Raw genomic sequence first — 55,987 nt, forward strand, 5'->3', positions numbered from 1 at the left:
GCGCTCGACACCGTTGGCGTCCAGGTACTGCGCGGCCGGGGTGCCGGGCTTGATCGGGCCGGCCGGCGAGATGTGGTCGGTGGTGACCGAGTCGCCGAGCAGCGCGAGCACGCGGGCGCCGGAGATGTCGGTGACCGGAGCCGGATCCATCGTCATGCCGTCGAAGTACGGCGCCTTGCGGACGTAGGTCGAGTTCTCGTCCCACGCGAAGGTGTCACCGGCCGGGGTGGCCAGGTTCTGCCAGCGCTCGTCACCCTTGAAGACGTCGGCGTAGGACTTGCGGAACATGTCCTGGCTGATCGCCGACTTGATGGTGTCGTCGATCTCCTGGGCCGAAGGCCAGATGTCCTTCAGGAAGACGTCGTTGCCGTCCTTGTCCTGGCCCAGCGGATCGGTCTCGAAGTCGAAGTCCATGGTGCCGGCCAGCGCGTACGCGATGACGAGCGGCGGCGACGCCAGGTAGTTCATCTTGACGTCGGGGGAGATGCGACCCTCGAAGTTGCGGTTACCGGAGAGCACCGCGGTGACCGACAGGTCGTGCTCGTTGATCGCCTTGGAGATCTCCTCCGGCAGCGGACCGGTGTTGCCGATGCAGGTGGTGCAGCCGTAGCCGCCCAGGTAGAAGCCGAGCTTCTCGAGGTACGGCCACAGGCCGGCCTTCTCGTAGTAGTCGGAGACGACCTGCGAGCCGGGCGCCATGTTGGTCTTGACCCACGGCTTGGTCTCGAGGCCCTTCTCGACCGCGTTGCGGGCGAGCAGCGCGGCACCGAGCATGACCGACGGGTTCGACGTGTTGGTGCAGGACGTGATGCCCGCGACCGCGACCGCGCCGTGGTCGAGCACGAACTCGCCGCGGTCGGTCTTCACCGTGACCGGCTTCGACGGACGGCCGGTGGAGCCGTTGGCTGCCGACGGAACGGCCACGACCTCGTCGGAGGCGGTGGAGAGCGACGCCGGGTCGGACGCCGGGAAGGACTCCTCGACGGCCTCGTCGAGCGCCGTGTGCGCAGCCTCGTCACCGTTGGTGACGTAGGTGACGATGTCGCGGCGGAACGCGGCCTTCGAGTCCGACAGCAGGATGCGGTCCTGCGGGCGCTTCGGGCCGGCGATCGACGGCACGACGGTGCCGAGGTCCAGCTCGAGGTACTCGGAGTAGGCGGGCTCCTTGTCCGCGTCGTGCCACATGCCCTGCTCCTTGGCGTACGCCTCGACGAGCGCGAGCTGCTCGTCGCTGCGGCCGGTCAGGCGCAGGTAGTTGATGGTCTCGCCGTCGATCGGGAAGATCGCTGCGGTCGAGCCGAACTCGGGGCTCATGTTGCCCAGGGTCGCGCGGTTGGCCAGCGGGACCTCGGCGACACCGGCGCCGTAGAACTCGACGAACTTGCCGACGACACCGTGCTTGCGGAGCATGTCGGTGACGGTGAGCACGACGTCGGTCGCGGTGACGCCCGGCTGGATCTCACCGGTCAGCTTGAAGCCGACGACGCGCGGGATCAGCATGGAGACCGGCTGGCCGAGCATCGCGGCCTCGGCCTCGATGCCGCCGACGCCCCAGCCCAGCACGCCCAGGCCGTTGACCATGGTGGTGTGCGAGTCGGTGCCGACGCAGGTGTCGGGGTACGCCTGGCCGTTGCGGGTCATGACGGTGGGAGCCAGGTACTCGATGTTGACCTGGTGGACGATGCCCATGCCCGGGGGGACGACCTTGAAGTCGTCGAACGCGCCCTGGCCCCAGCGCAGGAACTGGTAACGCTCGCCGTTGCGCTGGTACTCGAGGTCGACGTTGCGCTCGAGGGCGTCGGCGCGGCCGAACACGTCGAGGATGACCGAGTGGTCGATGACCATGTCGGCGGGGGAGAGCGGGTTGACCTTGTTCGGGTCGCCGCCGAGGGTGGTGACGGCCTCACGCATGGTGGCGAGGTCGACGACACACGGCACGCCGGTGAAGTCCTGCATGATCACGCGCGCGGGCGTGAACTGGATCTCGACACTCGGCTCGGCCGAGGGATCCCAGTTCGCGATGGCGCGAATGTGATCGGCGGTGATGTTGGCGCCGTCCTCCGTGCGCAGGAGGTTCTCGGCGAGAACCTTCAGTGCGTAGGGCAGCTTCTCGGTGCCGGGCACGGCCGAGAGGCGGAAGATCTCGTACGAGTTGTCTCCGACCTCGAGGGTTCCCTTGGCGCCGAACGTATCAATACTGGTGGTCACGTCAGCTCCACTCGTCTTTGAGGTTCGCCGCCGACGGGGCTGTGTCGACGGCTGAAGCGAGGCACGCGAACAAGGCCAGGTCCGATCGGCGGACCGAACCCGACGGTTACGCGGGCGTCTCGGATCGAGTCTAACAGTACGCTTGTCCTGTGAGACTGCGGGGTCGGGCCCGGATCGGACGTCCGAACGTCGGACTGCCACGGCGACTCGCGTCGCCCCAATCCTCACGTAGTCGCCACGCGGGTGCAACGGACGGCGCGGCCGGTGGTCCGGTACGTCACGTACTGTGCAGATCAGTCTGCCCGTCGCACCCGACCCCGGATGAGAGATGACTGCCTCAATCGCGCCCGTCCTGCTCCCGAACATCGCCAAGATCCCCGACGACGTCTCGCTCGACGCGGTGTTCGCGGATCTGTCCGACGACAACGTGTCGGCGCCCGACGCGGATGTGGAGGGGCTCCAGGCCGTCGTCGCCCGGGCGCAGGAGGACGGTGTGACGCTCCGCATCGTGGTCGTCGACTCGGATCCGCACGGACCCGAACCTCTTCGGGATCTCGCGACCGAGGTGGGGAAGGTCGAGGGCGGCACAGTGCTCGTGCTCAGCCCGTCTGCCAACGGCACGTACAGCGACACGATCAGCCGGGTGGTCCTCGAGAACGCGCAGGATCGAACCTTCACCGGTAATCCCGTCGATTCGGCGAACAATTTCGTCGACGGCATCACCGAGCCGGCGCCGCGTTGGGGACTCGTGACCGCCTTGCTGGTGCTGCTGGTCGCGGCGGTCGCAGGGGTCTCCTTCGTCGCGAAGGCCCGCCGCGGGCAGGGAGCGCGGCCCGTCGCCGCGGAGTCGACACCGGGGAACGGCGAGCGCCCGACCGGAAGCTGATTCCGGCAGCCCCTCCGCATTTGCGCAGGTCGAATTACGTCGGCGTCATTTGTGACAAGAGTGCACCAGAGCGTGCAAAGTGTCGTACGGTGCCAGTGGCACTTTTTGGGGAAGAAGTGTCGCATGAGTGACGTGACGATTCATGTGACGGCGAGAAACGTCGCGTGATCTGCGCGTCGGCGCGGTTCGTCTCCGCGGTGACGCTCCTCCCCGCACGGGCCGGGCAGACAGCCGGGTTCGGTCACAGCAGTTGGGAGGGTGTTGTGGGGCGAAGGGGCTCACGCGCAGGCGTGCGGCGTCCGGCATTGGTACGCGCGCGCTCGGCCGGTGCGCGGGCTCTGCTGGGCGCGAGCGTGGTGTGCGCCCTCGTCGCAGGCCCGCCCGGCACGGCTGCCGCGGTGCCGCCACCGCCACCGAACCCGTCCGACGCCGAGATCGAGAGTGGAAACGCTCGAGTCTCCGAGGGTGTCTCGCAGGTCGGCGACCTCATCAATCAGGTCGCGACCGCGAACCAGCAGCTCGCGCAGCTCGACGACGAGGTTGCGATCAAACGCGAGGACGTCAACAAGGCCCTCGTCGACCTGCAGACCGCGCGGGACGAGGCCGCAGCCGCCGGTGCGCAGGTGGAACAGAGTCAGCAAGCGTTGCGCGACGCCGGCACCCAGATCGAGCAGGCCCGTAAACGGTTCACCGACTACGCGGTGTCGAGTTACACCAAGGGGCGTAACGTCGCGTCGCTGTCGTCGTTCTTCGGCGCGGACGGACCCGAGGACATCCTCGACCGGGCCCAGATGATGCGGATGCTGTCGGCGAGCCAGAAAGCGATCCTGGAGAACCTCGAGCGGGCGCGAACCGAGCAGGCCAACCGGGACTCGGCGGCGCGCGAGGCGAAGCAGCGCGCCGATGCCGCCGCGGGCGCTGCCGAGAACAAGAAGGCCGAAGCCGAACAGGCGATCGCCGCGGCTCGCAACGCCCTTCAGGAACAGGCCGCACGCAAGGCGCAGATCGAGTCCCAGCGAGACGGCGCCCAGGCGCAACTCGACGCGGCGCGCGCCAACGTGAGCGGTCTGCAGGGGCAGCGCGACGCCTATCTGGAGTGGGACAACCAGCGTCGTGCCGAGGAGGCCGCAGCGGCGGCTGCGGCTGCGGCGGCCGCCGAGGCCGCGCGCCGGGCGGCCGCCGACCAGGCGTCGCGGGAGCGCGCATCGCAAGTGGCGGACAGCGAGCGGCCGCACACCCAGATCGACGACGACGGCGAATGGTCGGCGCCCGCGCAGTCCGCGCCCAAGCCGATGGCGCCGTCGGTGACCGGAGCCGGCGCGATCGAGACGGTGATCGACCGCGGCATGTCGCAGCTCGGCCTGCCGTACGCGTGGGGTGGTGGCAACGCGAACGGTCCGACGCTGGGCATCCGCGACGGCGGCGTCGCGGACAGCTACGGCGACTTCAACAAGGTGGGGTTCGACTGCTCGGGCCTGATGATCTACGCGTTCGCCGGGATCGGGATCTCGCTCCCGCACTACACGGGTTACCAGTACACCGCCGGTACGCAGGTCCCGTCGTCGCAGATGCGACGCGGAGACATGATCTTCTGGGGCCCCGGCGCAAGCCAGCACGTCGCGCTCTACCTGGGTGACGGGCAGATGCTCGAGGCCCCGCAGTCCGGTTCGACGGTCCGGGTCTCGCCGGTGCGCTGGGACGGAATGACTCCGTACGCTGTCCGTATGGTGTCGTAGCTCGCGCCGGCTTCGTGCGGCGGTGGGGTGACACCTGGAATAGTTGAGCGGGCAAGACTGGCAAGGCGATGGAACCGATCTAGGTGGAAGCGGGGACTGTTGGTGACCTCACGTGACGGCGCGGTGGCTGGGTCGGGTTCGCAGGGGGCGGTCCATCCGGACGCGGGCTCGGGAACGTCGGACCTGGCGCGGGACGTGCACACGCTCGAGCGCGCGATCTACGAGGTCAAGCGGGTCATCGTCGGCCAGGACCGTCTGGTGGAACGGATGCTCGTCGGCGTTCTCGCCAAGGGGCACGTGCTGCTCGAGGGTGTTCCGGGCGTCGCGAAGACCCTTGCGGTGGAGACGTTCGCGAAGGTGGTCGGCGGATCGTTCTCCCGCGTCCAGTTCACCCCGGACCTCGTGCCGACCGACCTGATCGGCACCCGCATCTACCGGCAGGGGCGCGAGCAGTTCGACACCGAGCTCGGCCCGGTGGTCGCCAACTTCCTGCTGGCCGACGAGATCAACCGCGCTCCCGCGAAGGTGCAGTCCGCACTGCTCGAGGTCATGGCCGAGCGGCACGTCTCGATCGGCGGCAAGACCTACGCGATGCCGGAACCGTTCCTGGTGATGGCGACGCAGAACCCCATCGAGAACGAGGGCGTCTACCCGCTGCCCGAGGCGCAGCGCGACCGCTTCCTGTTCAAGGTGCTCGTCGACTACCCGTCCGTCGAGGAAGAGCGCGAGATCGTCTACCGCATGGGTGTCGCGGCACCCGAACCCAGCCAGGTGCTCGACCCGCAGGAACTGGTCCGGCTGCAGAAGGTCGCGAGCAACGTCTTCGTGCACCATGCGCTCGTCGACTACGTCGTCCGCGTCATCGCCGCGACCCGCACGCCGCGCGAGTTCGGTCTCGACGACGTCGCGGGCTGGATCGCGTACGGCGCGTCGCCGCGCGCGACCCTCGGCATCATCTCGGCGTCGCGTGCGCTCGCGCTGCTCCGCGGCCGCGACTACGTGGTACCGCAGGACGTACTCGAGATCATCCCGGACGTCCTTCGTCACCGGCTGGTGCTGTCGTACGACGCCCTCGCCGACGAGGTCACCCCGCAGGACGTGATCACTCGTGTCCTGCAGACCGTCGGGCTGCCGCAGGTCGGTGCACAACCGGTGCCGCAGGCGGCGCCGCCCGCGCCCCCGGCGTACGACGCCGGGCCGCTGTCCCCGTCGGGCACGCAGCCGCAGTGACCCGGAAACCGGGTGCGGTTCCGTCGTTCCGGTCCGGATCGTTGCGCGATCCGGAACTCACCGCGGCGCTGCGCACGCTCGAACTGACGGTGCGTCGACGCCTCGACGGCGTGCTGCACGGCGATCACCTCGGGCTCATCCCGGGCCCGGGTTCCGAGCCCGGCGATGCCCGCGAGTACCAGCCCGGCGACGACGTCCGGCAGATGGACTGGTCGGTCACGGCGCGCACCACGCACCCGCACGTCCGGCAGACCGTCGCCGACCGCGAGCTGGAGACGTGGCTGGTGGTCGACCTGTCGTCGAGCCTGGACTTCGGCACCGCGCTGTGCGAGAAGCGCGACCTCGCGGTGGCGGCCGCGTCGGCGGTGACGTATCTGGCGGGTGGCAGCGGCAACCGGATCGGGGCGGTCGTGGCGACGGGCGACCGCATGCTGCGCATCCCGGCCCGCGGTGGACGCGTCCACGCGCAGGCGATGCTGCGCCGGATCGCAACCACCCCGCATGCCGCCGAGGGCGTGCGCGGCGATCTGCGGGGTGCGCTCGAGTCGCTGCGCCGTCCGGAACGTCGACGCGGGCTCGCGGTGGTGATCAGTGACTTCCTCGGCCCGATCGACTGGGAGCGGTCGCTGCGGGCGCTGTCCGGGCGACACGAACTGCTGGGCATCGAGGTGCTCGACCCGCGGGACCTCGAGCTGCCCGACGCGGGGGACGTCGTACTCTTCGACCCCGAGTCCGGTCGCACCCGCGAGTTCGCGACCACGCCGCGCCTGCGTGCCGACTTCGCGCAGGCCGCGGCCGCGCACCGTCACGCCGTCGAATCGACGTTGCGGCGCTGTGGCGCACCGCGGCTGAGTCTGAGCACCGATCGGGACTGGATCGCCGACGTCGTGCGGTTCGTCTCGTCCCGGCGGCACAGCTACGGCGCGCCCACCCGTGGGGTGACCGGCCGATGAGTCTGTCCCAGTTCGCATCTCCGTGGTGGCTGCTGTTCCTGGCGGTCGTCGTCGCGCTCGCCGCCGGGTACGTGGTGATCCAGCGGCGCCGGCAGAAGCACGTGCTGCGCTTCGCCAACATGGAGCTGCTCGAGAAGGTCGCACCCAACCGGCCGAACATCACCCGCCACCTGCCGACCGCGCTGCTGCTGGTCGGGCTGGTGTTCCTCACGGTGGCGCTGGCCGGACCCACCGCCGACAAGCGGGTGCCGCGCAACCGCGCGACCGTGGTGCTGGTGATCGACGTGTCGCTGTCGATGAAGGCGACAGACGTCGAGCCGAGTCGTCTGGCCGCAGCGCAGGAGGCCGCCAAGTCGTTCGCGGACGGGCTCACTCCCGGCATCAACCTCGGCCTGGTCGCGTTCGCGGGCACCGCGTCGGTGCTGGTGTCGCCCACCCCGAACCGCGACGAGACGAAGGCCGCGATCGACAACCTGACGCTCAGCGAACGCACCGCGACCGGTGAGGCGATCTTCACGTCGCTGCAGTCGATCGACACCCTCGCGGCGGTACTCGGCGGCAGCGAGCAGGCGCCGCCCGCCCGGATCGTGTTGCTGTCGGACGGCAAGCAGACGGTCCCGGAGAGCCCCGACGACCCGCGCGGCGGTTTCACCGCGGCCCGCCAGGCCAAGGACAAGGGCGTGCCGATCTCGACGATCTCCTTCGGTACCGGTTACGGCACCGTCGAGATCGAGGGCGACCGCATTCCCGTCCCGGTCGACGACCCGTCGCTGCGGGAGATCGCGAACCTGTCCGGCGGCAACTTCTTCACCGCGTCGAGTCTCGAGGAACTACGTGACGTCTACGACACACTCGAGGAGCAGATCGGATTCGAGAACGCACGCGGCGACGCGAGCCGCCCCTGGCTGGTGCTCGGTGTGCTGTTCAGCGCCTCGGGGCTGGCCACCGCGCTGATCCTCCGGCAACGCCTGCCATGACCGCTGGGGCGCCCGTCCCGTGCGTCGATTTCGTCCACCTGGACACGTAACCCGCAACCGAACAGATAGGTTGATCGCATGTCGAACACCAGCAGCCCGTCCCGTTCCGTGCTCGTGACGGGAGGCAACCGCGGCATCGGCCTGGCCGTCGCGCGGCGCCTCCTCGACGACGGTCACAAGGTGGCCGTCACGCACCGTGGCTCGGGCGCGCCGGAGGGGCTGTTCGGAGTCAAGTGCGATGTCACCGACGCGGATTCGATCGATCGTGCGTTCAAGGAGGTCGAGGAGCACCAGGGGCCGGTGGAGGTGCTGGTCGCCAACGCCGGCATCACCGACGACACGCTCCTCATGCGCATGGACGAGGACCAGTTCACCCGCGTCCTCGATGCCAACCTCACCGGTGCCTTCAGGTGTGCCAAGCGCGCCAACCGCGCCATGCTCCGCGCCCGCTGGGGTCGGATGATCTTCCTGGGATCGGTGGTCGGCATGGCGGGCCAGGCCGGTCAGATCAACTACGCCGCCTCCAAGGCCGGTGTGATCGGCATGGCGCGGTCGCTCACGCGTGAGTTGGGGTCGCGATCGATCACCGCGAACGTCGTCGCGCCGGGCTTCATCGAGACCGACATGACCGCCGAACTGTCGGACGACCTGCGGGACACGGCCAAGAAGTTCATCCCGCTGCAGCGGCTCGGGCAGCCCGAGGACGTCGCCGCCGTGGTGAGCTTCCTGGCGTCCGACGATTCCGCGTACGTCTCCGGTGCCGTGATCCCGGTCGACGGCGGCATGGGCATGGGGCACTGACCGCACCCGCTTTTCCCGGAAATCTCACGCACCCACAGACTTTCATCACAGGAGTAGCAACAACATGGGCGGACTGCTCGCGGGCAAGACCATTCTCGTCACCGGCATCATCACCGACGCCTCCATCGCGTTCCACGTCGCGCGAGTGGCGCAGGAGCAGGGCGCGAAGGTGATCATCACGGGCTTCGACCGCCTGCGGCTGATCGACCGGATCGCGCAGCGGCTGCCGGAACCGGTGCCGCCGGCAGTCGAACTCGACGTGCAGAACGACGAGCACCTCGCGACCCTGGCCGAGCGGGTCCGCGAACTGGCCCCCGAGGGCCTCGACGGTGTCGTCCACTCCATCGCGTACTCGCCGCGCTCGGGTCTCGGCGCGCCGTTCCTCGACGCCCCCTGGTCGGACATCTCGAACGCGATGGAGATCTCGGCGTACTCGTACGCGTCACTCGCCAAGGCGCTGCTGCCGGTCCTCAACGACAACGCGTCGATCGTCGGCATGGACTTCGACCCGTCCCGCGCGATGCCGTTCTACAACTGGATGGGCGTGTCGAAGGCCACCCTCGAGGCCGTGAACCGGTACGTCGCCAAGGAGGTCGGCGCTCGCGGGATCCGCTCGAATCTCGTTGCGGCCGGCCCGGTCAAGACGCTCGCCGCGAAGGCCATCGCGGGCGACGCGACCGGCCCCGGCGCGGAGTTGAACAAGCTGAACACCGCGTGGGACAGTGCGGCGCCGATCGGCTGGGACGTCGACGACCCGACGCCGGTCGCGAAGAGCGTCTGCACGGTCCTCTCGGACTGGCTGCCCGGCACCACAGCATCGATCATCTACGTCGACGGCGGCTTCCACGCGGTGGTCGGCTGACCCGTCCCGGGCACCGATGTCGACACTGGGCGAGAATGGACGCATGAGCGGACAGCGGAATTCGGATTTCGACGCACTTCTCGTGCTCTCCTTCGGGGGGCCGGAGAAGCCGGACGACGTGATGCCGTTCCTCGAGAACGTCACCCGCGGTCGAGGTGTTCCGCCCGAGCGTCTCGCCGCGGTTGCCGAGCACTACATGCATTTCGGTGGCGTGTCCCCGATCAACGCTCTCAACCGCGACATCATCGCGCGCCTGGAAGCCGAATTGCGTGAGGGCGGAATCGATCTGCCGGTGTACTTCGGCAACCGTAACTGGCATCCGATGGTCGAGGACACCGTCGCGCGTATGCGTGACGACGGCGTCCGGAACGCGCTCGTGTTTCCCACATCGGCGTGGGGCGGCTACTCCGGGTGTCGTCAGTACGACGAGGACATCGCGCGGGCCCGGGACGCAGCGGGCCCCGACGCACCGACCTTGGAGAAGCTGCGGCAGTACTACGATCACCCGCTCATGGTTGCCGCCTTCGCCGATGCGATCCGTGCTGCGCGCGAACAGCTTTCGGAGGATGCGCGGGACCGGGCGCGGCTGGTGTTCACCGCGCACTCGGTACCCCTCGCCGCCGACGAGAACGCCGGTCCGCCGGCCGAGGGCGGCAACCTCTACAGCCGGCAGGTCGCCGATGCGTCCCGTCTGTGCGCAGAGGCGGCAGGCATCGACGACTTCGACCTGGTGTGGCAGTCGCGCTCCGGCCCGCCGCAGGTGCCGTGGCTCGACCCCGACATCTGCGATCACCTCGACACGGTTGCGGCGTCGGGCGCGCCCGCGGTGATCGTGTGCCCGGTCGGATTCGTCTCGGATCACCTCGAGGTGGTGTGGGACCTCGACACGGAGGCCCGCGACAAGGCGGCGGAACTGGGGATCGAATTCGTGCGCGCCGCGACACCGGGCACGGATCGCCGCTTCCCGCGGATGATCCGGGAACTCGTGGAGGAACGCCGTGCCGGCGCGGCCCCCGCGCGCCTGGGCCGGGAACCGCTGCTCGGTGCGACCGTCGACGGGTCGCCGTGCGCGGTGAACTGTTGCGCGCCGGCGCGCCGTCCGGTTGGAAACTAGCGAGGGACTCTTGACCTCGATCTACGTTGAGGTTCTAGGTTCGCGGAATGACCGAGATTCTGCGTATCGACAAATTCCACGTCCCCGAGGCGTCCCTGCCCGAGTTCCTGGCGACGGTGGGGCAGACCCATGAGGTGCTGGGGCGCCTGGACGGCCTCGTCGCCAACGACGTCGTCCGACTGCAGGAGGGCGAGAGTCACTTCAACGTGGTGACCGTCGTGAAGTGGCGGGACCGGCATGCCCATGATGCAGCTGGGCGAGTGATGGCCGATCGCGCCCGCGCCACCGGATTCGACAGGACCGCGTTCTGGGACCGCCTCGGCGTCGAAGCGGATCTGGGGATCTACACGGCCTAGGCTGTACTGCCGTCGTTGTCCCTCGGCCTGTTTCCGGATGGAAACCGCCCGGCCGACTATGTTGATCGGGTGCAGGACAGCCTCTATCACCGCTTCGAGTTCACATTCATCGTTCCGCTGCTGACGGTGTCGCGGGAAGCGGCCATCGCGGACGAGTTCGACGTGACCGTGCGTGATCAGGGCGGGCTGCAGTTGCTGACGGTGACCGCCGAGGGAATGCGCTGCGCCACAGCGGGAATGAGCCTGGTCGATCAGCTCGTCGCGCACGGGGTGACTCCTGCGCGCACTCATCCGGACCTCGTCACCCGCCAGGACGTCGCGGATCGCGCCGGAGTGACCCGGCAGGCGGTGGGGCAGTGGGTGCGCGGCGTCCGGCAACGCGGGACGCCGTTCCCGACGCCGTTCAACACGGTCTCGGGCGGCATCTGGCTGTGGGGCGACGTGTACGCCTGGCTGCGGCAACACGACTACGGCCGCGACACCGGACTGCTCTACCCGACGCTCGACGAGCACGTGCGAATCGACCGGCACATCGTGATGAACCACCGGTGACGCGTCGGGAGATCGGCCGTCAGGCCCGGTGGGCGTCCCTCGCCGAGGCGGACACCGCGGCCACGCGGGCCGTCCGGACCGCGGACCACAACGGGCGCAACAGCTCCTCGCGGGCGGCCGCGCCAGTCGCGGACGGCGCCTCGGTGGGTGAATCGTGTTCGGCAACGGACAGGATCGCCGCCACCTGATCCGACGAATCCAGGATGCGCAGCGCCCGCGTGGGCGTCGAGTCGGGGTAGCGGTGGTGTGCGCGGTCGTCGAGCGCCTCGGCGATCCGGCGGCGAGGATCGCCGTCGGCCGGGCCCGTCTGCACCGACGACAGCTGCAGCAGCGCGTCCGCGGCATCGCGGATCGCCTCCCGCATCGCGTACTCGGCCTCACCGAGACCTGTGTGCTCGGCGACCGGCGGCACCGCAGCGATCGAGTGGACCGTCCAGCGCAGGACGTCCGGGCCCTCCACGACGGGCACCAGTCCGACGCCGGGCTGTCCGGGTTCGCCGACGATTACGCCCTCACCGGCGTCGAGTGCGGCCCGGGCGAACGGGGAGCCGGCGGGCATCCCACGCACGTCGCCGGGGGCAGGTAGCACCAGGCGCAGTCCGCCCGGCGTGGCGATGCTCCGGCGGACGAGGCGCAGCAGGACGGGTGCCCCGCCGTCCTGCACCCCCGGCCACCCGAGATCGGTCGCCAGCGCGGTCTCGGCGTCCGCCGCGCCCACGAGGTGCATCGGCGCCCACTGCTGCAGAGCGTCGATCACGTCGTCGGGTGCGCTGTCCCCGGCGAGCCAGGAAGCGGCCCACACGGTCAGCGTCGCGCTGGGAGAACTCACGGTTACCGAGCATAGGACGGCGTGGCGGTGTCCGCGCGTGCCCCCGTCTGACATAGCGTGAGGTGCCGTGAACGCGAGCAACATGTACGGCGACATCTTCGCCGGCCACGCCCGGACCCGGAAGCCCAAGACGCCCGAGGTGGCCGCGGAACGCGACCTCGTGGTGGAGGACGCCGCCACCGGATTCTGCGGTGCGGTGGTCGGTATCGAACGCACCTACGACGGCGATTTCGTGCGGCTCGAGGACGGCGCGCGCCGCACCCGCCTGTTTGCGATGCGCGAGGCCGCGTTTCTCATCGACGGTCGCCCCGTCACCCTCGTCCGCCCCGCGCCGCGGCAGCAGAAACCGGCGGCGCAGCGGTCGGCCTCGGGTTCGACCAAGGTCGAGGGTCTGAGAGCGCGCACCGCCCTGCCGAGCCGGATCTGGGTGGAGGGCGTGCACGACGCTGCCCTGGTCGAGCGGGTGTGGGGCCACGATCTGCGGGTCGAGGGTGTGGTGGTCGAGCACCTCGAAGGGCTCGACAACCTCGGTGATCGGCTCGCGGAGTTCCGGCCCGGCCCGGGACGCAAGGTCGGCGTGCTCGTCGACCACCTGGTGACCGGATCCAAGGAGGAACGCCTGACGCAGGGCCTGGGGCCGCACGTGATGGTCACCGGCCACCCCTACATCGACGTGTGGGAGGCCGTGCGGCCCAAGTCGGTCGGCATCGCCGCCTGGCCGAAGATCCCGCGCGGCCAGGACTGGAAGACCGGCGTGTGCACCGCGCTCGGCTGGGGGACTCCGCAGGACGGCTGGCGCCGCGTCTACGGCGCCGTCGAGAGTTTCCGCGACCTCGAGGCGCCGCTGATCGGCGCGGTGGAGCGACTGGTGGATTTCGTGACCGCCGACTGAACTGTGGTTTCGCCGCGGCTGCCGTTTCTCCACAGGGCGTTTCGCGAACATCGCGGTGACCGGTACTTCTGGTTAGATGGTCTTGTGGCAGCTTTGATTTGGCTGGTAGCGGGCGTTCTCCTGGCAGCGGCGGAAGCGCTGGTAGGGGAGTTCTTCCTGCTGATGCTCGCGGGCGGCGCACTGGCGACCGCCGGATTCTCCGCGGCGACCGACTTTCCGGTCTGGGTCGACGCGGTGGTGTTCGGTGTGGTTTCGCTGGTCCTGGTGCTGGGTGTGCGCCCGGCGCTGCTCCGCCGGTTCGAGAAGCCGCCACTGAAGCTGATGAACACCGAGGCCCTGCCGGGCAAGCATGCGCTGGTGCTCGAGGAAGTCGGCGAACATGCCGGCCGGGTCAAGCTCGACGGTGACGTGTGGACGGCCCGTCCACTCGACGTCAGCGAGGTGTATCCGCCGGGGACGACAGTCACGGTGATGGAGATCGACGGCGCGACCGCTGTCGTATGGAGGGGACCGTAGAGAAGATGGCTGCACTGATAGTTCTGGCGGTACTGGTCGTACTCGTCGTCATTCTCGTCGCGAAGTCGGTGGCGTTGGTGCCGCAGGCCGAGGCGGCTGTGATCGAGCGGCTGGGCCGCTACGCGCGCACGGTGTCGGGTCAGCTGACCTTCCTGGTGCCGTTCGTGGACCGGATCCGGGCGAAGGTGGACCTGCGCGAGCGGGTGGTGTCGTTCGCGCCGCAGCCGGTCATCACGCAGGACAACCTGACGCTGTCGATCGACACGGTCGTCTACTTCCAGGTCACCAACCCGCAGGCCGCCGTCTACGAGATCAGCAACTACATCGCCGCGGTCGAGCAGTTGACCATCACCACGCTCCGCAACGTCGTCGGCGGTATGACGCTCGAGGAGACGCTGACGTCCCGCGACTCGATCAACGGGCAGCTGCGCGGCGTGCTCGACGAGGCCACCGGACGCTGGGGGCTGCGTGTCGCCCGCGTCGAGCTCAAGAGCATCGACCCGCCGCCGTCGATCCAGGAGTCGATGGAGAAGCAGATGAAGGCCGACCGTGAGAAGCGGGCGATGATCCTCACCGCCGAGGGCCACCGCGAGTCGGCGATCAAGACCGCCGAGGGTGCCAAGCAGAGCCAGATCCTGGCGGCCGAGGGTGCCAAGCAGGCGTCGATCCTCGGGGCCGAGGGTGAGCGGCAGTCGCGGATTCTGCGCGCGCAGGGTGAGCGTGCCGCCAAGTACCTGCAGGCGCAGGGTCAGGCCAAGGCGATCGAGAAGGTGTTCGCCGCCATCAAGTCCGGCAAGCCCACCCCGGAACTTCTTGCGTACCAGTACCTTCAGACGCTTCCGCAGATGGCGCAGGGCGACGCCAACAAGGTGTGGCTCGTGCCCAGCGACTTCGGGGACGCCCTCAAGGGGTTCGCGAAGACACTCGGCGCGCCCGGCGACGACGGCGTCTTCCGCTACGAGCCCAGCCGTACCGAGGACGAGAACCTGCCTCGGCCCGAGGACGACTCCGACGAGGTCGCCAGCTGGTTCGAGACGAAGGCCGACCCGGCAGTTGCGCAGGCCGTTCGCGCGGCCGAGGCCGTCGCGCGGACTCCCGTCGAGAGCCCTCTGTCGCAGGAGCACCTGCTCGGCGGTGGCGAGCAGCCGGAAGGACTTCCGCCGGGGCAGGCGTAGTTGGTGCTGCGCTGGTTGGACCGCGAACCGGTCCAGCGGTGGCTCGGGACGCTATTCCTGGCGTGGCTCGTGGTCCTCGTCGGACCGTCGGCGATCGATCGAGCGACGTCGGAACCGTCAGCATGGGACTGGGTGTGGCTCGGTATCTTCGGCTCCGCCCTGGCCGTCTCCGTCGTGTCGACTATTCTGGCGTGGCGCAACCGCAACACCGTTCGGGTGCCGGCGAAGGTCTCACCGGCAGAGGTCGCACTACCGGACGTGTCTGCGGCGATCGCGTCCTCGTCGGGCCGGATCGACGCGATCAGACGACTCCGGCAGATGTATCCGGGACTGGGGTTGCTCGACGCGAAGGAACTGGTCGCCAGGCAGCTCCCGGGTCCCGGCTGAGGCGGGTGGGACCGGTGGTCAGAGCGTGTCGGTGAACAGGTCTTCGACCTCGCTCAGCGGCAGTCCCGTCGCCTCGGCGATGTCGTCCAGCGGCAGCCCCGCCCGGCACAGTTCGACGGCGCGGGTGCGGGGACCGTCGAGCCATCCGAGGGACACCAGTGACTGCTCGGCGGCGTGCCTGAGCTCGGCCCGCTGGGAGGGCGACCACGGTGCCGTCCGCGATCGCGACGCCCTTCCGATCCAGTGGCGCAACAGCTCTCCGAGAGTCTCGCGTTGCTGCGCCGTGGGGCGTCCGCCCATCGCTTCCTCGGACACACAGATGTCGAGGAGCATCGCGGGCACGATCGTCTCGTAGCGGGTAAACGACCGCCGACCGTAGCTCTCGGGTAGGCAGCGCAGACAGATGACGAGAGCGCCGGGGACCGACTTCGTGGCAACGGCGAAGTCGACTCCGGCGTCCTGCAACTCGCTCGCGAGCCGGTACACGTCGCCGACCGGTCCGGTGTCCGACGTGACCACGAGATCCATTCGCCCGACGATACCTACTTGCGGTACTGGTAGGCGGAGGTCAGAGGCTCAGCAGCTGCTCGGCTCGGGCTTCGTCGAGGCCACCGCGCCAGGAGGCCAGGGGAACCGGGATGTCCGATCGCGGCCCGCTCTTGACGCTGCGATACGCCGCCCTGCGTTCGGTGTCGGGGACGAACCGATCCCAGCTCGGTACGAGGGCAGGGCAGGGTAGGACTCCGATCTCCGACAGTCCGATCAGGATTCCGTAGCGCTGATACTTGTCGGTACCCGGAACGATCTTGGACCGCGCGACGGCCTTTTCGAGTTCGCTCGGAAGTGTCCCCGCGGGCTGCGTGCGGACGAGGTCCAACAGGGCACGCAGTCGTTGCCGATCGTCGTCGGTCGGGAGCGGAAGACCTTGCGCTACAGCGGCTTCGAGATCGGGAAGATAGTGCTGAGGCAGTTCGTTCCACGCCCATCCGAGCGAGAGCCGCAACAGTCTGTCCGTGACGTCGACGGCGTACGAGTCCTCGGTCAGACCGCAGTCGGGGACACCGCGATCGCCCCGACGACCGGTACCGAGATGCCGAGCCCACCCGAACGAGATCGCCGTCTGTCGGCCACGCGGAGCGCTACCCAGTCCGGCGACGAAGGCGCCCAGTACAGCGTCGACGTCGAGGGCGTCGGCGGCGACGGTCGCGCGTTCGACGATCTCCTGTGGCGTCCAGCGTTCTGTGCTCCGGACCGGCCACCCGAATCCTTCGGCAGCGGCGATGTCCTCGGGTGCGTGCGACGGTTCCGTGCCCTTGACGGTTCCCGCCCGGGTGAGGCGGTAGCCGTAGCAGAGGAGCAGCGGCTCGAGTTCGGCTCCCTGCGGGATGCGACGCGGCGCGGTGCTCACGATCGGTCCCGAAGCGCTGTTCTCACCCATGACGCTATGTCACCAGCGCCCGGCCGACGCCCGCCACGGCGATGGCCCACAGCACGCTTGTGAAGGTGCCGATGATGAACTGCTCCGACGCGTGCGGCTCCCGCAGCTCGGGATAGCGGGCCAGGCCCTTCACCGCGAGGACGATCGCGATGCCCTCCGGCCAGCCCGCGAGGACCGAGACGGCCACGGCGGTGCGCTCGAGCAGTCCGATGACGCGGCCGCCGCGCAGCGGTCCGTCGTCGGGTTCGGGTCCTGCGTCGGGCTGGCGGCGGGCGAACCGGAAGGCGGCCAGCACCATCGGGGCGCCGCCGGTGGCGGCCGCCGCGACGGTCAGGACGTAGGTGGCGCCGAGGGCGAAGCCCTGGACCGGCGGCACAGCCGTCGCCGCGAGAGCGGACCCCGCGAGTGCCAGGACTGCGACGGCAGGGGCGATGCGAACGACCGCCCCGGCCCGGCTGGACGTCGCACCCAGCCGGCCGGCGACGACGCCGACCAGCGCCGCGATCCCCACGAGTGCGAGGCTCAGTGCAGTCATCGGTCGGCCCTCGCGAGGAGTCGAGCCGCCAGTTGCCTGCCGGCGGACTCGGCGTGCCAGCCGGCTGCGATGAGGCGCTGCGAGACGGCTTGCTTGCTGATGCCGAGTTCGGCGGCGGACTCGGCTTGGTTGAGGCCGCGTCGCGCCAGATCGACGGCGGCGTGGCCCTGCGGTGTCCGGCGCGAGACCAGCAGCGCGAGCAGTGTGAGGGCGGCGTCGGCATCGGCTGCCGCCAGGGCGTCCGTAGCCTCGACCGCTACCCCGGACGGACTCCTCTTGGCGCGTTCGACGGCGTCGCGTGCGGCCTCGAAGGCGGGTCCGCGGCCGGCGCGGGTCTGAGTGGGGAGGGGTTCCTCGACCTCGCCCACTCCGATGCCGACACTCCAGTGTTCGCGGCGCACGAGGTCGAGTGCGAGATCGACGACGATGTCGGCGTCGTCGGCCACGGCCTGGACCTCGTCTCCGGCGGTCCGCTCGAACGGGCGGAGCAGGGGAGTCGAGGCGAGGTCGTCGAGCAGTGGTCCGACGCGATCGATGTCTCGCCTGCTGCCTCGCTGGTCGACGGTCAGTACGAACATGATGCAAGGTTATGGGCTTGATTCTGCAAGATCAAGCTCCTGGGCCTTACTTTTAGGAATCCAGGTCTCGGGCTTGACCAACTGTAGGCGTCGGGGAGAGCGGGGTGCGGGCGTCGACGAACAGGCCCAGCATTCCCACTGCGATGCAGATGCCCGACACCACCAGCAGTCGCGGATCGGTCTCCCCGGTCAAGGCGTCGCCGAGAAGCACCACACCCACCGTGCCGGGCAGAATCCCGGCCACCGTGGCGAGCGTGTAGGGCAGCACCCGGACGGAGGACACGCCGCAGCAGTAGTTCACCACCGAGAACGGGATCATCGCGATCAGGCGCATGGAGCCGACGGCCAGCCAGCCGCGCCGCTCGAGCCGGGCGTCCACCGAGCGGACTGCGGGATGGGTCAGATGCGCGGCGACGGCGTCTCGGCCGATCGCGCGCACGATCAACAGGGCGAGGACCGCGCTGATCGTCGTGGCCGCCATCGTCACCGCGATGCCGGTAGCCGCACCGAACAGCACACCGGCGCTGACCGTGAACAGCGTCCGCGGGACGGGCGCGATCGTCACCACGACGTGAACAAACAGGAACACCAGAGGGAACATCGGTCCCACCGATTCCGCCCACGACCGGACCTGCTCGATCGACGGGTGCGGGACCATCGCCGCGGCGACGAACAACACCGCCAATCCGACGAGGGCGCCGAGCACACGGGGATCCCTCAGTCGCGCAATCACAATCGTTCAGACTACCTGCGAGGCCGGTGCCGACGCGGCTACCGGCTGGGGCGCCGGCACGTGACGGTGGCGACGGCACACTCCCGGCCGTCGCTGCCGGTGCTCGTGACACGTGCGACCGCGACCGACCGGCCGGCGCGCACGACCTCCGCGGTGAACGTGACATCGGCGTCGATGGGGGCGGGGCGGAAGAAGTTGATGCGCATGGATGCGGTGTACATGGGTGCGTCCGGCCTGCTCAGGGCGGCGGCGCCGACCAGATCGACGGCACAGGCCTGGATGCCGCCGTGCATGACGCCGAGCTTGTTGGCCAGGGCCGGGTTCGCGGGTACGACGAGGCGCGCGCCCGCGTCGTGGTACTCGAACCGCGCACCGATCCGCGTCAATGAGGACACGGAGGCGTCCGGAATCGAGCCGGGTGCGGACGAGGGACGCACGACACTCGTGCTGCGATCGGCGTTGCCGTCGACGAAGTTGCCCCACGCGGTCGCGGTGGCGAGCAGCGTCCCGGCGCCGTCCCGAAGTTCGGTCGAAGCGATACCGCCGTCGGCGGTGATCGCGACGGCGCGACCGTCGGCTACCACTTCGGGACCGACCCAACCGGTCGGTGTGACGAAATCCACGGACAGATCGGCGGTCACGACGCCGGCACGGTCCCCGCGCCGGTCCCAGAGCGTGAAGCCGAGGATGTCGTCGATCAGAATGCCCAGCGTGGCGGTGGGGGAGACGCCGTGCGCGGCGTGCCCGTCGATGTCCATCGTGAGGCGGTTGACCCCGTCGAGTCGCTGCGGGCGACTCATTCGGAAAAGCCGCTGGGGGGTGATCGAGACACCTTCTTCCAGCACGTTCGCAACGCTCATGAAAAGAGGCTAGCGAACCGTGGGTGGCCTGACGTCGGGAGCCGGACCGGTGCGGTTAGCATCACAGGTCGAGGGGACGAGAATCGTCCGATTTGTTTGCCCGATTGTTTGTCCGATTGGAAGACCGCTCGCACGAGCGATCATGCACGAGAGTGAGAGGGAGCCGCCCCGTGTCACCAGCTTCACAAGCCGAGGACGCCGCGCGCGCCTACTCGGAATGGCAGCAGGCCGTCGCCGGCGTGCTTGCCAAGTCGCGTCGAGTCGACGCCGCCGAGCTGGGCCCGGAGCCGCAGAAGCTTCTCGATACCACCACGTACGACGGCGTGACCGTATCGCCGCTGTACTCCGGTCGCGACGAGCTTCCCGAGGCACCGCTGCCCGGTCAGTTCCCGTTCGTCCGTGGCGCCGACGCGAGCCGTGACGTCAACTCCGGCTGGCTCGTCAACGCCCGCTTCGGGCAGGACACCCAGGACGCAGCCGCGGTCAACCGCACCGTCCTCGACGGTCTGGAGAACGGCGTCAGCGCGCTCACCCTGTCGGTCGGTGGCAAGAACCTGCCGGTCGCCGAACTCGAGGCCGCGCTGGCCGGTGTGCTGCTCGACCTCGCCCCGTTGACCCTCGACGCCGGCGCGGACGTCGCCGCCGCCGCGCAGCAGCTCTACTCGCTGCTCGACGCGCGCGCCGCTGCCGGTGACGGCGTCTCCGACCGGGCGCAGGTCCGCATCGGCCTCGCTGCCTCGCCGCTGACCGACGCCTTCTCGGGCGCCTCCGGTGTGGAGCTGGACGACGCCGTCGCGCTCGCCACGGCCGCCGCGGCCCGTACCGAGACGGTCCGCGCCCTCATGGTGGACGGCACCGCCTTCCACAACGCCGGTGCCGGTGACGCCGAGGAACTCGGCGCCGCGATCGCCGCCGGTGTCGAGTACCTGCGCGCGCTCACCGCGCAGGGCCTGACCATCTCGGAGGCCCTGGGCCAGCTCGAGTTCCGTCTCGCCGCGACCGACGACCAGTTCCAGACCCTCGCGAAGTTCCGGGCCGGCCGCCAGGTGTGGGCGCGCGTCGCGCAGGTGTGCGGCGCCTCCGAGTTCGGTGGCGCAGTGCAGCACGCGGTCACCTCTGCCGCGATGATGTCGCAGCGTGACCCGTGGGTGAACATGCTCCGCACCACGCTCGCCGCGTTCGGTGCGGGTGTCGGCGGCGCCGACTCGGTGACGGTGCTGCCGTTCGACGTCGCGCTGCCCGCGGGCGCTGCGGGAGTGTCCAAGTCGTTCTCCGAGCGCATCGCGCGCAACACCCAACTGCTGCTGCTCGAGGAGTCCCACCTCGGCCGCGTCCTCGATCCGGGTGCCGGCTCGTGGTACGTCGAGCAGCTCACCGAAGAGATCGCGGCGAAGGCGTGGGAGTTCTTCCAGCAGATCGAGGCCGCCGGTGGCTACCGCGCCGCGCTCGCCGCCGGTGTCGTCGCCGACCGGATCGCCGCCACGAAGGCTGCCCGAGACGCGGACATCGCGCATCGCCGGACCGCTGTCACCGGCATCAACGAGTTCCCGAACCTGAGCGAGGCGCCGCTGCCCGCGGGGGCCGCCGAGGCCGGAGCCGCCGTCTCCGGCACTCCCGTCGCCCGTTACGCGTCGGCGTTCGAGGCGCTGCGCGACCGTTCGGATGCCTATCTGGCCGCGAACGGGGCTCGCCCGCAGGTGCTTCTGGCGCCGCTGGGCTCGGTCGCCGAACACAACGTGCGCACCACGTTCGCCGCGAACCTGCTGGCCTCCGGCGGCATCGAGGCCGTCAACCCGGGCCCGCTGGATCCGGCGGACGGCGGCATCGCCACGGCTGTCAAGGAGTCGGGTACGAAGATCGCGGTGCTGTGCGGCACCGACAAGCGTTACGGCGAGCAGGGCGCGGCGGCCGTCACGGCACTCCGCGAAGCCGGTATCGAGCAGGTCCTGCTGGCGGGGCCCGAGAAGATCTTTGCCGACGTCGAGGACGGCGCCGCGCGTCCCGACGGATTCCTCACCGCCCGCATCGACGCAGTCGCGGCACTGACTGAACTGCTCGGCGCGATCGCCGGTGACAACGAGTGAGTGGGAGCACCGAAGTGACAACGAACGAGGTCAAGCACCTCATCGGCAGCTTTGCCGACGTCGCCTTGACGGACCCGGACTTCCCGCAGCCGCCTGCCCCCACCGCGGAGCAGGCCGATGCGCTGGTCGAGAACCTCGCGGCCGCGAACGGCTACACCGCCGAGCAGGTCGTGTGGTCGACGCCCGAGGGTATCGACGTCAAGCCCGTCTACACCAAGGCCGACCGGGACGCCGCCGAGGCGGCCGGCTACCCGCTCGACAGCTATCCGGGCGCGGCCCCGTTCCTGCGGGGCCCGTACCCGACGATGTACGTCAACCAGCCGTGGACCATCCGTCAGTACGCGGGCTTCTCCACCGCGGCCGAGTCCAACGCGTTCTACCGCCGCAACCTCGCGTCCGGTCAGAAGGGCCTGTCGGTCGCGTTCGACCTGGCGACTCACCGCGGATACGACTCCGACCACCCGCGCGTGCAGGGTGATGTCGGCATGGCCGGTGTCGCGATCGACTCGATCCTCGACATGCGTCAGCTGTTCGACGGCATCGACCTGTCGCAGGTGTCGGTGTCGATGACCATGAACGGCGCCGTGCTGCCGATCCTGGCGCTGTACGTCGTGGCCGCGGAGGAGCAGGGCGTCGCTCCCGAGCAGCTGGCCGGAACCATTCAGAACGACATTCTGAAGGAGTTCATGGTCCGCAACACCTACATCTACCCGCCGAAGCCGTCGATGCGGATCATCTCCGACATCTTCGCGTACACGTCGGCGAAGATGCCGAAGTTCAACTCGATCTCCATCTCGGGCTACCACATCCAGGAGGCCGGTGCGACCGCCGACCTGGAGCTGGCGTACACGCTCGCCGACGGCATCGAGTACATCCGCGCCGGTCTCGACGCGGGCATGGACATCGACAAGTTCGCGCCGCGGCTGTCGTTCTTCTGGGCGATCGGCATGAACTTCTTCATGGAGGTCGCCAAGCTCCGCGCCGGGCGTCTGCTGTGGGCGGAGCTCGTCGAGAAGTTCGCTCCGAAGAACGCCAAGTCGCTGTCGCTGCGCACCCACTCGCAGACCTCCGGCTGGTCGCTCACCGCGCAGGACGTGTTCAACAACGTCGGCCGCACGTGTGTCGAGGCGATGGCCGCGACGCAGGGCCACACGCAGTCGCTGCACACCAACGCACTCGACGAGGCGATCGCGCTGCCGACCGACTTCTCGGCCCGCATCGCCCGCAACACGCAGCTGCTGATCCAGCAGGAGTCGAACACGGTCCGGCCGATCGACCCGTGGGGCGGCTCGCACTACGTCGAGTGGCTCACCAACGAGCTCGCGAACCGTGCCCGCGCGCACATCGCCGAGGTCGAGGAGGCCGGCGGCATGGCGCAGGCCATCGGTGAGGGCATCCCGAAGCTCCGCATCGAGGAGGCCGCGGCTCGCACCCAGGCCCGTATCGACTCCGGCCGGCAGCCGCTGATCGGCGTCAACAAGTACGTGCCGGACGAGCCGGACAGCATCGAGGTTCTCAAGGTCGACAACACCAAGGTGCGCGCCGAGCAGATCGCGAAGCTGCAGCAGTTGCGCGCCGAGCGCGACGAGGCCGCCACCCAGGCGGCGCTGGCCGAGCTGACCCGCGCCGCGGCCTCGAACGAGGGCGGCATGGAGAACAACCTGCTGGCCCTCGCCATCGACGCTGCGCGTGCGAAGGCGACCGGCGGCGAGATCTCGGACGCGCTCGAGAAGGTGTACGGGCGCCATCAGGCCGAGATCCGGACCATCAGTGGTGTGTACCGGGACGAGGCAGGCAAGGTGAGCAACATCTCGAACGCAATCGCACTGGTCGAGAAGTTCGCCGAGGAGGAGGGACGCCGTCCCCGCATCCTCGTCGCGAAGATGGGCCAGGACGGTCACGACCGCGGCCAGAAGGTGATCTCCACCGGCTTCGCGGACCTCGGCTTCGACGTCGACGTGGGACCGCTGTTCCAGACCCCCGAGGAGGTCGCCCAGCAGGCGGCCGACGCCGACGTCCACATCGTCGGCGTGTCCTCCCTCGCCGCAGGTCACCTCACGCTGGTGCCGGCGCTGCGGGAGGCGCTCGCCGCGGCGGGCCGCCCCGACATCATGGTCGTGGTCGGCGGCGTCATCCCGCCGGGTGACTTCGAGGAGCTGTACCAGGCCGGTGCCGCGGCGATCTTCCCGCCCGGCACGGTCCTCGCGGACGCGGCGATCGGTCTGCTGCAGAAGCTGTCGGAGCAGTTGGGACACGATCCGATTGCCGCCGACTAACCGTCCGCCGCTCGATCTGGCTGCGCTCGGTGACGCGGTCCTCGAGGGCCGGCGAAGTGATGTGTCCAAGGCGATCACGCTCGTCGAGTCCACCCGGGCCGATCACCGGGAGCAGGCGCAGCAGTTGCTGCTGCGCCTGCTCCCGCACGCCGGAAGCGCGATCCGCGTAGGCATCACGGGTGTGCCCGGCGTCGGCAAGTCGACGACCATCGAAGCCCTCGGGATGCACCTGATCTCGTTGGGCCACAAGGTCGCCGTCCTCGCGGTCGATCCGTCCTCGACCCGCACCGGTGGCTCGATCCTCGGCGACAAGACCCGGATGCAGAACCTGTCGGTGGAACCGAACGCCTTCATTCGGCCGTCCCCGACGTCGGGCACGCTCGGCGGCGTCGCGAAGGCGACCCGCGAGACGATGGTGCTCCTCGAGGCCGCCGGCTACGACGTGATCCTCGTCGAGACGGTCGGCGTCGGGCAGTCGGAGGTGACGGTCGCCAACATGGTCGACACGTTCACCTTCCTCACCCTCGCCCGCACCGGTGACCAGTTGCAGGGCATCAAGAAGGGTGTCCTCGAACTCGCCGACATCGTCAGCGTCAACAAGGCCGACGGCAAGCACGAGACCGAGGCGCGCGTCGCGGCCCGTGAACTGAGCGGTGCTCTGCGGTTGATCTACCCGCACGACGCGCTGTGGAAGCCGCCCGTGCTCACGATGAGCGCGCTCGAGAACATCGGTGTCGACAAGTTCTGGGGCGAAGTGCTCCGGCATCGGCAGGTCCTCGGTGACGCGGGCGAACTCGAACGCAAGCGGCAGAAGCAGCAGGTGGACTGGACGTGGTCGATGGTGCACGACCAGTTGTTGCGTCGCCTCGACTCGAACGAGCGCGTCCGGAAGATCCGCAGTGAGGTCGAGGACCAGGTTCGGGAGGGCTCGCTCACTGCGGCACTGGCGGCGAACCGGATCCTCGACGCGTTCGACGGCGCCGAATAGCGCAGTCACGCAGCAGGTACGACGCGAGGGCCCCGCACCGTACGGTGCGGGGCCCTCGCGTCGTACGGCTCTCAGATGTCCGTCGTCAACCGCACCCGTCCGTCGGTGTCGACGCTCCAGCCCGGGTTGTGGCAGATCTCCCAGATCACGCCGTTCGGATCGGCGAAGTGCCCGTGATAGCCGCCGAACGTGGCCTGCTGCGGATGCTTGACCAGCGCCGCGCCCGCCCGCACCGCAGCGGCGACCAGGGCGTCGACCGCCTCGGCACTGTCGACGTTGTGGGAGAAAGTGATTCCCGACGTCGCGACGTGTGTGCCGGGCCGTCCGATGTCCTCACGGAACTTCTCGGCATCGAACAGGCCCAACACCGTGCCGGGTGCAGTCTGGAAGAAGATGATCTCCCCGGGCACGTCGAGCAGGGCTTCCCACCCGAGCCCGCCGCAGTAGAACGCGCGCGCTGCATCGAGATCCGGCGTCGCAAGCGTCACGAAGTGGATGTGCTGGTCCATGCTCGGCAGTCTCGCACCGTTCCCTGCGGTGTGCAGGAAACGGCGGAAACCCCCGGAAACCCCCGTGCCCTGAGCGCGGGCACGGGGGACTGAATGGATTCAGGCCTCGGGGTCCGATGCCTGGGGATCCGCCTCGGCAGGCGGGGTCCACCGTGCCGCACGAATCGCCGAGAGTTCCGCGGCGTCCTCGGTGGTGGCGATCGCGGGAAGTAGGTACTCCCACATGTCGTCGACGCGTTGCTCGATGTCGGCGCGCAGCGTGAGGACCTGCGACACGAGTTGCACGCCGGTGAACGACCCGATCACGAACCGCGCGAGGGAAGCTGGATCGACGGTGCTCGTAATCTCACCCAGCTCGATTCCGTGCTCGACGATCTGCTGCGCATTCGCGATCCACTCGACGTAGGGCTGGGCAGGTTCACTCGAACCACCGAACTCGAGGGTGAGCCGCATGCCGGCGCGCACGACCGGATCGTGAATGATCTGGCGCGCCATTTCGTGGCACAGCATCACGAGTTGCCGCAGCGGGCTCGCACCCGTCTCGGTCACCGCGCGAACCGATTCGATCGATGTACGGTGTTGCTCCTCGATGACGACGCGAGCCAGCTCGTCCTTCGAGCGGAAGTGGAAATAGAGCGCGCCCTTGGTTGTTCCCGAACCGTCGACGATGTCGCCGAGGCTCGCTCCTTCGAATCCGGATTGCTCGAACATTCGAGCCGCACCGGTGATGATCTGCTGCCGTGTTGCCACGGCGCGTGCCTGTCGTGCCACGTGTACCGCCTTTTTTCCCGACTGAACAACCTGTCTGGCCGTAGCCGGCATGCCGACTGGACGCCCATCCAGATCACGAAACGGTACCAGTGTCGAGCTACCGTTCGGTTCGCTCCGATTGCTGTCCGAAGGGCCGCGCGAAGGCGGCCAGCCGGGTGATCAGGTCTTCGAGAAAAACGGACTCATCGGTATCCCACGCAATCCGGGCATTGGGTGATCTTCCCCACAGTCCGTGACGATCGGCGACCGTCTGTCCTCGCGTGATCCGCCCCTCGGTTTCGACATCGACAGTGGCGGCTCGGTAGGTGGCGATCGACGGATCGAGGGCGACCGCCGCCGCGAAGGGATCGTGCAGATGCGCGATGAACCCTTGCGCATGGTCGCGGTGGAACTCGAAGTAGAAGCGCACCGCGTCGCAGACGTGCCGGACCAGGGGGTTCGATGCAGCGGACCGGAGTCCGGGCGGGTCGGTCGGCTCGATGTCCTCGATCGGGGCGCTGCCGGCGAGTTCCGCGAACCGTCGAACGTGGTCCGGGGTCAGCACGATCCGCTCGGTCAGGTTGAGCCCGCAGACGATGGGCGCCCGCTCGGGCGGGACGGCGGAGAACGCCGCGAACACCTCTGCCGCGGCCTCGGGGTCGACGGAGATGTTCCACTCGGCGACGGGTGTGGTGTTCCCGGGATACTCGAAGGCGCCGCCCATCACGACCAGCCCCCTCAGCCGATGGGGGAGTTCGGGGTCCGCGCGGATCGCGAGCGCCAGGTTCGTCAACGGACCGGTCACGAGGCCGACCAGTTCACCGGGCCGCTCGCGCGTGAGCTCCACCCAGGCGTCGGCTGCAGAACGCCCGGACGGGCGCAGTTCGGGGGCGGGCAGCTCGGCGTATCCGATGCCTTGCGGCCCGTGGGTGTCCTCGGTGGTGCGCAGCGGGACGGACAGTGGTCCGTCGGCGCCCACGGCGACCTCGATGTCGGTGCGCCCGCACAGCTCCAGCCACGCCAGATTGTTGGCGGCGACCTGCGCGGTGGGTACGTTGCCGGCGGTCGAGAGAACCGCGACGATGTCCGCGTCCTCGCGGGCGAGCAGGTACAACAGGGCGATCGAGTCGTCGATTCCGGTGTCCACGTCGACGATGAGCGAGGTGCGGTCGATCATCGCGGACCGCCGTCTGCGGTGACCGTGGAGCGGTTTCCGACGGCGAAGTTCACCGAACGAGCGATGAAACACATGTCGTGTGCGTCGGCATGCAAGCGCTCGGCACGCGCGACCATCGACGGCTCGGCCACCACCACCTGCGGTGCCAGCACCACCTCCGAGAACTGGCCGGAGCCATCGGGGTTCGTTTCCATTTGGCCGGTGGGGTGGTCGGTGTACCGCGTGACGACGATGCCGGCGTTTGCGGCCAGCCCGAGATACCAGAGCATGTGGCACTGGGACAGCGCAGCGACCAACAGTTCCTCGGGATTCCACGCTTCCGGAACGCCTCGGAACGCGGGATCCGCGCTTCCCGCCAGCGTCGGTTTTCCTGGAGCCGACACCGTGTGTTCGCGGTCGTACTCGCGGTAGCCGCTCGTTCCGGAACCGCGGTTCCCGGTCCACTCGACTTCGAGGCTGTAGGTGTGGTCGGCCATGCAAGCATCATGGCTCGAGCCGGGGTTCGGCGGCGCCGCGGCGTCCCGGTCCTACCATGTGACGATGAACTCGCAGCGGAGCCGTTCGGTTCGGGTCGCCTGGACGGTTTTCGTGCTCCTCGGGGTCGCGCATCTCGCCGCCCAACTAGTCGATGCCGGCGCGGTCGCGAACGTCACCCAGTGGTTCTTCATGCCTGTGCTGGCGGCGATCGTGTGGCTGTCGACCGAGACGCCGCGCACGCGGCTGGTGATTCTGGTCCTGATCGCGCTGGGCTTCTCGTGGCTCGGCGACACCGCCCCCGACCTCGCCGACGGGGACACGGCGTTCCTGCTGATGGTGGGCTTCTTCCTGGCGGCTCAGGCGACGTATATCGCCGCTTTCGTGCCGTTCAACGGGCGCGGGGTGATACGCCGACACGCCGGCCTGGTCGCGGTGTACGCCGTCGCCGTCGTACTGCTCGTCGCCGCGTGCGCGCCGGGCGCCGGGGCCCTACTGGTTCCCGCACTGGTATACGGGACAGCGCTCGGGGCCATGGCGGTGCTGTCGGCGGGACTCGGGCGCACCGCGGCGATCGGCGGCGGTCTGTTCCTGGTCTCGGACGGCATGATCGCGCTCGGCGCCTTCGCCGATCGGTTCGAGCCCCCGGCGGAAGGATTCTGGATCATGGCGACGTACATCGCTGCGCAGGTGCTGATCGTGCTGGGAGTGCTCGCGCGAGACCGCGGTCACCACTCGGCCGTGTCCGCGCCCCAGGCTCTCGCCGGAAAGGGATAGTCGGGGAACTCCGGCAGCGGTGGCCGTGCCGTGGTGATCCCGTCACGGGTGACGACCGTGGCGGGCCCCGGCGCCGCCGCGACCGGCGGTTCGGCGCGCCGACCGGGAGCGGCGAGCAGCCAGGCTGCGGTGCACGCGAGGGAGACGTCGACGTCGTGTCCGCCGCCGTCGTGGTGGCGGCGGGCGAGGGCGTCCAGCACGCCGGACGCCAGCAGGTAACCCGACGCGTGGTCGAGGATCTGCGCGGGCAGGGCGCCGGGTCGTCCGTCGCCCTCGACCAGCGCGATGCCCGACGCGGCCTGCACGATGCTGTCGAAGCCGCGGCGGCCGGCCCAGGGGCCGCGGTGACCCCAGGCGCAGACCCGGCCGTGGATCAACCCGGGACGGTACCCGGCGGCGTCGCCGATCAGGGACTCGATGGCGCCCGGCCGGTACCCGGTGAGCAGGATGTCGGAGCGGGTGAGCAGTGTCCGGAACCGTTCGAGTCCACCGGCGTCCCGCAGGTCGAGCAGCGCCGACCGCTTTCCCTGCCCGTTCTCGAGATGCTGCCACGCGATCTCGGGCAGGGCCGGTGGATCGATCCGCAACACGTCGGCCCCGAGCAACGCGAGCGCGCGCGACGCGACCGGGCCGGCGATCACGCGGGTGAGATCCAGAACGCGCACCCCGGTCAGCGGTTGCGAGGCGGTACCCGTCGCTCGGTGCGACGACCGGTCGCTGCGGGCGTGAACGCTCACGAGTGCGCCCGACGCTGCCGCGACACCGGCGGCACTCGATGCCCACTCCTGCTCGGTGCGGACGCGGACCGCGATCGCCTCGCCCGCGGCTGCCCGCTCCTCCACTTCTGCGCCGGACAGGGTCGCGACACGTCGGGCGAATTCTGCTCGCGAGCAGTCCGCGGGCAGTTCGACGATGTCGGTCAGTCGGGCGCGGTGGTGGGGATAGTTCGCATGCGTGCGGATCCAGCCGTCCGCGACGTCGAAGAAGCCCGACAACTCCGCGAACCCCGCGACCGGTCGGCCGTCTCGGCGGAACATCCGGTCACCGGCGAACGAGGCGGCGATCCGCTCCGGAGCGATGGTCACCCCGTGCGGTGCGTGCCCGGTCGCGACCCGCATCGCGTCGGCTGCCGTCGCGAATGCGGACACCGCGTGCACCGCGAGGTCGAAGGCGGGCAACCGGGCCGCCAGGAACGCATGAGTCGGGGGAGTCACCTCGTGAAGGCTAGGGCCCGGCCGAGGATCTGCCTGCCGCCGACACCCGAGTTTCGCCCGCCTCGCTATTGCGGACCGAATGTGTCCGCAATAGCTCGTAGCGTGGTTTTCATCGAGCTCGACCCACACCGACCGAAGGACGAAACACCATGAGTGGAATCGACAGCGGACGCGCCGACATCCTTGCGCTGCTCGACGATCAGCGCCACAACTTCCTGATCACCGTGCGGGGGATCGACGACGAGCAGGCCCGGACGCGTTCGACCGTGAGCGACCTCACGCTCGGGGGTCTGGTCAAGCACGTGACCCACACCGAGCGGGACTGGGTGCGCAAGATCGTCGAGCGCGACGAGACCGCGGAGTTCGACATGGAGACTGCGATGGCGACGTACACGATGACCGAGGACGAGACCCTCGCCGGTCTGCTCGACGACTATCGGGCAACCGCGCAGGAGACCGCGCGGGTGGTCGCGTCGCTCGACGACCTCGACCTGCTCGTCCCGCTGCCGACCGCACCGTGGGCACCGGAACGGCAGTGGTGGACCGCACGCCGGGTGCTGCTGCACGTGCTGCGCGAGACTTCGCACCATTCGGGCCACGCGGACATCATCCGCGAGTCGTTGGACGGGGCGAACACGACGATGCAGATGGGCGCCGACGCCGGCATGGAGTTCTGACGGCGGCGAACGCGCACACCGGGAGGGTGTGCGCGTTCATACTGGTGCGAGACCGGCCTCGACGTCAGGAGGACGACGACCATGTGTCGACTGTTCGGAATGTCAGCCGCCCCGCACCGCGTGCACGCCACGTTCTGGTTGCTCGATGCGCAGGACAGCCTCGCCCAGCAGAGCCGGCGGATGCCGGACGGGACCGGCTTGGGCACGTTCACCGAGGACGGGACTCCACGGCTCGAGAAGCAGCCCGTCGCCGCGTACGAGGACAGCCGGTTCGCGTGGGAGGCCAAGGAACGCGAGTCGGCCACGTTCGTCGCGCACGTGCGGTACGCGACCACGGGCGCGAACAACCTCGCCGACACCCACCCGTTCGAGCAGAGGGGCCGACTGTTCGCGCACAACGGGGTGATCGAGGACTTGCCGAAGCTGGAGGCGGAACTGGGGGACTACCGCGATCTGGTGCAGGGGGACACCGACTCCGAGCGCTACTTCGCGCTCATCACCCGGCACATCGACGAGAACGACGGCGACGTGGCTGCCGGGATCACGGCCGCGGTCGGCTGGATCGCCGACAACCTGCGGATGCTCTCGATCAATTTCGTCCTGATCGAGGCGGAACAGATGTGGGCGTTCCGCTACCCGGACACCGACGACCTCATGGTGCTGCGGCGCCGTCCCGGAGGCCCCAGCGGGCGGCGACACCTCGACCACGCGAGCACTGCGGGCACCGTCCGGGCCAGGTCGGGTGCGCTCGCAACCCTGCCGGCGGTCGTGGTCGCGACCGAACCGATGGACGAGGATCCCGACTGGGAGTCGTTGTGCCCGGGCGAGCTTCTGCACGTGGGGCCGAACCACGAAGTGACCCGGACGATGATCCGCGAGCGACCGCCGAACCATCGGTTGACACTCGCGGATCTGTCCGAGCACGCCGCGTCGTCGCAGGGGCAGAGCGGCGCCTGACGGTCAGGCCGGTTCGGCGCGGATCTCGAATCCCGCAGCGCGCAGGCGGTCGGCCAGCACGTCGCCCATCGCGGTCGCGGGGGTGAGGACGCCGGCACGATCGGGTAGCTCGTCGCGCTGCAACGCCAACGCCAGCGCCGACTCGCCGAACATGACCGCCGTCGCCGCGTACCCGGGGTCGCCCTGCGCGGCGATTCGGCTGGTGTAGCGGGCGCCGGACGTCGTGTCGCCGTACAGGTCGATCGTGAAGTGGCCGCTGCGCCGCGCCTTCTCGCTCGGTCCCTCTCCCGGCTTGGGCAGCACACGGTCGAGCACCCAACGGGTCGGCGGGAACAGCAATCCGCCGACCAACGCACCCATGCCCGCGGCCACGGCTCCGGCCAGCACGGGGGACACGAACGACGACCCGACGTTCATCACCTCGCGGTACCGGAAGTGTTTGCCGTATGCGTAGCCGGAGAGGGCGTTGGAGCGGCGGACCACCCGCGTGTTGTACGGGCCCATGAAGAAGGGTGCCTTCCATCCCGCCATCCCCGGCCTGATGTCCGACCCGCGCACGAGGGCCATGTCGGGCTGGCGGCCGAGATCCGGTTCCGCCGCCCGATCCGGGCTGAGCGAGTACGGCGAGACGGTGATCCGGCGCAGCTCGGCATCGCGCTTGGTGGCATCGAGTTGGGTCCGCAACGAATCGATGGTGCCGCCGCTGACGCCGCCACGCATCGAGGTGACCACCAGCGTGGTGTCGGTGAGGTCACCGGCACCGTCCGCCTGGACGCGCCGGTGCAGCACGTGTACGCCGAGATCCGAAGGGATCGAGTCGAATCCGCACGAGTGGACGATTCGGGCGCCACTCGCGACGGCCTTGTCGTGGAAGCGGTCGATGCTCTCCCGCGCGAAGGGCGTCTCCCCGGTGAGGTCGACGTAATCGGTTCCCGCTTCCGCGCACGCTGCGACGAGCGGCAGCCCGTACTTGGCGTACGGCCCGACGGTGGTCGCGACCACGTGGGTGGCGGCGGCGAGATCTCGCAACGACTGCTCGTCCTTCGCGTCCGCCCGCAGAAGCGGCCAATCCGCCGCGGCCGGACCCAGTTCCGCCCGGACACGTTCGAGCCGGTCGATCGAGCGGCCCGCCAGGCCGATGCGGGTACCGCCCGGCGCGCTGCGTGCGAGATACTCGGCGACCAGGCGCCCGACGAATCCGGTGGCGCCGTAGACGACGACGTCGAGCGTGCGGGTGCGCTGTTCAGAGGTCATACGACGACCCTACTAGCGGGTAAGAAATCGTGCGAGGAAAGTCACACGGGGGCGCGGCGTCCGCTACCGCGATGCCGGAGCGTCACGAAACCGATCCACGACGCCACCACGCACAGCGCGACGAGCGCCCGGACCACGTCGAGGGCGTCGGTCGGGTAGAGCACACCGGTCAAGTAGTGCGCGATGAATCCGTCCGACGGCAGTTGCTGCTCCCCGGCCTTGCCCCGGGCCCAGTTCTCGAGGTGCGTGAGAGGGCAGTCGAATCCGACGAGCACCGTGGCGAACCCCCATGCCACCGCCGCGACGTGCAGCCAGATCGTCCGACGCCATCGCCACGCGAGAAAGCCACCCGCCACCACGTACCCGAGGAACGCCAGGTGGACGAGGACCGTGGCGTCCACGAGAAACCCATACGGCACCGCGCCACCTCCCCGGCGAATCGGGACGGGTCTTCGGGAGTGGGACCTGGGTCCAGGCTACTGCGGTTCCTTCACCACCAGCACCGGAACGTCGACCTCGAGCAGGATGCGTTGCAGCGACCGTTCGAGCAGGAACTTGCCGATCGGAGACATCCGTTTGCTGCCCGCCACGAACAGTCCGGCGCCGCTGTCGGCGACGAGGTCGACGAGAGCGCCGACGCGGTCCCCGCTGTGCTCGCACGTCCGCAGTTCCCACGGGGATTCGCCGACCCCGCCGGCGTCGAGCACGGTCTGTACCTCCGCGCGCAGGGCCTCGCGGTCGGCGTCGCTGCCGGCATCGTCGAGCACCTGCAACACGAGCAGCTGTTCGCGACGCTGCATGGCTTCCCGCGCGGCGTACACCATGGCCACGCGGCCTTCCGGGCTGTCGCTGTGTGCAACGGCAATCGCCATCAGGCCTCCAGAGCAGGGAGTGATCGGTACGCCCACCCAGTATCCCCGCTCCGCCGCGGAATGCCGGTGTGGCACACGTCGCTCTCCGCGCTCACCAGGGTGACGGCCGGTAGTCCTTGAGGAAGCACCCGTAGAGATCCACGCCCGCCTCGCCCTGCACGATCGGGTCGTAGACCCGGGCTGCGCCGTCCACCAGGTCGAGCGGGGCGTGGAAACCTTCGTCGGCCAGGCGCAGCTTCGTGTAGTGCGGGCGCTCGTCGGTGATCCAGCCGGTGTCGACGGCCGTCATGAGGATGCCGTCGTCGAGCATCTCCTTGGCGCTCGTGCGGGTGAGCATGTTCAGCGCGGCCTTGGCCATGTTGGTGTGGGGGTGGCCCGGGCCCTTGTAGGCGCGGCTGAACTGGCCCTCCATCGCCGAGACGTTCACCACGTACTTCCGCCGAGCCGCGGCCGCCGCCATCGACGGACGCAGCCGCGAGACGAGGATGAACGGCGCGACCGAGTTGCACAGCTGCACCTCGAGCAACTCGATGGGATCGACCTCGCTCACCGTCTGGACCCAGCTGTTGGTGTGCGCCAGATCGGGCAGCAGCCCGCCGGCGTCGATCGCGACACCCTGTTCGATCCGGGCCGGGGTTGCGGAACCGGCGACGAGAGCGAGGGAACTCACCTCTTCGGCGGTCAGGTTCGCGGACGCGGCCAGCGCGGACGTGGACAGCGAACCGGCCAGCGCGGCCGGGTGCGCGTCGCTGGTCTTGCCGAACGTCACGACGTCGGGCAGCTCTCCGGCCGGCAGCGGCCCGGACTCGGCGTCGGCCAGCGCGCTGTACGCCCCGGGGGAGCGGCGCACCGTCTGCGCAGCGTTGTTGATCAGGATGTCGAGGGGCCCCTGCGCCGCAACGGAATCGGCCAGCGCGACCACCTGCGCGGGATCGCGCAGGTCGATGCCGACCACCCTCAGGCGGTGGATCCAGTCGGCGCTGTCCTCCATGGCCTTGAAACGCCGGATGGCGTCGTTCGGGAACCGGGTGGTGATCGTCAGGTGGGCGCCGTCGCGCAGCAGCCGCAACGCGATGTACATGCCGATCTTGGCGCGGCCTCCGGTGAGCAGGGCCCGGCGCCCGGTCAGATCGGTGCGCTGGTCCCGCTTCGCGTGACTGGCGGCCGCGCAGTCGGGGCACAGCTGGTGGTAGAACGCGTCCACCTGGGTGTACCGCTGCTTGCAGATGTAGCACGGGCGCGGCCGGATGAGCGTTCCCGCGGTGGCGCCGACCGTGTTCGACGTCAGCGGGATTCCGGCGGTCTCGTCGTCGATGCGGTCGGGCGAACCCGTCGCGGTTGCGGCGACGACGGCGCGATCGGCCTCGGAGACCGCGTCGCGCGTCTCGTTGCGGCGGCGACGCTTGAGCTTCTTGAACAGGTTGCCGACGGCGCGCTGCAGTGCGACGGAGTCGGGGTGGTCGGCGTCGAGCGAGGATGCCTCCGACAGCACTCGCAGGCAGACGTCGAGGTCGGTGGGGTCGATCCCGGTCATCGGTTGTGCCATCGGTGGGTAACTCAGTCCTGATCTCGAGTGGAGGCCGCTCGCCCCGGATGTGGGTGGGCCGACCGGACATTCTACCGACCGCACGAGTCGCCGATTCACGCTCGCCGGGCTGGTGACACGGCAGCCCCGCCGGAGGAGCATGTGAGCTACCAGGGGGACTGCCCCCCGGGCAGCCCCCGCTCGAGAGATGACCCTCGAGGAGGGTGAGGACAATGAACGAGTCGAACGGTTCCTCCGGACGATCCGCGACGGACCGGTCGGGGTCGGGCGCCGTCGTCGGTACCTTCGAGGCGCTGCACGGCGAGGCCGTCGTACCGGTCGAAGCACCGCTCCAGAAGGACGGGCCGTTTCTTCCGGAACTGACCGAGGTGGACCTGCTGGTGCGGGCGCCGGAGGCGCGCCGCGACTTCAACGTGTCGGGATCCGGAATCACCGTCGCGGTCCTCGACACGGGCCTGCGGTCGACGCACGTCGACTTCGCGGGACGTGTCGTGCCGGGCCGCAACTTCACGTCCGACTACGGAGGTGACCCGTCGGAGGTGACCGACGGCCACGGCCACGGCACGTCCGTCGCGGGGATCGCCTGCGCCGGGCGGATCCACACCGGGATCGCACCGAACGCGCGGATCGTGCCCGTGAAGGTCCTGTCGAACGCCGGCACCGGGCGGTTCGCCGACATCCGTGACGCGCTCGACTGGCTGCTCGACCGCCGCTCCATGCTGGGCATCTCGGCGCTGTGCCTGGCCACCGGCGCGGCCGACAACCGGACCACCGACACCGACATGCCCGGTGACGCGATCGGGGCGCTGCTGCAGGAGCTGACGGACGAGGGCGTGTGCTGTTGCCTCGCGGCCGGCAACGACTACTACGCGCACGGCGGCATGCAGGGAATGTGTTACCCGGCGATCTTCCGGCAGACCATCAGTGTCGGTGCGGTGTACGACGCCGACGAGGGCAGCTTCCGGTACCGCGACGGCGCCAAGGCGTTCGCATCGGACTCCGACAGGCTGACGCCGTTCACGCAGCGCCTGCACCGGACGATCGGAGGGCCCTGCGCGACGGACACATTCGCACCGGGCTCGCCGATCACGTCGTCGGGCATCCTCAACGACACCGGTGAGTCGATCCAGTACGGCGCGAGCCAGGCGACACCCGTCGTGCTGGGCGTGGTGGCGTTGCTGCAGTCGTTCCACCTGCGGACGACGGGGCATCTGCCGACGGTCGCGGACGTCAAGCGGTGGCTGGCCCGAGGCTCGACCGTCGTGTACGACGGTGCGGACGACCACGACAACGTCAATCACACCGAGTCGACGTTTCCTCGCGTGAGCGCGCTGGGCTCGCTGTTGGTGTGTGCCAAGGATCTCGCGGTGCGGGAACTGGCGGAGGCGCACCGCGTGGATCGGAGAGCCGGGACCATGCGCTCCTGACGACGAGAGCGGACCGATCCCGGGGGGTGGATGGAGAACGACGAAGACCCCGGTTCGATGAACCGGGGTCTTCGTCGTCTGTCTCAACTCAGAGTGTCCGAGGGGGGACTTGAACCCCCACGTCCGTTAATAGGACACTAGCACCTCAAGCTAGCGCGTCTGCCATTCCGCCACTCGGACTCGTTGCTTTCCCGCCTGTTCGCGGGGCCTTCAGTTGTTCTTCGTCTGCCCCCGTTCTCCGGGTGCCTGGAAAGATTATCCGATATTGCGCCAGGTCCAAAATCGGCTGGTCAGGGGTGGTTTTTGCGGCTTATATGTGGGCTTGTCGGTTCATCGGTGGGGCGCCCGACGGTGGTAGGAAAGTGGGGTGGCAGCAAATGGAGAAGCAGTGACGTCGGATCGGTCGTCGGAGGGGTCCCCGGGCCGCGCCGAATCCGAGGTCGTCGAGCTCGTCAGTTCCCTGATCCGGTTCGACACGTCGAACACCGGTGAGCTCGAGACGACCAAGGGGGAGCGAGAGTGCGCCCTGTGGGTGCAGGCGAGGCTCGAGGAGGTCGGCTACGAGACCGAGTACGTCGAGTCGGGCGCCCCCGGGCGCGGAAACGTCTTCGCGCGACTGAAGGGCGCGGACCCGGCGCGGGGGACGCTGCTGATGCACGGCCACCTCGACGTCGTCCCCGCGGAGCCCGCCGACTGGAGCGTGCATCCGTTCTCGGGTGCAGTCGAGGACGGCTACGTGTGGGGCCGCGGCGCGGTCGACATGAAGGACATGTGCGGCATGATGCTCGCGCTCGCCCGGCAGTTCAAGGCCGAGGGCACGGTGCCCCCGCGCGACATCCTGTTCGCGTTCGTCGCGGACGAGGAGGCCGGCGGCAAGTACGGATGCCAGTGGCTCGTCGACCACCGGCCCGATCTGTTCGAGGGTGTCACCGAGGCCGTGGGCGAAGTAGGCGGCTTCTCGCTGACCGTCCCGCGCGCGGACGGCACGGAGAAGCGCCTCTATCTCGTCGAGACGGCCGAGAAGGGACTCGGGTGGATGCGACTGACCGCGAAGGCCACGGCGGGCCACGGATCGTTCCTGCACGAGGACAACGCGGTGACGATCCTCGCGGACGCGGTATCCCGGCTGGGCAACCACACCTTCCCGCTCGTGATGTCCGACTCGGTTGCCGAATTCCTCACCGTCCTGGCGGAGGAGACCGGTGTCGACTTCGATCCGCACTCCCCGGACATCGACGGCACCCTCGCGAAGCTGGGCAGCATCGCGCGCATCATCGGTGCGACACTGCGCGACACCGCGAACCCGACGATGCTGAAGGCGGGCTACAAGGCCAACGTCATCCCGCAGACGGCCGAGGCCGTGTTCGACTGCCGCGTACTGCCGGGGCGGCAGGCCGCGTTCGAGCGGGAAGTGGACGCGCTGATCGGCCCGAACGTCACTCGCGAATGGATCACCAAGCTGGACTCGTACGAGACGACGTTCGACGGGGATCTGGTCGACGCCATGAACGACGCGATCCTCGCGCACGATCCGAACGGACGCACCGTGCCGTACATGTTGTCGGCAGGAACCGACGCAAAGGCATTCGCGCGCCTGGGGATCCGCTGCTTCGGCTTCGCGCCGCTGCGGCTGCCGCCGGACCTGGACTTCGCGGCGCTCTTCCACGGTGTGGACGAGCGTGTGCCCGTCGACGCCCTCCGCTTCGGCACCCGGGTGATGGAACATTTCCTGATGCACAGCTGATCGAGAGAGAGGACTCCCACATGTCGCACAACCCGTACGACGACCTTCCCGCCCTGCCGTCCTTCACGCTGACGTCCGACGACGTGACGGACGGTGCGCCGCTGAAGAACGATCAGGTCAGCGGGATCTTCGGGGCGGGCGGCCACGACGTGTCCCCGCAGTTGTCGTGGTCGGGATTCCCTCCCGAGACCAAGAGCTTCGCCGTCACGATGTTCGACCCGGACGCCCCGACCGCATCCGGTTTCTGGCACTGGGCGGTCGCGAACATCCCGGTCGGCACGACGTCGCTGGCCGCGGACGCCGGAGACGAGAACGGATCCGGGCTGCCCGCCGGCGCCGTGACGCTGGAGAACGACGGCGGTCTCGCCCGGTACCTGGGTGCATGCCCGCCCAAGGGGCACGGGCCGCACCGCTACATGTTCGCGGTCCACGCGGTGGACGTCGATCACCTCGACATCACCGCGGACTCGAAGCCGGCATTCCTCGGCTTCAACCTGTTCTCGCACGCGATCGGGCGCGCGGTGATCACCGGAACCTACGAGCAGAAGTAGCTTTCCACCGTCGAGGGCCCGCCACCGGATCAACGGTGACGGGCCCTCGACGCGTGCGGGGCTACGTCCGCGCGCCGGCGCCCACGGCATCGGCGATGGACCGGAAACCGGCCTCGCGAACCTTGCGGGCCAGGCCCTTGTGCAGCTTCTTGGCGTAGAAGGGGCCGCCGTAGATGAAGCCGGTGTAGCCCTGCACGAGCGTCGCGCCCGCGAGGATCCGCTCCCACGCCTGGTCCGCTGTCTCGATACCGCCCACCGAGATCAGAACCAACTTGTCGCCCACCCGGCCGTGCAGGCGGCGCAGCACCTCGAGTGAACGCGCGGCCACCGGCGCACCGGACAGTCCGCCCGCGCCGATCTCCTCGATCCTGGACTGCGGGGTGTTCAGCCCCGTCCGCGAGATCGTGGTGTTGGTGGCGACGATGCCGGCCAGCCCCAGCTCCACCGCGAGATCGGCGACCGCGTCGACGTCCTCGTCGGACAGGTCCGGCGCGATCTTCACGAGCACCGGGATGTGCACGGTGTCGAGCACGGCCTGCAGCAGCGGGCGCAGCGACTCGACGGCCTGCAGATCCCGCAGGCCCGGCGTGTTGGGGGAACTGACGTTGACGACGAGGAAGTCGGCCAGCGGGCCCAGCAACCGGGCGCTCGCGGTGTAGTCGCCCGGTGCGTCCTCGGCCGGAACGATCTTCGTCTTGCCGATGTTGGCGCCGATCGGCACGTCGCCGCGACGGTGACGGAGGTGGTTGGCGGCATTGCCGGCGCCGTGGTTGTTGAAGCCCATCCGGTTGACCAGGGCCCGGTCGTCGGGCAGCCGGAACAGTCGCGGGGCCGGGTTTCCGGGCTGCGCCTGCGCGGTGACGGTGCCGACCTCGGCGAAGCCGAAGCCCAGCGGACCCCACGTGTCGACACCCGTCGCGTCCTTGTCGAAGCCGGCGGCCAGGCCCACCGGGGCCGGGAAGTCGACGCCGAACGCCGTGGTGCTCAGCGCGGGATCGTCGACGACGAGCACCTTCGCGACCAGCGCGCGGATCGGCGCGAAGCGCGTGACGAGCCGCATCGCCGCGAACGCGAGGTGGTGGATGCGTTCCGGGGGGACCCGGAACATCAGACGAAGAAGCAGGTAGTACACGAATCTCCTCGAGGCAGGATGCCGGAAACGTGATGGGTGGTGTCGATCAGCCCGCGAGCGGGATCCGCTGCAGGCCGTCGCCGGTGGCCGACCCGACGACGAGCGTGCCCGTCGCGGTGTCGACCGTGACCGAGTTCGGCTGACGGACGGTGTCGAAACGGTTCTTCTCCACGGGCACGCCGGTGGACAGGTCGTAGCCGACGACCTTGTTGTTGCCCGTGAGTGTCACCCACACCAGGTCGGTGCGATTGTCGTACGCGAGCGCGTAGGGGGCGTGCGGGACGGGGTAGCGCTGGCGCATCATCAGCGGATCGGTCGTGAAGACCAGCAGTTCGTCCCCCGCGGTGTCGGTGACGAGGATCCGCTCGTGCTCGTCGGTGACGAGTTGCGTGGCGCCCTCGCCGGCGCGCAACGCCATGCCGAGCGACGAGTCACCCAGATCGATTTCGGTGAGCGACGTCTGACGGCGGTCCAGGGCGCTCAGATCTCCGTCGGTGAGGGCGAGTTCGTCGACCGATGCGAGCCCGGAGATCGTCTCGGTGACCTCGCTCGTGGTGGGGTCGACGAGCTGAACCTTGCCGCCGGCAAGACCCACGGCGAGCTTGCCGTCGGGCAGGAAGAGAGCGGACCGGGCGTCGCCGTCGACCGTGACTGCCGACTTCTCCCCGGAGGCCGCGTCCACGATCTGCACCCGGCCGTCCATCGGGAGCAGCAGTCGGCCCTCGGCGGCGACGGTCATGTCGACGGCCCGGCCGTCGAGCGTGACGGAGCGCGGCTCACCCGCACCTCGCAGCAGCAGGTTCGCGCCGCCGTCGGTGAGAATCGCCGTGGTGTCGGTGGCCGGGTCGAACGCGAGAGCGTCCACCGGGCGCCCGAGGGACTCGACCGATCCGGACGGTGTGGCCGCGGCCGGGGCGACTGCAGCGGTGGCCGGTTCGATCGTCTGGAGATCGTCACCGTCCTTCTCGCTCGAGCACCCGGTGAGCAACAGCAGCGCGGCCCCGATCGTGCAAGCGGTGATGCGCGGTGCGGTTACTCGCATGGGTGTGCTCCTCGGAGATGATGCAGGGGTGCTGCGTGGTCGCTCGCCTCTAGCATCCATGATCGACACCGACCGTCGGAATTCGAGTCGGCCTGTTCGTGAGGCGCGCGACACCCACACGCGGTCAGTGCCGCGTGGCAGTACCGTCGTCGCGGCGCGGAAGGACCAGCGTGGCGCCCGAACGGGGATGCTCGAACACTTCGACCGGATGCCCGTACACGCGGCTGAGCAGTTCCTCGGTGAAGACCTCGGCGGGTGTGCCGTCGGCTGCGGCACGCCCATCCTCGAGGATGCAGATGCGGTCGGCGTAGGCAGCGGCCAACCCCAGGTCGTGCAGCACGACGACGACAGCGGCGCCGTTCGCGGCCCGGGCCCGTGCGATCGTCATCACCGACTCCTGATGACCCAGGTCCAGCGCCGCAGTGGGCTCGTCGAGGAGGACCGTCTCGGTGTCCTGCGCGAGGACCCGGGCCAGGGCGACGCGGGCCCGTTCCCCGCCGGACAGGACGCTGAACGGTCGATCGGCGAGGTGCGCGACGTCACAGATCGCCAGGCTCTCGTCGACGACCTTCTCGTCGTCGGCGCTGCGATCGGTGCGCTGCCACGGGGCGCGTCCCATGCGCACCACGTCGCGAGCGGTGAACGAGAATCCGACGGTGTGCTGCTGCGGCAGCACCGCGCGGCGACGCGACATCTCGGCCGGTGTCCACGCGGAGAGCGGCCGGCCGTCGAGTTCCACGGTGCCATTCGCGACGGGCTGGTCCCCGGACAGTGCGGCCAGCAGTGTCGACTTGCCGGCGCCGTTCGGCCCGACGAGGGCGAGGACCTCGCCCGCGCGAACCGTGATGTCGACGCCGTCGAGGACGATGCGGCCGCCGCGTTCGACGCTGATGCCGGTGGCCCGCATGGTGACGGCGCCCGGCTCGGTACGTCCCGGTCCCGTGACCTCGCGACCGAACAGGTTGCGGGCCCGGTCGAGCAGCGATGCCATCAGGCCCACCCTCCCTGCCGGGACCGGGTGCGGCGGAGGAGCCAGAAGAAGAAGGGCCCGCCGACGAGCGAGGTGAGCATGCCGAGCGGCAGATCGGCGTTCTCCACGAGGGTGCGCGAACCGAGGTCGGCGGCGAGGAGGACCACCGCGCCGCCGAGCACGCTGGCGGGTAGCAGCAGACGGTGTCCGGGGCCGACCAGCATGCGCATCACGTGCGGGACGACCAGGCCGACGAACAGGATGATGCCGGTGAACGCGACGCCGGACGAGACCAGCACCGCGACGATGACGATGGCGATCAGGCGCAGCTTCTCGACATCGACGCCGAGATGCCGGGCCGCGCTCTCGCCGAGGGCGAGCAGGTCCAGCTTGGGGGCGATCAGCATCGACGCCGCGATACCGGCGATCGCCATGGGAGCGACGATCGCGACGGCATTCCAGGTGGCGCCGTTGAGACTGCCGAGTTGCCAGAAGACGATCTGGTCGCGGGCCGCGGGGCTGGCCACGAACGTGAAGAACGCGATGAGACCACCCGCGAAGGCGTTGATCGCGACACCCGTGAGCACGAGCGTGACGACCTCGGTGCGGCCGTCCGAGCGGGCGAGCAGGTAGACCAATGTCGTGGTGACGAGGCCGGCCACGAACGCCGCGCCCGCCACCGCGGGGCCCGCGGTGAACGCGCCGCCCAGGACGATGGCCGCGCTGGCGCCGACGGCCGCGCCCGCGGAGACGCCGATGACGCCGGGTTCCGCGAGCGGATTGGAGAACACGCCCTGCAGGAGGGCGCCCGAACAGCCCAACGCCGCCCCGACGAGGATCGCGAGGATCACCCGCGGGAAGCGCACCTGCCACAGCGTCACCTCGCCGCTGGGATGCGACGGCATGGGTCCGATGTCGAGTCCGACGCGGTGCGCGATGCTGCCGAGGACCTCGGCGGGGCTGGTGGGCACCTGGCCGATGCATGCCGACGCGAGCGCCAGCAGGGCCAGCAGGACCACCAGCCCGACGACGACGGCACCGGGCCGCACTCTCGGCCGGCTGGCGACGGCGGTGCTCATCCCGCGTCGGGGTGGTAGATCGCCTCGGCCAGTGCCGCCAGAACCTGGCCGGTGTTGGAACCGAAGCTGAGCAGCATGGTGTCTGCCATGTCGACGACACGTTCGTTGCGGCCCGCGGGTGTCTGCGCGATGCCCGGGATCTTCTCGAGCCCGTCGACGCCGCCGATCGACTGGAGGCCACCGCTCATCATCAGGATGACGTCCGGGGCCGACGCGATCATGGCCTCACTCGTGATGGGAACGAACTCACTGGTCAGTCCGGACGCGGTCCCGGCGTCGGTGGCCCCGAGCGCGGCGATCAGCGAATCGGCTCCCGAACCGGGGCCGGCGAGCATGGTGATCGACGGCCCACGCATGTAGAGGAAGGCGATCTTCAAGTTCTCGGACCCGGCCGGGACCATGGCCTTCGCGTCCGCGATCTCCTGTTCGGTGCGCGCGACGAGCTGCTCTCCCTGGCCCGGCACGCCCAGCGCCTGCGCCACGGCGGTTATCTGCCCCGGGACGCCCGCGAGGGTGCGCGTCGGATCGAAGAAGATCACCGGGACACCGGCCGCACGCAACTGGTCCTGGACGGACTTGGGGCCGATGCTGGTGTCGGTCAGCACGACGGTGGGTGCGAGGTTCAGGATCGCTTCCGCGTTCATCGCCTGGCCGCCGGGGGTGACGTTCGGGATGTCCTTCGCAGCCGGGAACGCCGACGCCGTGTCGCGGCCGACGACGTTGTCGCCGAGTCCGAGGGCGAACACCGTCTCCGTCAGCGTGCCGTAGCGGTCCGCGGTGACGATGCGACTGGCATCGGTCACGGTGACGTCGACGCCGTCGAAGCTGCGCACCGTGACCGGCAGTTGGGGCACGGGGTCGTTCGAGACGGGTCGCGGATCGGCGTCGGCGACCACCGCGGTGGTCCGGCCGCGCTGCTCGGTGTCGCCGGTGGGGACCGACGTACACGCGGCGAGCGAGACCACGGTCGCGGCCGAGGCGGCCACGACGAGGAGCCGGGAGAGCACAGATCTCATTTCACAAGGTAACGATCGATGTCGGCTTCGAGGTCCGCGAAGAGGGCACCGTTGAGACCGTAGGCGAGGTTGACCTCGGCGATGAAGCGAGCCTGTTCCTCGGGGGAGAGCGGTGCTGCGTCGAGGTTGGCGCGGTACTCGTCCTTGAAGACCTTCGGCTTGGCGATCCGGTCGAAGATGTAGAAGCGCAGTCCGTCGACCTCGTAGCCGTAGGCGCGCTCGAGCATGCGGCGGATGATCTGGCCGCCCGAGAGGTCGCCCATGTAGCGCAGGTAATGGTGCGCCACGAAATCGGCGGCCGAGTCGAACGCCACCTCCTCGAGGCGGGCGACGTATGCGGCGGTCGCGGGAGTCGCGACGACCTGGTCGCGCCAGCCGGGTCCGAGGAGGAATTCGAGGTCCGCGGCGAGGGACGGCAGCCGGACGAGGTCGTCGGTGATGAAGGGCGCGGCGATGGGGTCGGCGACGTGCGCCTCGGCAGCGCGCTCGAGTGCTTCGTACACCAGGTACGTCTGCGCCAGCAGGGCCGCGTAGCCCTCCTCGGTGAGCTTGCCCGCGAGGAGATCACCCACGAATCGGGACTGCTCGGTGGCGCGGTGAGCAGCATCGGTCTCGCTCTTGATGCGCTCGGCGAAACCGGCGAGTTCGCCGGCTTCGGTACCCTGGTCCAGCACGTCCATGTGATCTCCTTCACGTCGACATCCGTCGAACTCAACGGACACGAGGTTAGCCTATCCTCGCATGGTTGTCGTCGCTAAATACCGGGAATCAATCGAAAGTTGGACGCGCGCCCGATTCACGCGCTCACGTCGTCCAACGCCGCAGCGATTGCCGGGGGAAGCCGGAGGTCTTCGGCGGACAGCACGCCCGTCAGCTGGGCCAGATCCCGAGCGCCGACCACGGCACTCGCGATACCGGGACGGTCGCGCGCCCACGCGAGCGCGACCGCGAGCGGTGACGTGCCGAGCCCGTCCGCGGCGGTGAGGACGGCGTCGACGACCCGGATCGACGACTCGGTGAGGTAGCTGCGCACCTCTGAGGCATGGGCGGGGTCCGCGCCGCGGGAATCGGCCGGGATGCCGTCCCGGTACTTGCCGGTCAGTACGCCGCCTGCGAGCGGCACCGCTGCGAAGACGCCGATGCCGTGGTGTGCCGCCGCCGGCAGCAACTCTTCCTCGACCCCCCGCGCGAGCAGCGAGTACTCGGCCTGGGTGGCGACCAGTCGCCCCGGCCCCGAGCGGCCCGCGGCGGTGGCCAGCTGCCAGCCGAGGTAGCCCCGGGCGCCGGTGTAGCGCACCCGTCCGCTGGTGACCGCGAAGTCGAGGGTGTCGGCGATCTCGTCGACGGGCGTCAGCCGATCCCACGTCGCGACCTGCCACATGTCGAGGTGGTCGGTGCCGAGTTCCCGCAGCGTCGCGTCGAGTTGCGTGAGCAGTCCGCGGCGCGAGCAGTCCACCCGCTGCTCGGGCGGCGCGAAGGGGTTGATCCCGGCGCTGCCGCCGAGGATGAGGTAGTCGCGCGGCACGACGTCGTCGAGGAGTTCGGCGAGTAGGCGCTGCGCCTTGCCGTCGCCGTAGGCGGGGGAGGTGTCGACGAGTGTGCCGCCCGCGTCGACGAAAGCGGACAGCTGTGCGGCAGCCTCGTCGCCGTCGGTGTCCCTGCCCCAGTGCAGGGTGCCCAGACCGAGCCTCGACACTCGCAGCCCGCTCGTTCCCACTGCTCTGTATTCCATAACCGCCCACGCCTCGACACCGGATGAATTCGTCGGCGGGTGGCACCCGCCGATCAAGAACACTAGTAGCGCGCACGGCGCGCCGAGTACAGCCACGCCGGGTACCGTCTGAGCCGTGAAAATTGGACTACATGCGTGTAATCCGGATGCCCCCAACCTCATCCGCGGTACTGCCCGTTTCTCGAGTGGCTCGGGGTGCCGCGCGTGATCGGCGAGGCCATGACCTGGCTACAGGCGATCGTCCTGGGGGCGGTGCAGGGTCTGACGGAGTTCCTGCCGATCTCCTCGTCCGGACATCTGCGCATCGTGTCCGAGATCTTCTTCGGCACCGACGCCGGCGCGTCCTTCACCGCCGTGACCCAGTTGGGCACGGAAGCTGCTGTGCTGCTGTACTTCGCGCGCGACATCGGGCGCATCGTCGTCGCGTGGTTCCGGGGCCTGCTGCATGCCGAGCACCGCTCGGACCTCGACTACCGCATGGGCTGGTATGTGATCCTCGGCACGATTCCGGTGGGCGTGCTGGGCTTTCTGTTCAAGGACCAGATTCGTACCGGCGCAAGGAATCTCTGGCTGATCGCGACCATGCTGATCGTGTTCGCGCTGGTGATCGCCGCAGCCGAGTACTACGGCCGCAAGACCCGTCCCATCGAGGACCTGCGGGCCCGGGACGGCATCATCATGGGTTCGGCGCAGGCGCTCGCACTCATTCCGGGTGTCTCCCGCTCGGGCGGCACCATCAGCGCGGGCCTGTTCCTGGGTCTGACCCGTGAGGCCGCCGCCAGGTACTCGTTCCTGCTGGCGATCCCGGCCGTCGTGGCGTCCGGGTTGTTCAGTCTCCCGGATGCATTCGAGCCCGCAGGTGAGGGACTCAACGCCTCCGGTCCGCAGCTGCTGGTCGCGACGCTCATCGCGTTCGCCATCGGCTACGCCTCGATCGCGTGGCTGCTCCGCTTCGTCGTCAACCACTCGATGTACTGGTTCGTCGGATACCGCATCGCGCTCGGGACGCTCGTGCTCGTGTTGCTCGCGACCGGCGTGGTCTCGGCGACGTGACCGGCGTCCGAGCCCGATCCCACTAGGCTGTGACGCATGACGGTGATCCTGCTCCGACACGGACGTTCGACCGCGAACACGGCCCGCACACTGGCCGGTCGCTCGTCGGGCGTCGCACTCGACGAGTTGGGTGTGGAGCAGGCGAAGAGGGTGGTCGAGCGTTTGGCCGGACTCTCGGTGGTGGAGATCGTCCATTCGCCGCTGCTGCGCTGCGAGCAGACGGTCGCTCCGTTGGCCGTCGATCGTGGCCTCACCCCCCGAGTCGACGACCGATTGGTCGAGGTCGACTACGGACAGTGGACCGGGCGTGAGCTGAAGGAACTCGTCGAGGAACCGCTCTGGAAGGTCGTCCAGCAGCACGCCTCCGCGGCTGTCTTCCCCGGCGGGGAAGGCCTGGCCCAGGTTCAGGCACGTGCCGTCGTCGCGGTGCGGGAGCACGATCGGCGACTCGCCGAGGAACACGGCGGCGACGTGCTGTGGGTGGCCTGCAGTCACGGCGACGTGATCAAGGCGGTGCTCGCCGACGCGGTCGGCACGCACCTCGACGGATTCCAGCGAATCGTCACCGAGCCCGCCTCGATCAGCGTGATCCGGTACACGGACACCAGACCGTACGTCCTGCGTATGAACGACACCGGCGGAGACTTGAGCGGCCTCGACGGGCAGGGGCACAAGCCCGACGCGCGCGAGCCCGTTCCCGGAGGTGAGGTCGGTAACGGCGACTAGGCGGATAATGAGGCGGTACGAAGAATTCGAGGAGGTGCAATGCCGCGCGCGATACACGTTTTCCGCACCCCTGATCGATTCGTAGCGGGGACGGTCGGCGAGCCGGGCGACCGGTCCTTCTATCTCCAGGCCGTGCACGACGCCCGGGTGGTGAGCGTGCTGCTCGAGAAGCAGCAGGTGCAGGTGCTCGCGGACAGGATGGGTCTGCTCCTCGAGGAGGTTCATCGCCGGTTCGGCACGGCGGTGCCGCCCGAGACCGGCGAGCTGGACGATCTGAGCCCGTTGGTGACGCCGCTGGACGTGGAGTTCCGGGTGGGCACGATGGGACTCGGCTGGGACGCCGAGGCGGAGTCGGTCGTGGTCGAGTTGCTCGCGGTGAGCGAGACCGAGTTCGACGAGTCGGTGGTTCTCGACGACACGGAAGAAGGCCCCGACGCCGTTCGCGTGTTCCTGACCCCGTTGCAGGCCCGCGAGTTCGCGTTGCGGTCCGAGCGGGTCGTCGCGGCCGGGCGCGCCCCGTGTCCCCTGTGCGGGGAACCGCTCGGTGCGGACGGACACGTGTGCATCCGCACCAACGGCTATCGCCGGATCGCCGGGTTCGATTCCTCCGTCGAGTTCGGGGAAGAGCTCTGACCGCGGTGCCGATCGAGCCTCTCGATCCTGCCGACGGTGCACTGCTCGCGGAGGGCGAGCTGACCCTGGTCGGCCGTATCGTGCACGCCAGTAACGCGACCCTCGTGTGTGATGCGTCGACGGACGGGCGATCGGTGCGGTGTGTGTACAAGCCGATTCGCGGCGAGCAGCCGCTCTGGGACTTTCCGGACGGGACCCTCGCCGGGCGCGAGGTGGCCTCGTACCTGATTTCCGAGGAACTCGGCTGGGGCGTCATCCCGCCCACCATCCTGCGGGACGGTCCGTTCGGTCCGGGCATGGTCCAACGGTGGATCGAGACCCCGGAGCGCCGTCCCGAGGAGGGCGGCCAACCCGATCTGGTGGACATCTGCCCGCCCGAGGAGGTGCCACCGGGCTGGCTCGAGGTGCTGCGGGCGCTCGACGTCCAGGGTGCAGAGGTCTCGCTGATCCATGCCGACGACCCGCGGCTGCAGCGGATGGCCGTGCTCGACGTGGTGCTGAACAACGCGGACCGCAAGGGTGGCCACGCGCTCGAGGGCGTCGACGGCTGGGTGTACGGCGTGGATCACGGCATCTGCCTGCACGAGGAGAACAAGCTCCGGACGGTGCTGTGGGGATGGGCGGGCACGTCGATCGCGGACGACCTCGTAGCCGATTTGGCTGCGCTCGCCGAGCGCCTCTCCGGCGACGAACTGCCCGCGGTGCTGGCCGAGCACATCACGTTCCGGGAGATCGACGCATTGCGCGACCGCGTGCGGATGCTGGTCCGGGATCCGGTCATGCCGCATCCGTCGGGCTCCCGGCCCATTCCGTGGCCGGCGTTCTAATCCGCCGGTTCGTGGCGGGCGCGGATCAGTTCGATCAGGAGCGCGCGTAGCGCGGGGGGATCGGAAACACCCGCGGTGAGCGAGTCGTCGTCCTGTTCGAGGGCGAGCAGTCGGGTGTAGATGTCGCGGCCCGACGCGGTGATCGTGACGCGTTGTCGACGTTCGTCGCCGGGATCGGTGGCGCGGGTGACGAAGCCGCCGCGCTCGAGCCGCTCGACGGTGCGGCTCATCGTCTGGTCGGTGACCCGGCACGCGCGCGCCATGTCGCGCTGGGAGCGGGGTCCGTCGGTGAGACTGTGCAGCGCGATCAATCCGGCGTGGGTGGTGCCGTGTACGCGCAGCACCTGTTCCCACGAGTGCTCGACCAGGCGAGCCGCGGTCGACAGCAACCGGCCCGTGGGCCAGGTGTCGAAGCCTCCGGTCTCCGGCGGACGGTTCGGGGCGGGCTCGGTCAAGGGCGTCTCCGTGCAATTGTTCAGTGGGCTGAATAAACTCCGAGGGGAAGTGTTCCGAGAGTAGCCGTCCACCGACCCCGGAGGCCCCGTGAGCAAGCCGGCAACCAGCAACTCCACAACGCGTCGCACCTCCCGGTGGCGGTGGCTGCTCCCGGCGGTCCTGGTCCTGGTGTGGCTGGGCGTCGGCGGTTTCGGCGGGCCGTTCGCCGGCAAGCTCGGTGACGTCCAGCAGAACGACAACACCGCCTTCCTGCCGTCGTCCGCGGAGGCCACCGAGGCGGGTGCCCTCTACGACGGCTTCACCGACACCCGTTTCGTACCCGCCATCGTCGTAGCCGAACGCGATTCGGGGACAACGCCGTCGGACGCGGATTTCCTCGCACGGGTGGGCGCCTCGGTCGCGGGACAGCCGGGATTCGGTGACCAGATCTCACCGCCGATCCCGTCGCAGGACGGCCGCGCGCTGCAGATGATCGTGCCGATCGATTCGACGGTCGACGTCGGCGACAGTGTCGAGACGTTGCGGACGGATCTGAGCAGCCCGCCGGACGGTCTGACGGTTCTGGTGACCGGTCCGGCCGGGCAGGTCGCCGACCTCTCGACGGCGTTCAAGGGCATCGACGGGTTGCTGCTGCTGGTGGCGGCCGCGGTGGTCCTGCTGATCCTCGTGATCGTCTACCGCAGTCCGCTGCTGCCGTTCCTGGTGCTCTCGTCCGCAGTGTTCGCGCTGGGACTCGCGAGCCTGCTCGTCTATCTGCTGGCCGATGCCGGTGCGATCGCGCTGAACGGGCAGAGCCAGGGCATCCTGTTCATCCTCGTGTTCGGTGCCGCGACCGACTACGCACTGCTGTTGGTGGCGCGCTACCGCGAGGAGCTCCACAACGCGCCGGACCGGTTCGACGCGATGAAGCGGGCGTGGCGCGCCACCCTCGAACCGGTCGCTGCCTCCGCCGGCACGGTGATCGCGGGCGTGCTGTGCCTGCTGCTGTCCGATCTCAACTCCAACCGCGGTCTCGGTCCCGTCGCCGCCCTGGGTATCGCGGCGTCCTTCGTGGCGTCGATGACGTACCTGCCGGCGGTGCTCGTGCTGTTCGGGCGGGTCGCCTTCTGGCCCAAGCGACCGGCGTACGACCCCGAGCACGCCGACCGGGACGAGGCTGCCGACCACCGGTTCTGGGGCGCGCTGGCGCGCAAGGTGGGCGCGCATCCTCGACGGTTCTGGGTTGCGTCCACGCTCGTGCTCGCCGCGTTCGCGTTGCTGCTGCCGACCTTCAAGGCGAGTGGCGTGGCGCAGTCCGACATCTTCCTGCTCGACGTCGATTCCGTGGCCGGCCAGCAGATCCTCGGGGAACACTTCGATGCGGGCTCGGGGTCGCCCGCGGTCGTGATCGCCGACGCCGACGCTCTGGACGGAGTCCTCGCGGCGTCCCGCGTCGACGGGGTGAGTGACGCGCGAGCGGTCACGGCGCCGGGGGAGGCGACCCCACTGGTCGTCGACGGCCGGGTCGCGATCCAGGCGACACTCACCGATCCGGCCGATTCGCTGGCCGCTGAGCGCACGATCGAGCGACTGCGCGAGTCGGTGCATGCGGTTCCGGGGGCCGACGCGCTGGTGGGCGGTCCGACCGCGACGGACCTGGACACCAAGAACACCTCCACCCGGGACCGGACGGTCATCATCCCGGTCGTGATCGCGGTGGTGTTCGCGATCCTCGCGCTGCTCCTTCGATCGCTGCTGGCGCCGCTGTTGCTGATGGGCACCGTCGTGCTCTCGTTCGCTGCAACCCTCGGGGTGTCGTCGCTGGTGTTCGACCACCTGCTCGGCTTCCCGGGCGCGGACCCGGTGGTTCCGCTGTTCGCGTTCGTGTTCCTCGTGGCGCTGGGGATCGACTACAACATCTTCCTCATGACCCGGGTGCGGGAGGAGTCACTGCGCGTCGGCACCCGGCGCGGCGCCCTCCGGGCGCTGACCGTGACCGGTGGAGTGATCACGTCGGCCGGTGTGGTGCTCGCGGCCACGTTCTCGGCGCTCGCGGTGATCCCGCTGCTGTTCCTCGCGCAGCTCGCGTTCATCGTGGCGTTCGGCGTGCTGCTCGACGCACTGCTGGTGCGGTCGCTCCTGGTGCCCGCGCTCACCGTCGACATCGGACAGCGGATCTGGTGGCCGAGCCGTCTGGCGTCGGCACCGGAGCCGTCGGACACGCCGCCCGCGAGGGCGGAATCGACTCTCCACTAGGCTCGTTCCCATGCAGTCTTGGTCCGACACCGCTGTCCCGTCCGTGCCCGGTCAGGGGCCTGCCCTCCGGCTCTACGACACCGCGGATCGGCAGGTGCGGCCGGTCACTCCGGGCGCGACGGCGAAGATGTACGTGTGCGGCATCACGCCGTACGACGCGACCCACCTCGGTCACGCCGCCACCTATCTGACGTTCGACCTGGTGAACCGGGTGCTGCGGGACGCCGGTCACGCCGTGCACTACGTGCAGAACGTCACCGACGTCGACGACCCGCTGTTCGAGCGCGCCGACCGCGACGGCGAGGACTGGGTGGTGCTCGGCATGCGGGAGACGGCGCTCTTCCGTGAGGACATGGAGGCGCTGCGGGTGCTCCCGCCGCAGGACTACATCGGGGCCGTGGAGTCGATCGGCGAGGTCGTCGAGTTGGTCGAGAAGTTCGTCGCGTCCGGTGCGGCGTACGTGGTCGACGACCCCGAGTATCCCGACGTCTACTTCCGCGCGGATGCGACCGCGCAGTTCGGTTACGAGTCGGGCTACGACCGGGCGACCATGGACCACTTCTTCGCCGAGCGCGGCGGCGATCCGAACCGGCCCGGCAAGCGGGATCCGCTCGATGCTCTGGTGTGGCGGGCGCAGCGTCCGGGCGAGCCGTCGTGGCCGTCGCCGTTCGGCCCGGGCCGTCCCGGCTGGCACATCGAGTGCGCCGCGATCGCGCTCAACCGCATCGGCTCGGGTTTCGACATCCAGGGCGGCGGTAGCGACCTGATCTTCCCGCACCACGAGTTCTCGGCGGCGCACGCCGAATCTGCCACCGGCACCGATCGTTTCGCCCGCCACTACGTGCACACCGGCATGATCGGTCTGGACGGCGAGAAGATGTCCAAGAGTCGCGGCAACCTCGTGTTCGTCTCGAAGCTGCGCGGCGAGGGTGTCGATCCCGCCGCGATCCGGCTCGGTCTGCTCTCGGGGCACTACCGGGTCGACCGTCCGTGGACCGATCACGTGCTGGCAGACGCGCAGGAGCGGCTCGCGTTGTGGCGCAAGGCCGCCGCGCTCGAGTCCGCCCCGTCGGCCGAGGACACCGTGGCGCGGCTGCGGCAGCATCTCGCGGACGACCTGGACACCCCCAAGGCCCTCGACGCGCTCGACGGCTGGGCCCGGCGTGCCGTCGATCACGGGGGTCCGGACGCGGGGGCGCCGGGTGCCTTCGCGGCCGCGGTGGATGCGCTGCTGGGCGTCGAACTGCGCTGACCTACAGCCGGGTGAACTTCTCGCTGTCCGCCTCGAATTCGGTGAGTAGTTCGGTGGTGAGGGTCGGTCGGGTGTCGGCGATCGCCGCGAGGTAGTCGTCGGTGGTGGCTGGTCTGCCCGATCGCTCGGTGACCTCGCGTTCGAAAGCGGCCTGAGAACCCTTCCGGGACGCGAACTCGATGTCGGCCGGGGTGAACAGCTCGCTCGCCTCGACGAGTCGGTCGAGATCGACGTGCGCCGCCGATGCGCCGAGATACCGGTGCCAGACGGCCTTGCGGGCCGGCTCGTCGGGCGGGCCCACGGGGATCACGTAGTCGAAGCGCCCCGGCCGCAGGAAAGCGGAGTCGAGGGAATGCACCGAGTTGGTGGCACAGACCATCAGTCGGCGCTCGCCCTCCCGGAACGCGGGAATGAGTTTGAGCAGTTCGTTCGTGACGCCGTGCGCGGGGTTGGTGGCGACTCCGGTTCGGGCGCTTGCGATCTCCTCGACTTCGTCGATGAACAACACCACCTCGTCGAGTTCGGCCAGATCCGCGAACACCTCGCGCAGGGACGCGGCGAGCCCGCCCTCGGACGATGCGGCGAGGCGGGACGGGAACAGTTCGACGAACGGCCAGTCGAGGCGTGACGCGATGGCCTTGGCGAAGCTGGTCTTGCCCGTGCCGGGCGGACCGAACAGGATCACCGCCTTGGGCGGCTGAACGCCGTAGCGGTCGGCGAGGTCGGGGTTCTCGAGCGGCGAGACGATGCGGCGCTCGATGACCTCCTTGACTCCCTCCATGCCGGACATGGTGTGCCACAGTCCTTCCGGCATCACCCGGCCGCCGAGCTCACTGAGCAGAGTCTTGTCCGGGCCCAACGGTTCGAGCAGTTCGTAATAGACCAGGCCGTCGCGACGGAGGTATCCCGAGTGCTCGAACGCCGCGGATCCGGTGGCGGCATCGGGCATCACCGCCGAGATGCGGTGGGCGCCCGCGCTGCGCAGTCGTCGCTCGAGGTTCGCGAGCAGGGCGCTCCCGATGCCACGGTTGCGCCAGCGCGAGCCGAGCGCGACGAGCAGGATCCACGCCCGTTCGCCGTGCACCTGTGCGACCGCCATGCCCACCAGTTCGTCCCCGACGGTTGCGACCACCGCGGGCTGGCCGGCGCGGGCCGCCGCCATCACCTCCGCGAGTGTGAACACCGGTTCGGACGAGCCCGGGATGCGACTCTGGTCCCAGATCTGGATGGCCTGGTCCAGGTCGTCGTTCTGGAAGTCGCGCAATCGCCACACCGGCATGTGCGGTCACCTCGATCCGATCGGGTCGGTCACGTCGTCGGGTCCTACGAGTAGACACCGCGCTCTCGGGGCTGTCAGCCCGAGGCGGGAATTGCAACGACCCTGATATGCGGCAAATCCCCTGGTCATCTGCATGTTCGACGCCAAACCGCTGTGGTGCGCCTCACCTGGTCGTTAGATTGTGGGGGTCCCTGCGACGTGTGGAGGCGGTCGGCCATGACACCGGACGAGCTCATGAACGAGGCGTGCCGACTCGCGATCGAGTCGGTCGAGAACAACTGGGGTGGTCCGTTCGGGGCGGTGATCGCCCGTGACGGGGACATCGTCGCGCGCGGCCAGAACCGCGTCCTGCTCACCGGCGACGTCACGGCCCACGGCGAGATCGAGGCCATCCGCAAGGCCGTCCAGGTACTCAACGCGGCGGCGCCGAGCATCTCGCGCGAGCATGTCGACGAGTCCACCCTGAAGCTGGTGCCGCGGCCGGAGGGCTCGCCGGATCGGGTACCCGAACGGGCACGGATGTTGATGGGGATGGAGATCTACACATGCGGGGCGCCGTGTCCGATGTGTATGAGTGCGATCTACTGGTCACGGCTCGACGCGGTGTACTTCGCGAGTGATCTGGCGGCCACGAGCCACATCGGCTTCGACGACGCGTTCCAGTACGAGGATTTCACCCGTCCGCTCGCGGAGCGGTCCATCAAGGTCGAGCAACTGCGCGCCGACCTGGGCGCCGCTGCGTACGCGACGTGGGCCGAGAAGCCCGACAAACATCCGTACTGACATGGCGCCCGAGCCGCCTGCGAGCAATCCTCGACCCGCGACGGTCGTCGTCACCCATCGGCTCCGCCCGGGGGCCGACGCCGACTTCCGGCGATGGCAGGGCGAAGTGGATTCGGCCGCAGCGACGTTCGTCGGTTTCCTCGGTTCGGAGATGGTGCCGCCGTCGATGGGCGGCTCCGAGTGGTCGGTGGTGTACAGCTTCGATTCGCTCGATCACCTCCGCGCCTGGCTCGACAGCGGCCGGCGGCGGAAACTGGTGGACGGCGGCGCCGCTCTGTTCGCCGAGACACCCACCCAGAACGTGCTGCCCGAGAACGCTTCGGAGGCGGTGACCGTCGTGGTGTCGCATCCGCCGGTGCCGGGCCGCGAGCCCGAGTTCGTGGCGTGGCAGCACCGAATCACCGACGCGGAGAAGACGTTCCCGGGCTTTCGGGGCTCAGAGTGGCACCCTCCGATCCCGGGGGTGCAGGAGGACTGGACGATCTTGTTCACGTTCGATTCCCAGGCCGACCTCGACCGGTGGCTCGGGTCACCGGAACGGGCGGCGCTGCTCGCGGAGGGGCAGGAGTTCAGGGACTTCACCGTGCGGCCGATCCCGAGCCCGTACGGATCGTGGTTCTCGGCGGGCGGGGCCGGGGAGGCGAAGGTGCCGTCGTGGAAGACCGCGTTGTCGGTGCTGGTGGGGCTGTACCCGCTGGTCGTGGTTCTCACCATCACCATCGACGAGTTGTGGCCGGACGCGCCCCTGTGGGCGAGTCTGCTGATCGGCAACATCGCCTCGGTGTGTCTGCTGACGTGGGTGGTGATGCCCGTGGTCACCCGAGTCCTGCGTTTCTGGCTCGAACCGCGCGACGCGTCGAGCGGGCGCGTCGACACG

The 55,987-nt window shown here is 69.3% G+C and carries 57 protein-coding genes and 1 tRNA gene (2 of these 58 only partly in view); 31 read left to right on the top strand and 27 right to left on the bottom strand.

The window, feature by feature from the left end; all coding sequences use genetic code 11:
• Positions 1-2,208, bottom strand: the 5' portion of a protein-coding gene (acnA, locus tag C7H75_RS12150; protein ID WP_005513337.1) for an aconitate hydratase AcnA. The gene continues 594 nt to the left of window position 1, outside the view; the window shows 2,208 of its 2,802 coding nt (coding positions 1-2,208); it begins with the start codon at positions 2,206-2,208; its stop codon lies off the left edge, out of view.
• A 328-nt stretch (positions 2,209-2,536) separates the two neighbouring features.
• Between acnA and C7H75_RS12155 the strand changes: the two genes are divergently transcribed.
• The 10 genes from C7H75_RS12155 to C7H75_RS12200 all read left to right on the top strand — a co-directional run bounded on the left by C7H75_RS12155 (position 2,537) and on the right by C7H75_RS12200 (position 11,675).
• The gene (locus tag C7H75_RS12155) at positions 2,537-3,094 is read left to right on the top strand and encodes an Rv1476 family membrane protein (protein ID WP_081121717.1); all 558 of its coding nucleotides are present in this window, start codon (positions 2,537-2,539) and stop codon (positions 3,092-3,094) included.
• A gap of 290 nt (positions 3,095-3,384) precedes the next feature.
• Positions 3,385-4,830, top strand: coding sequence for an NlpC/P60 family protein (locus C7H75_RS12160; protein ID WP_106851390.1), 1,446 nt, complete (start codon positions 3,385-3,387; stop codon positions 4,828-4,830).
• 102 nt (positions 4,831-4,932) lie between these two features.
• On the top strand, positions 4,933-6,060 hold the full coding sequence (locus tag C7H75_RS12165; RefSeq protein WP_013415966.1) for an AAA family ATPase: 1,128 nt from the start codon (positions 4,933-4,935) through the stop codon (positions 6,058-6,060).
• Positions 6,057-7,013 (top strand): DUF58 domain-containing protein, encoded by a 957-nt coding sequence (locus tag C7H75_RS12170; protein ID WP_005513328.1) that lies wholly within the window; start codon positions 6,057-6,059, stop codon positions 7,011-7,013. Before C7H75_RS12165 ends, C7H75_RS12170 begins: the two co-directional genes overlap by 4 nt.
• A complete protein-coding gene (locus C7H75_RS12175) occupies positions 7,010-7,990 on the top strand; it encodes a VWA domain-containing protein (protein ID WP_013415967.1) in 981 nt (326 codons plus the stop codon). Before C7H75_RS12170 ends, C7H75_RS12175 begins: the two co-directional genes overlap by 4 nt.
• Positions 7,991-8,068: 78 nt before the next feature.
• Complete coding sequence (fabG1, locus tag C7H75_RS12180) at positions 8,069-8,791, top strand: 3-oxoacyl-ACP reductase FabG1 (RefSeq protein WP_005513326.1); 723 nt, start codon at positions 8,069-8,071, stop codon at positions 8,789-8,791.
• Positions 8,792-8,855: 64 nt separating this feature from the next.
• On the top strand, positions 8,856-9,653 hold the full coding sequence (gene inhA, locus C7H75_RS12185; protein WP_064058793.1) for an NADH-dependent enoyl-ACP reductase InhA: 798 nt from the start codon (positions 8,856-8,858) through the stop codon (positions 9,651-9,653).
• 43 nt (positions 9,654-9,696) lie between these two features.
• The gene (locus tag C7H75_RS12190; protein WP_022595849.1) at positions 9,697-10,767 is read left to right on the top strand and encodes a ferrochelatase; all 1,071 of its coding nucleotides are present in this window, start codon (positions 9,697-9,699) and stop codon (positions 10,765-10,767) included.
• Positions 10,768-10,814: 47 nt separating this feature from the next.
• Positions 10,815-11,123 (top strand): antibiotic biosynthesis monooxygenase family protein, encoded by a 309-nt coding sequence (locus C7H75_RS12195; protein ID WP_005513323.1) that lies wholly within the window; start codon positions 10,815-10,817, stop codon positions 11,121-11,123.
• A 69-nt stretch (positions 11,124-11,192) separates the two neighbouring features.
• The gene (locus C7H75_RS12200; RefSeq protein WP_084848167.1) at positions 11,193-11,675 is read left to right on the top strand and encodes a helix-turn-helix domain-containing protein; all 483 of its coding nucleotides are present in this window, start codon (positions 11,193-11,195) and stop codon (positions 11,673-11,675) included.
• Positions 11,676-11,694: 19 nt separating this feature from the next.
• Here C7H75_RS12200 and C7H75_RS12205 read toward each other — a convergent pair whose 3' ends face one another.
• Entirely contained in the window at positions 11,695-12,504 is an 810-nt protein-coding gene (locus tag C7H75_RS12205) for an Rv1486c family protein (RefSeq protein ID WP_064058795.1), read from the bottom strand.
• Positions 12,505-12,586: 82 nt separating this feature from the next.
• On the opposite strand from C7H75_RS12205, the gene C7H75_RS12210 reads away from it, so the two are divergent.
• The 4 genes from C7H75_RS12210 (at position 12,587) to C7H75_RS12225 (ending at position 15,474) form a co-directional block, all read left to right on the top strand.
• A complete protein-coding gene (locus C7H75_RS12210) occupies positions 12,587-13,396 on the top strand; it encodes a DUF3097 domain-containing protein (protein ID WP_390891792.1) in 810 nt (269 codons plus the stop codon).
• An 84-nt stretch (positions 13,397-13,480) separates the two neighbouring features.
• On the top strand, positions 13,481-13,912 hold the full coding sequence (locus tag C7H75_RS12215) for an NfeD family protein (RefSeq protein ID WP_013415972.1): 432 nt from the start codon (positions 13,481-13,483) through the stop codon (positions 13,910-13,912).
• 5 nt (positions 13,913-13,917) lie between these two features.
• The gene (locus C7H75_RS12220; RefSeq protein WP_013415973.1) at positions 13,918-15,087 is read left to right on the top strand and encodes an SPFH domain-containing protein; all 1,170 of its coding nucleotides are present in this window, start codon (positions 13,918-13,920) and stop codon (positions 15,085-15,087) included.
• Between the two features lie 3 nt (positions 15,088-15,090).
• Complete coding sequence (locus tag C7H75_RS12225) at positions 15,091-15,474, top strand: hypothetical protein (protein ID WP_159025985.1); 384 nt, start codon at positions 15,091-15,093, stop codon at positions 15,472-15,474.
• 18 nt (positions 15,475-15,492) lie between these two features.
• Here the strand turns inward: C7H75_RS12225 and C7H75_RS12230 are convergent, their stop codons facing one another.
• Genes C7H75_RS12230 through C7H75_RS12255 form a run of 6 tightly spaced genes read right to left on the bottom strand, consistent with a single transcriptional unit; the run spans position 15,493 to position 19,618 of the window.
• Positions 15,493-16,002 carry an Imm44 family immunity protein gene (locus C7H75_RS12230; protein WP_106851392.1) on the bottom strand — a complete coding sequence of 170 codons (510 nt, stop codon included), beginning with the start codon at positions 16,000-16,002 and terminating at the stop codon, positions 15,493-15,495.
• Between the two features lie 40 nt (positions 16,003-16,042).
• The gene (locus tag C7H75_RS12235; RefSeq protein WP_081184776.1) at positions 16,043-16,912 is read right to left on the bottom strand and encodes a hypothetical protein; all 870 of its coding nucleotides are present in this window, start codon (positions 16,910-16,912) and stop codon (positions 16,043-16,045) included.
• Between the two features lie 4 nt (positions 16,913-16,916).
• Complete coding sequence (locus C7H75_RS12240; protein WP_081187582.1) at positions 16,917-17,447, bottom strand: hypothetical protein; 531 nt, start codon at positions 17,445-17,447, stop codon at positions 16,917-16,919.
• Entirely contained in the window at positions 17,444-18,025 is a 582-nt protein-coding gene (locus C7H75_RS12245) for a hypothetical protein (RefSeq protein ID WP_106851393.1), read from the bottom strand. The genes C7H75_RS12240 and C7H75_RS12245 overlap by 4 nt, the downstream gene beginning before the upstream one ends.
• A 52-nt stretch (positions 18,026-18,077) precedes the next feature.
• A complete protein-coding gene (locus tag C7H75_RS12250; protein WP_233281906.1) occupies positions 18,078-18,758 on the bottom strand; it encodes a TVP38/TMEM64 family protein in 681 nt (226 codons plus the stop codon).
• 38 nt (positions 18,759-18,796) lie between these two features.
• On the bottom strand, positions 18,797-19,618 hold the full coding sequence (locus C7H75_RS12255; protein WP_106851394.1) for a PaaI family thioesterase: 822 nt from the start codon (positions 19,616-19,618) through the stop codon (positions 18,797-18,799).
• Positions 19,619-19,788: 170 nt separating this feature from the next.
• On the opposite strand from C7H75_RS12255, the gene mutA reads away from it, so the two are divergent.
• From mutA to meaB, 3 genes are read left to right on the top strand one after another with little or no spacing between them, the layout of a single operon-like run.
• Positions 19,789-21,702, top strand: coding sequence for a methylmalonyl-CoA mutase small subunit (gene mutA, locus C7H75_RS12260; RefSeq protein WP_064077368.1), 1,914 nt, complete (start codon positions 19,789-19,791; stop codon positions 21,700-21,702).
• 14 nt (positions 21,703-21,716) lie between these two features.
• Positions 21,717-23,978 carry a methylmalonyl-CoA mutase gene (scpA, locus tag C7H75_RS12265; protein ID WP_022595867.1) on the top strand — a complete coding sequence of 754 codons (2,262 nt, stop codon included), beginning with the start codon at positions 21,717-21,719 and terminating at the stop codon, positions 23,976-23,978.
• On the top strand, positions 23,965-24,966 hold the full coding sequence (gene meaB, locus C7H75_RS12270; protein WP_022595870.1) for a methylmalonyl Co-A mutase-associated GTPase MeaB: 1,002 nt from the start codon (positions 23,965-23,967) through the stop codon (positions 24,964-24,966). The genes scpA and meaB overlap by 14 nt, the downstream gene beginning before the upstream one ends.
• Positions 24,967-25,037: 71 nt before the next feature.
• Here meaB and C7H75_RS12275 read toward each other — a convergent pair whose 3' ends face one another.
• From C7H75_RS12275 to C7H75_RS12290, 4 genes are all read right to left on the bottom strand, one after another.
• On the bottom strand, positions 25,038-25,475 hold the full coding sequence (locus tag C7H75_RS12275; RefSeq protein WP_069854876.1) for a VOC family protein: 438 nt from the start codon (positions 25,473-25,475) through the stop codon (positions 25,038-25,040).
• Positions 25,476-25,574: 99 nt separating this feature from the next.
• On the bottom strand, positions 25,575-26,297 hold the full coding sequence (locus C7H75_RS12280; protein WP_172504526.1) for a ScbR family autoregulator-binding transcription factor: 723 nt from the start codon (positions 26,295-26,297) through the stop codon (positions 25,575-25,577).
• A gap of 46 nt (positions 26,298-26,343) precedes the next feature.
• Positions 26,344-27,402 (bottom strand): nucleoside hydrolase, encoded by a 1,059-nt coding sequence (locus C7H75_RS12285; RefSeq protein ID WP_005513298.1) that lies wholly within the window; start codon positions 27,400-27,402, stop codon positions 26,344-26,346.
• A complete protein-coding gene (locus tag C7H75_RS12290) occupies positions 27,399-27,878 on the bottom strand; it encodes an OsmC family protein (RefSeq protein ID WP_069854873.1) in 480 nt (159 codons plus the stop codon). Before C7H75_RS12290 ends, C7H75_RS12285 begins: the two co-directional genes overlap by 4 nt.
• Before the next feature lie 64 nt (positions 27,879-27,942).
• Between C7H75_RS12290 and C7H75_RS12295 the strand changes: the two genes are divergently transcribed.
• On the top strand, positions 27,943-28,653 hold the full coding sequence (locus C7H75_RS12295; RefSeq protein WP_233281907.1) for a lysoplasmalogenase: 711 nt from the start codon (positions 27,943-27,945) through the stop codon (positions 28,651-28,653).
• Here the strand turns inward: C7H75_RS12295 and C7H75_RS12300 are convergent.
• Entirely contained in the window at positions 28,605-29,867 is a 1,263-nt protein-coding gene (locus tag C7H75_RS12300; RefSeq protein WP_233281908.1) for a CoA transferase, read from the bottom strand. The genes C7H75_RS12295 and C7H75_RS12300 overlap by 49 nt on opposite strands.
• A gap of 149 nt (positions 29,868-30,016) precedes the next feature.
• Between C7H75_RS12300 and C7H75_RS12305 the strand changes: the two genes are divergently transcribed.
• Positions 30,017-30,544 carry a DinB family protein gene (locus C7H75_RS12305; protein WP_022595883.1) on the top strand — a complete coding sequence of 176 codons (528 nt, stop codon included), beginning with the start codon at positions 30,017-30,019 and terminating at the stop codon, positions 30,542-30,544.
• An 81-nt stretch (positions 30,545-30,625) separates the two neighbouring features.
• On the top strand, positions 30,626-31,501 hold the full coding sequence (locus tag C7H75_RS12310; protein WP_005513291.1) for a class II glutamine amidotransferase: 876 nt from the start codon (positions 30,626-30,628) through the stop codon (positions 31,499-31,501).
• 3 nt (positions 31,502-31,504) lie between these two features.
• Here the strand turns inward: C7H75_RS12310 and C7H75_RS12315 are convergent, their stop codons facing one another.
• From C7H75_RS12315 to C7H75_RS12330, 4 genes are all read right to left on the bottom strand, one after another.
• Positions 31,505-32,755: a saccharopine dehydrogenase family protein gene (locus C7H75_RS12315; RefSeq protein ID WP_005513290.1), complete on the bottom strand. Its 1,251-nt coding sequence runs from the start codon at positions 32,753-32,755 to the stop codon at positions 31,505-31,507.
• A gap of 41 nt (positions 32,756-32,796) precedes the next feature.
• Positions 32,797-33,174, bottom strand: coding sequence for a DUF2784 domain-containing protein (locus C7H75_RS12320; protein WP_013415988.1), 378 nt, complete (start codon positions 33,172-33,174; stop codon positions 32,797-32,799).
• 57 nt (positions 33,175-33,231) lie between these two features.
• Positions 33,232-33,627, bottom strand: a complete 396-nt coding sequence (locus C7H75_RS12325; protein ID WP_005513287.1) for a universal stress protein — start codon at positions 33,625-33,627, stop codon at positions 33,232-33,234.
• Between the two features lie 91 nt (positions 33,628-33,718).
• Complete coding sequence (locus tag C7H75_RS12330; RefSeq protein WP_022595891.1) at positions 33,719-35,173, bottom strand: SDR family NAD(P)-dependent oxidoreductase; 1,455 nt, start codon at positions 35,171-35,173, stop codon at positions 33,719-33,721.
• 212 nt (positions 35,174-35,385) lie between these two features.
• On the opposite strand from C7H75_RS12330, the gene C7H75_RS12335 reads away from it, so the two are divergent.
• A complete protein-coding gene (locus C7H75_RS12335; RefSeq protein WP_013415990.1) occupies positions 35,386-36,600 on the top strand; it encodes a S8 family peptidase in 1,215 nt (404 codons plus the stop codon).
• Between the two features lie 94 nt (positions 36,601-36,694).
• On the opposite strand, the gene C7H75_RS12340 is transcribed toward C7H75_RS12335, so the two are convergent.
• Positions 36,695-36,780: transfer RNA gene (locus tag C7H75_RS12340), tRNA-Leu, on the bottom strand.
• A 208-nt stretch (positions 36,781-36,988) separates the two neighbouring features.
• Here C7H75_RS12340 and C7H75_RS12345 point away from each other — a divergent pair.
• The gene (locus tag C7H75_RS12345; RefSeq protein WP_013415991.1) at positions 36,989-38,344 is read left to right on the top strand and encodes a M20/M25/M40 family metallo-hydrolase; all 1,356 of its coding nucleotides are present in this window, start codon (positions 36,989-36,991) and stop codon (positions 38,342-38,344) included.
• 20 nt (positions 38,345-38,364) lie between these two features.
• Positions 38,365-38,895, top strand: a complete 531-nt coding sequence (locus C7H75_RS12350; RefSeq protein WP_005513280.1) for a YbhB/YbcL family Raf kinase inhibitor-like protein — start codon at positions 38,365-38,367, stop codon at positions 38,893-38,895.
• 61 nt (positions 38,896-38,956) lie between these two features.
• Here C7H75_RS12350 and C7H75_RS12355 read toward each other — a convergent pair whose 3' ends face one another.
• The 7 genes from C7H75_RS12355 to C7H75_RS12385 all read right to left on the bottom strand — a co-directional run bounded on the left by C7H75_RS12355 (position 38,957) and on the right by C7H75_RS12385 (position 45,866).
• The gene (locus C7H75_RS12355) at positions 38,957-40,027 is read right to left on the bottom strand and encodes a quinone-dependent dihydroorotate dehydrogenase (RefSeq protein ID WP_106851397.1); all 1,071 of its coding nucleotides are present in this window, start codon (positions 40,025-40,027) and stop codon (positions 38,957-38,959) included.
• A gap of 46 nt (positions 40,028-40,073) precedes the next feature.
• Entirely contained in the window at positions 40,074-41,069 is a 996-nt protein-coding gene (locus tag C7H75_RS12360; RefSeq protein ID WP_013415993.1) for an NHL repeat-containing protein, read from the bottom strand.
• Positions 41,070-41,193: 124 nt separating this feature from the next.
• A complete protein-coding gene (locus C7H75_RS12365) occupies positions 41,194-42,060 on the bottom strand; it encodes a heme ABC transporter ATP-binding protein (protein WP_005513276.1) in 867 nt (288 codons plus the stop codon).
• Positions 42,060-43,118, bottom strand: coding sequence for a FecCD family ABC transporter permease (locus C7H75_RS12370; protein ID WP_005513274.1), 1,059 nt, complete (start codon positions 43,116-43,118; stop codon positions 42,060-42,062). Before C7H75_RS12370 ends, C7H75_RS12365 begins: the two co-directional genes overlap by 1 nt.
• Positions 43,115-44,134 (bottom strand): heme/hemin ABC transporter substrate-binding protein, encoded by a 1,020-nt coding sequence (locus C7H75_RS12375; protein WP_064079101.1) that lies wholly within the window; start codon positions 44,132-44,134, stop codon positions 43,115-43,117. Before C7H75_RS12375 ends, C7H75_RS12370 begins: the two co-directional genes overlap by 4 nt.
• A complete protein-coding gene (locus tag C7H75_RS12380) occupies positions 44,131-44,814 on the bottom strand; it encodes a biliverdin-producing heme oxygenase (RefSeq protein ID WP_005513272.1) in 684 nt (227 codons plus the stop codon). Before C7H75_RS12380 ends, C7H75_RS12375 begins: the two co-directional genes overlap by 4 nt.
• Before the next feature lie 116 nt (positions 44,815-44,930).
• A complete protein-coding gene (locus tag C7H75_RS12385; RefSeq protein ID WP_005513270.1) occupies positions 44,931-45,866 on the bottom strand; it encodes an aldo/keto reductase in 936 nt (311 codons plus the stop codon).
• Positions 45,867-46,073: 207 nt separating this feature from the next.
• Here C7H75_RS12385 and C7H75_RS12390 point away from each other — a divergent pair, with 207 nt between their 5' ends.
• The 4 genes from C7H75_RS12390 to C7H75_RS12405 are packed head-to-tail and all read left to right on the top strand — an operon-like array spanning position 46,074 to position 49,105.
• Entirely contained in the window at positions 46,074-46,919 is an 846-nt protein-coding gene (locus C7H75_RS12390; protein WP_175271880.1) for an undecaprenyl-diphosphate phosphatase, read from the top strand.
• 36 nt (positions 46,920-46,955) lie between these two features.
• The gene (locus tag C7H75_RS12395) at positions 46,956-47,645 is read left to right on the top strand and encodes a histidine phosphatase family protein (protein WP_005513268.1); all 690 of its coding nucleotides are present in this window, start codon (positions 46,956-46,958) and stop codon (positions 47,643-47,645) included.
• A gap of 39 nt (positions 47,646-47,684) precedes the next feature.
• Positions 47,685-48,278, top strand: a complete 594-nt coding sequence (locus tag C7H75_RS12400) for an Rv2134c family protein (RefSeq protein WP_005513266.1) — start codon at positions 47,685-47,687, stop codon at positions 48,276-48,278.
• A gap of 5 nt (positions 48,279-48,283) precedes the next feature.
• On the top strand, positions 48,284-49,105 hold the full coding sequence (locus C7H75_RS12405; RefSeq protein WP_064058807.1) for an Rv2133c family protein: 822 nt from the start codon (positions 48,284-48,286) through the stop codon (positions 49,103-49,105).
• Here the strand turns inward: C7H75_RS12405 and C7H75_RS12410 are convergent.
• Positions 49,102-49,560 carry a MarR family winged helix-turn-helix transcriptional regulator gene (locus C7H75_RS12410; RefSeq protein ID WP_013415999.1) on the bottom strand — a complete coding sequence of 153 codons (459 nt, stop codon included), beginning with the start codon at positions 49,558-49,560 and terminating at the stop codon, positions 49,102-49,104. The genes C7H75_RS12405 and C7H75_RS12410 overlap by 4 nt on opposite strands.
• Positions 49,561-49,648: 88 nt before the next feature.
• Between C7H75_RS12410 and C7H75_RS12415 the strand changes: the two genes are divergently transcribed.
• Together C7H75_RS12415 and mshC are read left to right on the top strand one after the other, a co-directional pair.
• Positions 49,649-51,796, top strand: coding sequence for an MMPL family transporter (locus C7H75_RS12415; protein WP_106851398.1), 2,148 nt, complete (start codon positions 49,649-49,651; stop codon positions 51,794-51,796).
• A gap of 10 nt (positions 51,797-51,806) precedes the next feature.
• Positions 51,807-53,048 carry a cysteine--1-D-myo-inosityl 2-amino-2-deoxy-alpha-D-glucopyranoside ligase gene (gene mshC / locus C7H75_RS12420; RefSeq protein ID WP_064077371.1) on the top strand — a complete coding sequence of 414 codons (1,242 nt, stop codon included), beginning with the start codon at positions 51,807-51,809 and terminating at the stop codon, positions 53,046-53,048.
• A gap of 1 nt (position 53,049) precedes the next feature.
• Here the strand turns inward: mshC and C7H75_RS12425 are convergent, their stop codons facing one another.
• Positions 53,050-54,327 carry an ATP-binding protein gene (locus tag C7H75_RS12425; RefSeq protein ID WP_005513261.1) on the bottom strand — a complete coding sequence of 426 codons (1,278 nt, stop codon included), beginning with the start codon at positions 54,325-54,327 and terminating at the stop codon, positions 53,050-53,052.
• Positions 54,328-54,543: 216 nt separating this feature from the next.
• Between C7H75_RS12425 and C7H75_RS12430 the strand changes: the two genes are divergently transcribed.
• Positions 54,544-55,110 (top strand): nucleoside deaminase, encoded by a 567-nt coding sequence (locus C7H75_RS12430; RefSeq protein ID WP_022595909.1) that lies wholly within the window; start codon positions 54,544-54,546, stop codon positions 55,108-55,110.
• Between the two features lies 1 nt (position 55,111).
• Positions 55,112-55,987: the 5' portion of an antibiotic biosynthesis monooxygenase gene (locus C7H75_RS12435; protein ID WP_084923222.1), read on the top strand. The gene runs 87 nt beyond the window's last position; 876 of the gene's 963 nt are visible here — the first part of the coding sequence; the start codon lies at positions 55,112-55,114; its stop codon lies beyond the right edge, outside the window.

The sequence above is a fragment of the Rhodococcus (subgen. Prescottella) equi genome, assembly GCF_003013675.1.
Lineage (GTDB): Bacteria > Actinomycetota > Actinomycetes > Mycobacteriales > Mycobacteriaceae > Prescottella > Prescottella equi.

What these genes read in the sequence shown, in the direction of transcription:
- C7H75_RS12155 (WP_081121717.1), top strand. Translation starts at nt 2,537, where the DNA reads ATGACTGCCTCAATCGCGCCCGTCCTGCTCCCGAACATCGCCAAGATC.
- C7H75_RS12175 (WP_013415967.1), top strand. Translation starts at nt 7,010, where the DNA reads ATGAGTCTGTCCCAGTTCGCATCTCCGTGGTGGCTGCTGTTCCTGGCG.
- fabG1 (WP_005513326.1), top strand. Translation starts at nt 8,069, where the DNA reads ATGTCGAACACCAGCAGCCCGTCCCGTTCCGTGCTCGTGACGGGAGGC.
- inhA (WP_064058793.1), top strand. Translation starts at nt 8,856, where the DNA reads ATGGGCGGACTGCTCGCGGGCAAGACCATTCTCGTCACCGGCATCATC.
- C7H75_RS12190 (WP_022595849.1), top strand. Translation starts at nt 9,697, where the DNA reads ATGAGCGGACAGCGGAATTCGGATTTCGACGCACTTCTCGTGCTCTCC.
- C7H75_RS12195 (WP_005513323.1), top strand. Translation starts at nt 10,815, where the DNA reads ATGACCGAGATTCTGCGTATCGACAAATTCCACGTCCCCGAGGCGTCC.
- C7H75_RS12210 (WP_390891792.1), top strand. Translation starts at nt 12,587, where the DNA reads ATGTACGGCGACATCTTCGCCGGCCACGCCCGGACCCGGAAGCCCAAG.
- C7H75_RS12220 (WP_013415973.1), top strand. Translation starts at nt 13,918, where the DNA reads ATGGCTGCACTGATAGTTCTGGCGGTACTGGTCGTACTCGTCGTCATT.
- C7H75_RS12230 (WP_106851392.1), bottom strand. Translation starts at nt 16,002, where the DNA reads ATGGATCTCGTGGTCACGTCGGACACCGGACCGGTCGGCGACGTGTAC.
- C7H75_RS12235 (WP_081184776.1), bottom strand. Translation starts at nt 16,912, where the DNA reads ATGGGTGAGAACAGCGCTTCGGGACCGATCGTGAGCACCGCGCCGCGT.
- C7H75_RS12240 (WP_081187582.1), bottom strand. Translation starts at nt 17,447, where the DNA reads ATGACTGCACTGAGCCTCGCACTCGTGGGGATCGCGGCGCTGGTCGGC.
- C7H75_RS12245 (WP_106851393.1), bottom strand. Translation starts at nt 18,025, where the DNA reads ATGTTCGTACTGACCGTCGACCAGCGAGGCAGCAGGCGAGACATCGAT.
- C7H75_RS12255 (WP_106851394.1), bottom strand. Translation starts at nt 19,618, where the DNA reads ATGAGCGTTGCGAACGTGCTGGAAGAAGGTGTCTCGATCACCCCCCAG.
- C7H75_RS12275 (WP_069854876.1), bottom strand. Translation starts at nt 25,475, where the DNA reads ATGGACCAGCACATCCACTTCGTGACGCTTGCGACGCCGGATCTCGAT.
- C7H75_RS12280 (WP_172504526.1), bottom strand. Translation starts at nt 26,297, where the DNA reads ATGCCGGCTACGGCCAGACAGGTTGTTCAGTCGGGAAAAAAGGCGGTA.
- C7H75_RS12285 (WP_005513298.1), bottom strand. Translation starts at nt 27,402, where the DNA reads ATGATCGACCGCACCTCGCTCATCGTCGACGTGGACACCGGAATCGAC.
- C7H75_RS12290 (WP_069854873.1), bottom strand. Translation starts at nt 27,878, where the DNA reads ATGGCCGACCACACCTACAGCCTCGAAGTCGAGTGGACCGGGAACCGC.
- C7H75_RS12295 (WP_233281907.1), top strand. Translation starts at nt 27,943, where the DNA reads ATGAACTCGCAGCGGAGCCGTTCGGTTCGGGTCGCCTGGACGGTTTTC.
- C7H75_RS12305 (WP_022595883.1), top strand. Translation starts at nt 30,017, where the DNA reads ATGAGTGGAATCGACAGCGGACGCGCCGACATCCTTGCGCTGCTCGAC.
- C7H75_RS12310 (WP_005513291.1), top strand. Translation starts at nt 30,626, where the DNA reads ATGTGTCGACTGTTCGGAATGTCAGCCGCCCCGCACCGCGTGCACGCC.
- C7H75_RS12315 (WP_005513290.1), bottom strand. Translation starts at nt 32,755, where the DNA reads ATGACCTCTGAACAGCGCACCCGCACGCTCGACGTCGTCGTCTACGGC.
- C7H75_RS12325 (WP_005513287.1), bottom strand. Translation starts at nt 33,627, where the DNA reads ATGGCGATTGCCGTTGCACACAGCGACAGCCCGGAAGGCCGCGTGGCC.
- C7H75_RS12330 (WP_022595891.1), bottom strand. Translation starts at nt 35,173, where the DNA reads ATGGCACAACCGATGACCGGGATCGACCCCACCGACCTCGACGTCTGC.
- C7H75_RS12335 (WP_013415990.1), top strand. Translation starts at nt 35,386, where the DNA reads ATGAACGAGTCGAACGGTTCCTCCGGACGATCCGCGACGGACCGGTCG.
- C7H75_RS12350 (WP_005513280.1), top strand. Translation starts at nt 38,365, where the DNA reads ATGTCGCACAACCCGTACGACGACCTTCCCGCCCTGCCGTCCTTCACG.
- C7H75_RS12360 (WP_013415993.1), bottom strand. Translation starts at nt 41,069, where the DNA reads ATGCGAGTAACCGCACCGCGCATCACCGCTTGCACGATCGGGGCCGCG.
- C7H75_RS12365 (WP_005513276.1), bottom strand. Translation starts at nt 42,060, where the DNA reads ATGGCATCGCTGCTCGACCGGGCCCGCAACCTGTTCGGTCGCGAGGTC.
- C7H75_RS12370 (WP_005513274.1), bottom strand. Translation starts at nt 43,118, where the DNA reads ATGAGCACCGCCGTCGCCAGCCGGCCGAGAGTGCGGCCCGGTGCCGTC.
- C7H75_RS12375 (WP_064079101.1), bottom strand. Translation starts at nt 44,134, where the DNA reads ATGAGATCTGTGCTCTCCCGGCTCCTCGTCGTGGCCGCCTCGGCCGCG.
- C7H75_RS12380 (WP_005513272.1), bottom strand. Translation starts at nt 44,814, where the DNA reads ATGGACGTGCTGGACCAGGGTACCGAAGCCGGCGAACTCGCCGGTTTC.
- C7H75_RS12385 (WP_005513270.1), bottom strand. Translation starts at nt 45,866, where the DNA reads ATGGAATACAGAGCAGTGGGAACGAGCGGGCTGCGAGTGTCGAGGCTC.
- C7H75_RS12395 (WP_005513268.1), top strand. Translation starts at nt 46,956, where the DNA reads ATGACGGTGATCCTGCTCCGACACGGACGTTCGACCGCGAACACGGCC.
- C7H75_RS12400 (WP_005513266.1), top strand. Translation starts at nt 47,685, where the DNA reads ATGCCGCGCGCGATACACGTTTTCCGCACCCCTGATCGATTCGTAGCG.
- mshC (WP_064077371.1), top strand. Translation starts at nt 51,807, where the DNA reads ATGCAGTCTTGGTCCGACACCGCTGTCCCGTCCGTGCCCGGTCAGGGG.
- C7H75_RS12425 (WP_005513261.1), bottom strand. Translation starts at nt 54,327, where the DNA reads ATGCCGGTGTGGCGATTGCGCGACTTCCAGAACGACGACCTGGACCAG.
- C7H75_RS12430 (WP_022595909.1), top strand. Translation starts at nt 54,544, where the DNA reads ATGACACCGGACGAGCTCATGAACGAGGCGTGCCGACTCGCGATCGAG.